The organism is Klebsiella sp. GG_Kp175, assembly GCF_040062325.1.
Lineage (GTDB): Bacteria > Pseudomonadota > Gammaproteobacteria > Enterobacterales > Enterobacteriaceae > Klebsiella > Klebsiella quasipneumoniae.
In genome coordinates, this window is the sequence record NZ_JBEAFX010000035.1 from 56,608 (window position 1) to 110,970 (window position 54,363).

Sequence of the window (54,363 nt, forward strand, 5' to 3'; positions counted from 1 at the left end):
TGCCGGTGTAATACGCCGCCGTCGCGTTGCCGCCCGCGGTATACAAGGCCCGGCCGGTGCGGCTGTAGCGCAGGAAGTAACCCACCAGCAGCAGCGCGGCGATGGCGCACCAGCTCAGCAGCGGCAATCCCAGGAGGGTGCTGCGCGGCAGACTGAGAAAATCAGCGCTCATCTGATGTGAGTTAACCCAGCCGCCGTCGGTCAGCAGGAAGATAATGCCGCGATAAATGCTCATGGTGCCCAGGGTCACCACGATGGCGGGAATGCCGAGGCGCCAGACCAGCAGGCCGTTAATCATCCCCATCAGCAGGCCCAGCAGGGTTGCCAGCGCCAGCAGCGCTACCACCGGAATACCCGGATTATGGGCATTGAGCAGGGCGACGATCATCCCGGTCAGCGCCAGGTTGGCGGCCATCGACAAATCGATGCCTTTGGTGAGCAGCACCATCATCTGTCCGAGGGCGAGAATGATAAGGATGGCAGTATCGTTAAACATCTCCACCAGATTACCCGGTGAAACGAACGACGGCGCCCGGCTGCCAATGGCGCCGATCATCAAAATGATGACCAGCGCCAGCAGCGCTTCGCGATGCTTCAGCCATGCGTGTCCCATCATGCTGCCTCCTGGCCGATGCCGCTGGCGGCGCTAACGATGGTTTCCGCCGTCGCTTCCCCGGCCCGGTACTCGGCGACCATCAGCCCTTCATGCATCACGATAATCCGGTCGGCCATGCCCATGACTTCCGGCAGCTCTGACGAGACCATAATCACCGCCAGCCCCTGGCTGACCAGCTCGGACATAAACTGATGCACAGCGGCTTTTGAGCCGATATCGATGCCTTTGGTCGGCTCATCGAGGATGATCACCTCGGGCTGGGTCGCCAGCCATTTGCCGATCACCACTTTCTGCTGGTTGCCGCCAGAGAGGGTCTCCACCGGCTGCCGCCAGCTGGAGGCTTTAACCTGCAGGCGCGAGGCGTACTCGTCCGCCAGCCGCCATTCCCGGGCGTCGTTCAGGACGCCGTTAGGATTGAGCTTGCTCAGCTGCGGCAGACTGATGTTCTGGGCGATAGGCAGGGCGATGATCGCCCCCTGTTTCTGTCGCTCTTCCGGTACGCAGACGATGCCCGCGCGGATAGCGTCGGCGGGTTGGCGAAAGCGCATGGGGCTGCCGTTCAGTCGGATCTCGCCGGAGGAGGGATGCGTTACGCCGGAGAGCGCCTGCATCAGCTCGGTGCGTCCGGCGCCCACCAGGCCGTAAAAGCCGAGAATTTCTCCCTTGCGCAGGCTGAAGCTGATATCGGCAAACTCGGTAGGATGACAAAGATCGTTGACCTCCAGCACCGTTTCCCCTGGGGTACAGTCGACTTTCGGGTAGGTTTGGCTGATCGCCCGGCCCACCATCATCGACACCATCCGCTCTTCGGTAATATCGCTCATTATCCCGGAGCTGACGTACACCCCATCGCGCAGGATGGTGTAATAGTCGGCCAGCTCGAAAATTTCATCGAACTTATGCGAGATAAACAGGATCGCTTTGCCGTCCTGCTTCAGACGCTCAACGATGTGATAAAACTCCAGGATTTCATGCTGGGAAAGCGCGGCGGTCGGCTCATCGAGGATCACCGCCTGGGCGTCGAAAGCCAGCGCCCGGGCAATCGCCACCATGTGCCGCTGGGCGATGCTGAGCGTTTTTAACGTTGCCCGCGGGTCGATCTGGACTTCCAGCCGGGCGAGGATCTCACCAGCCCGGCGGTGCATCGCCGGCCAGTCGAGCGTTTTGAGCAGTCCCTTATACAGATACTGGCCGACGAAAATGTTTTCGCTGACCGAAAGTTCGTCAAACAGTATGGTTTCCTGGTGGATGGCGGTGATCCCCATCTTGTGCGCCGACTCCGGCGTCGGCAGATGAATGGGAATCGCTTTATAGAGGATCTCCCCCTCTTCGGGCTGATAAATACCGGTCATCACTTTGACCAGCGTGGATTTCCCCGCGCCGTTTTCGCCGATGAGGGCGGTCACTTTGCCGGGCCAGAGATCGAGCTGCACGTTTTCAAGGGCGCGCACACCGGGAAAAATCTTGGTGATCCCCTTCAGCGACAGCAGTGGCGTTGATGCTGACATGATAGTTCTCCGTAAAATCGCCCCTCACCCTAACCCTCTCCCCAAAGGGGAGAGGGAACGGTCCGGCGCCCGCAGGCCGCATCGCGCAGAGGGCCAGCCATTCCCCCTCTCCCTCTGGGAGAGGGCCGGGGTGAGGGAACAAGGGTTAGAAAATTTTCGAGAACTTATCGATGTTGCTCGCATCGTAGACAAACGGCTCGGCCATCGCGCCATTCCCTTCGGCGTCCAGCTTCACTTTGCCCAGCTTGCCCATACTGGCTTCGGTTTTGGTCGCCGTGCCTTTGACTAAATCGTCGGCCAGATAGGTGGCGGCGTAACCGAGGTCAATCGGGTTCCAGATGGCGAAGCTTTTGCTGGCGCCAGACTTGATCGCGCCGGCCATTTCCGACGGCAGCCCCAGCCCGGTGACATAGACTTTGCCAATTTTTCCCTGGTCCTTCACCGCCTGCGCGGCGGCAACAATCCCCACCGATGACGGCGAAACAATGACTTTCAGGTCCGGATATGATTTCAGCAGGCCCACCGCTTCGCGGTAGCTTTTATCCGACAGATCGTCACCGTAGGCGACGGTCACCAGATTGACGGACGGATACTGCGGCAGCACCTTTTTCATCTCCTCAATCCAGATATTCTGGTTAGTGGAGGTCGGGGTGGCGCTTAACACCGCCACATCCCCCTTCTCCACGTTCAGCGCCTTCAGCGCATCGGCGGCGAGCTTGACGTTGGTCTCGCCAATTAAGGCGTTATTGGAAGGATTAAGATGGATCTGGCGGCCTGCCGGCGCCACGCCGGAGTCCCAGGAAACCACTTTGATGCCGCGCTGCATCGCTTTTTTCAGCACCGGCACCACCGCGTCCGGATCGTTGGCGGAAATGGCGATCGCATCCACCCCCTGGGCGATCAACCCGTTCAGCACATCGATCTGCGCTTCGGCGGTGGTGGTGGTCGGGCCGGTGTAGATCACTTTGACATCACCTAACTCTTTGGCGGCCTGTTGGGCGCCAACGTTGGCGGCTTCGAAGAAGCCATTTCCCAGCGATTTCGCCACGAGGGCGATTTTAACTTCTGCTAAGGCGGAACCGGACAACGCCAGGGCGGCAACGGTGAGGATCAAGCTTGTCTTTGTTTTCATTGCTTTTACTCCACATGAGTCAGTTTTGTAGGGTTTGCAGGTGAGGCTTCGCCCCGTCTCGGTGAGCGGGGCGCGATGTTGTTATGGATAAAGATCTAACGCGGACTGCAGCGGCTGGACGTTGAAGCGTTTGCCAAGAGCGATAAGCTCTTCGCGAGTGATGGTCTGCTTCATCCCGCCCATGGACAGGACTTTCACCAGCACTTCGGCGGACTTCTCGGCAGTGTCGATCAGGCCGAAGGTCTCATCCAGGGTTGGGCCGCTGCCGAAGACGCCGTGGAACGGCCACAGCACCAGCGAGTGTTTTTGCATGGTTTCCGCAGTCGCCTGGCCGATTTCATCGGTGCCTGGCACCATCCACGGCAGAATGCCGACGCCATCCGGGAAGACCACCAGACATTCGGTGCTACCTTCCCACAGCTTGCGGGTGAACAGATCGCTGTGGTTCTCCAGGACGTAGGTCAGGGCGATCAGATTGGTGGCATGACAGTGCATGATCACCCGGTCCTTGCCGTCGGTCAGTTTGATGCGCTCGCTGTGCGACAGGAAGTGTGCCGGCAGCTCGGAGGTCGGCACCGCATCCTCCGTCAGACCCCACAGGATATGGTATCCCGCGCCGTCGCTGTCGACTTTCACCACGCCAAGGTTAGCGGCCGGGTCGAGCTGGACATTACGGAAGAATTTGCCGGAACCGGTGACGATAAACGGCTGGTTGGCCAGGGTTGGCATCGGCTGGCTGAGGGCGATATAGCGGGGTTTAGCGTGGAAATCCGCCGCGTAAGGTTCGATATCCGCCTCATCCAGACGCAGCGTCAGGTTGCCGCCGTTGCGCTCGTCCCAGCCTTTCAGCCAGGCGTCGGAGGTGGCTTTGATCATGCCCTGGACGAACCAGGCGTCGATAATGGTCTGCATAGTCTTGTCTTTCCTGTTAATCCGGTGGGGGTAGCCCCTCACCCTAACCCTCTCCCCACAGGGGAGAGGGAACGGTTCGGTGCGCTCTGGCAACATCGCGCAGTTCGTAGCCCGGGTAAGGCGTCAGCCGCGACCCGAGGAAGCCCGTGCATTACCCGCGCTGGCTCAGAACCGCATTTTCATAAGCCCGCACGTTGTCCAGCCACTGGCTGCCCGCCGGCGTGTCGTGACGCTGGCAGTACATCTCCCAGATGGCCTGCCACGGCAGGGATTTTTGCTCTTCGAGCAGCGCCAGGCGGGCGGTGTAATCGCCGTCGTTCTCCAGCTGGCGCAGCTGGTTGGTCGGTTCCAGCAGGGCGCGCAGCAACGCTTTTTTCATATTGCGGGTACCAATCACCCAGGCCGCGATGCGGTTGATGGAGGCATCGAAGAAGTCGAGGCCGATGTGCACGCGGTCAAACAGGTTATGGCGAATGATTTCGCTGGCGATGGCCTGAGTCTCATCATCCAGCAGTACCACGTGGTCGCTGTCCCAGCGCACCGGGCGGCTGACGTGCAGCAGCAGGCGCGGGATGTAGAGCATGGCGGCGGAGATCTTGTCGGAGATGACCTCCGTCGGGTGGAAGTGGCCGGCATCCAGGCACAGCGCCGTCTGGCGGCTGGTGGCATAGCCCATATAGAACTCGTTGGAGCCGACGGTGTAGCTTTCGGCGCCGATACCGAACAGCTTGCTCTCGACGGCGTCAATGTGGTGCGCCGGGTCGAATTTTTCGCTGATGACTTCATCCAGCGCGTTCAGCAGCCGCTGGCGCGGCGCGAAGCGGTCAACGGTAATGTCCTTCATGCCGTCCGGCACCCAGATATTCATCACCGACGGGGTGCCCAGCTGTTCGCCAAAATAAGCGGATACGCGGCGGCTGGCTTTGCAGTGGTCGATCCAGAACTGGCGGATCTCATCGTTGGCATGCGACAGGGTAAAGCCGTCGGCGCTCAGCGGATGCGAGAAGCAGGAGGGGTTGAAATCCAGCCCCAGTTTGTTGGCTTTCGCCCACTCGACCCAGTTTTTAAAGTGCTCCGGCTTTATCTCATTGCGCGCCACCGGCGCGTCGGCTTCCAGATAAATAGCGTGCAGGTTGAGACGTTTTGGCCCCGGAATCAGGCTCAGCGCCTGCTCAAGGTCGGCGCGTAGCTCCAGAGCATTGCGCGCTTTGCCCGGGTAATTGCCGGTGGCCTGGATGCCGCCGGTCAGGCTTCCCGCCGGATTTTCGAACCCGGCGACGTCGTCACCCTGCCAGCAGTGCATGGAAACGGGCAGACGGTCCAGCTGGCGCAGGGCCTCCTCGACATCCACGCCGACGGCGGCGTAGCGCTGCTTAGCAATTTCCCAGGCTTGTTCAAGTTGAGTGGTCATGCGCAAAGCTCCTTGGTCTGTTGTGGCTGAAACTGCGCCACGAAACGGGCAATTTCACTATCAGGATTGGGGGTAAAGGCGGTGAGGGACGCATTGCCGCGCACCACCTGACGAAACTCATCGACGCTGGCCAGCTCGTCGAGGGTCATTAACTGGATGCCGATATTGCCGAGGGTGGAGGCCTCTGTCGGGCCGGCCACGACGGCGATCCCGCAGGCGTCGGCGCACAGCTGGTTGAGCAGTTCGTTCTGGCAGCCGCCGCCGACGATATGCAGCTGGCTGAAGGGCTGGCCGCGCAGCGCCGCCAGCTCGTTAAGCACCCGGGCGTAGAGCAGCGCCAGGCTGTCGAAAATGCAGCGCGCCAGTTCGGCGTCGCTGTGAGGAACCGGCTGGCCGGATCCGCGGCAGGCGGCCTGGATCTCGGCGCTCATACTGGCCGGGTTGATAAAGCGGTCGTCATTGCAGTCAATGATGAAGCGACACGCCGGCAGTGCGGCAGTGCGGGCGATCAGCCCCTGCAGGTCGCTGACGTTTTGTTCTTTCAGCACCCGCTGCAGCAGCCACAGGCCCATGATATTTTTCAGCACCCGATAGCGGCCTTCGGCTCCGCCTTCGTTGGTGATATTGGCCTGCAGCGCCGCGTCGCAGGTGTAAGGGGTCAGGCTTTCAAACCCCATCAGCGACCAGGTGCCGGAGGAGAGATAGGCGGCGTGGCCGTCGGCCAGCGGGGAGGCGATCACCGCGCTGGCGGTGTCGTGACTGGCGACGGCGACCACCGGAATACGGTTGCCTTGCGGGCAGATCCAGTGGCCTGTCACATTGCCGGGATGCGTCGGGGTGCCAAACCACTCGCGCGGCGCGCCGGTCCAGTTCAGCAGCGTCTCATCCCAGTTATCGCTGTGGATGTTGACCAGCTGGGTGGTGGTGGCGTTGGTATATTCCCAGTTCAGATTGCCGGTCAGGCGGAAGCTGAAATAGTCGGGGATCAGCAGGGCATGGGCGGCCTGACTGACCAGCTCCGGCTGCTGTTCCACCAGGGCGCGCAGTTGATAAAGGGTGTTAAACGGCAGAAACTGAATGCCACTGCGGCGATAGATCTCCGCCCGGCCCAGCTGTTCTTCAGCGTGACGTAGCAGGCCCTGGGTGCGATCGTCACGATAGGAGACCGGCAGCCCGACGCGCTGACCCTGCTTATCCAGCAGGACATAATCCACGCCCCAGGTATCGATGCCGATGCTGTCGATCAGGATGCCCTGCTCACACACTTTCTCCAGCCCGCGGCGGATCTCGCCTTCGAGGCTATCGAGATCCCAGCAGTCGAAGCCATCCACCTTCTGCAGGCTGTTGGTGAAGCGATGAATTTCACGCAGCGTCAGGGCGCGCGGCCCGGACTGATAGCTGGCGAGCATGACCCGCCCGCTGGAGGCGCCTAAATCGACGGCGACACAATGACGAATACTCATGGAAAGACCCTTCTTAAAATCATTGTCCGCAGTCTAAAAAAGGGCGCTGACTCACACCTTCTCGCTACGGACAGCCGAAACTGGCCGCTGGCAAGAAAGCAAAGGTGACCGTGAGGAAAATCACAAATTGCGGTTTTGGGCGGTGGTGAGGAGGATGTGATGGGGTCCGCAGTTCCGCATCTTTCCGGCTGATTCTTGAAAAAGCGGCAGGATTTACGAATTTCGCGGTCAAAAATTGAAGGCCGGATAGCCAACCCTTCATTACTATCAGCCGGTGACTGATAATTTTTCTCATTACGAGGGTGGCATCATGACCATATTGCACAGTACGGATTTCTTTAAGGCCGGGATCTCGACGGTGGCTATTGAACCCCGCCTCCCTCAGTCGGCCTTTCCTGAACATCACCATGATTTTCATGAAATTGTCATCGTGGAGCAGGGTACGGGCATTCACGTCTTCAATGGCCAGCCCTATACCATCGGCGGCGGCTCGGTCTGCTTTATTCGCGATCACGACCGGCATCTTTACGAGCACACGGACAATCTGTGTCTGACCAACGTGCTTTATCGCGCGCCGGATGCGTTTCGGTTTCTCGCCGGGGTCAGCCAGCTGCTGCCCCAGGAGCAGGAGGGGAACTACCCATCGCACTGGCGGGTGAACCAGACGGTCCTGCAGCAGGTTCGGCATATCGTGGCGCAGATGGAGGCCATGGGGAGCGAAACGGATACCCATGCCGTCGCCAGCCGTGAGATCCTGTTTATGCAGCTGCTGGTGCTGTTGCGTAAAAGCAGCCTTGCGGAAGAGGCTACCAACAATGATGCGCGGCTGAATCAGCTGCTGGCCTGGCTGGAAGATCATTTTGCCCAGGAGATCTGCTGGGAGGAGGTGGCGGCGCAGTTTTCGCTGTCGCTGCGTACCCTGCACCGCCAGCTGAAGCAGCAGACCGGCCTGACGCCGCAGCGCTATCTTAATCGGGTGCGCCTGATGAAAGCCCGGCACCTGCTGCGCCACAGCGATGAAAGCGTGACGGATATCGCCTATCGCTGCGGCTTCGGCGACAGTAACCACTTTTCGACGCTTTTTCGCCGCGAGTTTTCCTGGTCGCCGCGCGATATCCGCCAGGGGCGCGACGCTATTCTTCAGTAACGCGAGAGGAGTCAACGTATTGCGGAGCAAAAACGCGAATAATGCGCCGTTATCCGCGTTAGGAGTGTGAGCCGTGGCCGGTTTGATTCTACGTAAAGAGGAATTTTTCCCTTCCGCCACGCAGGCGGTGGCGGTGGCTGACCGCTATCCGCAAAACGTCTTCGCTGAACACACCCATGAGTTCTGCGAGCTGGTGCTGGTGTGGCGGGGCAACGGGCTGCATGTTCTCAACGACCGTCCCTGGCGCATTACCCGCGGCGATCTGTTCTATATTCGCGCCGAAGATAAACACTCCTATGCTTCCGTTAACGATCTGGTTCTGCAGAACATCATCTATTGCCCGGAGCGGCTGCAGCTCAATTTCGACTGGGCGGGGGCGATCCCTGGCCTCTTCGGCACCCCGTGGAAGCCCCACTGGCGCATGGGCAGCACCGGTATGGCGCAGGCGCGTCAGGTGATTAGTCAGCTTGAGCATGAGTGTTCCCGGCACGATGCGCAGGGGAATGCGATGGCCGAGCTGTTGTTTGCTCAGCTGGCGCTGACCCTCCAGCGGCATCGCTACGCGACGGATAATCTGGCGGCGACGCAGCGCGAAGCGCTGTTGGACAAACTGCTGGCCGCGCTGGCGGCCAGCCTGAGCCGCCCCTTTGTCCTGGAGCGTTTCTGCGAGCAGGAGGGTGGCAGCGAGCGGGCGCTACGTCAGCAGTTTCGCCAGCAAACCGGGATGACCATCAATCACTATTTACGCCAGCTGCGGATCTGCCATGCGCAGTATCTGTTGCAGCATACCGAGCGCTTAATCGGCGATATCGCCATGCAGTGCGGCTTTGAGGACAGTAACTACTTTTCGGTGGTGTTCAGCCGGGAAATCGGCATGTCGCCGGGGCAGTGGCGGCAGCGCAGTCGCGCCGCCGCCTGAAGCGCGTCTTTGTCAGGCAAATGCTCCGGTGCTTAACGGGCCATTCCCAGACCGACGATGTTGGCGGCGATGATGATCACCACGCAGCCGAGGCTCAGGACGCTCACCGGACGACGACCGGCGTTGTTCCACTCTTTCAGCACCAGACCCACCAGACCGCCGCACAGTACGTAGAAGCTCATGTGCAGCATCCAGCTCATATAGTCATACTGCGCCGGAATGCTGGCGTGGCCCCAGGCATAGAAGAAGAACTGGAGATACCACATCAGGCCGCCGAGGGCGGAAAGCAGCAGGTTGCTGATGATGAGGGGTTTGGCCAGCGAGAAATCGGCTTTGACGGACAGGCTCTTCACTTTTGCCAAACGAATAAAGCAGAAGCCAAGGTTAACCAGCGCCCCGCCGCCCATAATCACCACGTAGCTTGGCAGCGCCGCATATAACGGGTCGACGCCGAGCGCCGCGGCGGCATCATGCATCGGTTTGGCGGCGTTCATCGCGAACGACATCCCTGCCGAGAAGATACCGCACATCACTGCCAGCAGAAGCCCTCTCTTCAGATTGAACTCTTCGGCTTTGATGCCCATTTTGCGCTCTTTCAGCTGGCCCGCGCGGGTGACGATGCCAACGCCAACCACCGCCACCAGCACGCCGAGCAGCGTCATTTGACCGCCCTGGGTGTGCATCAGCACCGAAAACTGACCGTTAATAATCGGCGTCATCAGCGTACCGACAATCAGCGTGATGCCAATGGCGATGCCAATCCCCATCGACATACCGAGATAGCGCATGGTCAGGCCATAGTTGATATTACCGATACCCCACATGGCGCCGAACAGAAAGACCGGCAGCAGCGTGGAGGCGTTAAAGGAACGGTAGTAGGCCCAGAAATCGGGTAACAGCGTGGCGCTGATGGCCCAGGGCAGGATCAGCCAGGAGACGATCCCCCCGACCGACCACATGGTTTCCCACGACCAGTGTTTTACTTTCTTGAACGGGGCATAGAAACAGGCGGCACTGGCGGCCCCTATCAAATGCCAAAAAATACCCATCGTAATCGCGTGGTTCATTGATTTTATCCTCATCTTTTTTTATCGGAGACGGCGGCTTCCGATGCGATGAGTGTAAAAATTAGCCGCTTTGGCCGCCTTCAGGACGTTGCCACAGGATGGCGAACTCTGGCAACCATGGGCTTAATTAGTTGTTCTACATCACAAAACGGCGGGTATTTCTTCTGGTTATATCCATATGAAAAATACGGCATTGATAAGCATTTTCAATACCATTTAATTAACTATAATGGACAAACTGCTTACGCGGCGTTAACACTTGAGCCGCTCGACAATAATGGAGATGATTATGAGCTATACCCTGCCATCCCTGCCGTACGCTTACGATGCTCTGGAACCGCACTTCGACAAGCAGACGATGGAGATCCATCACACCAAACACCATCAGACCTACGTGAACAATGCCAACGCCGCGCTGGAAAGCCTGCCGGAGTTCGCTAACCTGTCCGCTGAAGAGCTGATCACCAAGCTGGATCAGCTGCCGGCTGACAAAAAAACCGTACTGCGTAACAACGCCGGCGGCCACGCGAACCACAGCCTGTTCTGGAAAGGCCTGAAAACCGGTACCACCCTGCAGGGCGACCTGAAAGCGGCTATCGAGCGCGATTTCGGCTCTGTGGACAACTTCAAAGCGGAATTTGAAAAAGCCGCTGCTACCCGTTTCGGTTCCGGCTGGGCGTGGCTGGTCCTGAAAGGTGACAAACTGGCCGTTGTCTCCACCGCTAACCAGGATTCTCCGCTGATGGGCGAAGCCATTTCCGGCGCTTCTGGCTTCCCGATCCTGGGTCTGGACGTGTGGGAACACGCTTACTACCTGAAATTCCAGAACCGTCGCCCGGACTACATCAAAGCCTTCTGGGATGTGGTGAACTGGGACGAAGCTGCAGCGCGTTTTGCCGCCAAAAAATAAGGTTGCAATGTGCTAAGAGAGAAGCGAGTCTGATGGCTCGCTTTTTTTATATCGGTAGCAAGGAGAGCAGAGATGCATTATCCGGTGAATGTCTTTGTCGGCAAAATCAGGGACTACACGGGCAGTCGTCCCAGCGCGATCGGCAAAATCCAGGTTGACGGCGAGTTGCAGCTCGGCGATCTCGGTCTCGAAGGGGATGAGCAGGCGGAGAAGAAAATACACGGCGGGCCGGACCGCGCGCTGTGTCACTATCCGCGCGAACACTATGCCGACTGGATCCGTGAATTCCCCCAGCAGGCCGATCGGTTCTGCGCCCCGGCGTTCGGCGAAAACCTCTCCACCACCGGGCTCACCGAACAAAACGTCTACATTGGCGATATCTTTCGCTGGGGCGAGGCGCTGATCCAGGTCACCCAGCCGCGCTCTCCGTGCTTCAAGCTCAACTTTCATTTTTCGATCAATGACATGGCTCAGCTGATGCAAAACAGCGGGAAGACCGGCTGGTTGTATCGGGTGATCGCCGGGGGGAAAGCCTCCAGCGATGCGCCGCTCGAGCTGGTCTCTCGCCTGAGTGAGGTCAGCGTCCATGAGGCCGGGGCGATTGCCTGGCATATGCCGTTTGATGACGATCAGTACCACCGCTTATTGTCGGCCGCGGGCCTGTCGGTGAGCTGGAGCAGAACCATGCAGAAGCGCCGTTTAAGCGGTAAGATCGAGGATAGTTCGCGGAGATTATGGGGGAAATAATTCCCCCATATTGAGTATTTCCGGGGATGCTCCCGGCTTAGCGTAGCGCAAGCCGGGATAGCATCAGGTGCGCTTATACAGCGGCAGCCAGAGGGTTAAGCGCAGACCGCCCAGCGGGCTGTCGTCGGCCTTCACCCAGCCACGGTGCTGCTGAATAGCGGTTTCGACAATCGCCAGCCCCAGGCCGGTGCCGCCGGACTCGCGGTCGCGCGCCTCGTCGGTCCGGTAGAATGGCCGGAAAATCTGCTCGCGATCCTCCGGACTGACTCCCGGGCCGTCGTCATCGACGTTAACCGTAATCCCGTCTTTATCCACCGAGAAGCTGACGGAAATCTTCGTGTGCGAGTAGCGCAGGGCGTTGCGGACGATGTTCTCCAGCGCGCTTTCCAGCGCATTGGGGTTACCGTACAGCGGCCACGGGCCCGGAGGATACTCAACGGTGAAGGATTTACCCATCTGCTCGGCTTCAAACGCCGCGTTGTCCAGCACTTCGCTCCACAGCTGATTGGCTTTGACCGTCTCGCTCACCAGGGCGTTTTTCGCCTGATTGCGCGACATCACCAGCAGGTCGTTGATCATGCTGTCCAGCCGGTGCGCTTCAGTTTCGATTCGCTCCAGCTCTTTGCTCTCACCGCTGCGGCGGCGCAGCAGGGCGGTGCCCAGCTGCAGGCGCGTAAGCGGCGTGCGCAGCTCGTGCGAGATATCGGACAGTAGCCGTTGCTGGCTGGTCATCATCCGCTCCAGGGCCGTCACCATCTGGTTAAAGCTGGCGCCGGCGGCTAAAAACTCCTGCGGTCCAGCTTCCAGCTCCGGATGCTGCCGCAGGTTGCCCTGGGCGACCTCGTCGGCGGCATTTTTCAGCTTACGCGCTGGTTTCGCCAGGCTCCACGCCAGCCACAGCAGCAGCGGGGCGCTAACCAGCATTGTGACGATCAGCAGCAGCAGCGGCCGGTCAAACAGCAGGTTGATAAAGTCGGATTGTGAGGTGCTGGCGGGACGGATCAGATACAGCTGATAGTTATCCTCCCCATCCCTGACGGAGAACGGGCCCACCATTTCCAGGCGGCCATAGCGTTTTTTCTGCGGATGATCGGCGTTATCGGCCTGGCCGATAAAGTTGCGAATGATCTGCATCTCGTTGCGTTCTGCGCCGATCACGCGGCCTTCGCTGGTCACCAGCAGCAGGCGTTGCCCAGGAGGCGCCCATTTATCGATGGCGCGAAACAGACGACGCCACCACATCAGGTCGTTCGGCGGATCGTTGGCCAGCTCGGCCTCAACGTGCTGCTCGATCATGATGCCTTGACGCTGCTCGCTTTCCAGCAGCTCGGTCATCTGCCGGGAGTCCAGTTTAGGCAACATCAGCACCAGCATCAACACCAGCGCCAGCGTGAGCCAGAAGATGGCGAAGATGCGTGCAGTCAAACTTCCAATCATGAAGCGGAAACCATCAGATACCCGCGGCCACGCAGCGTTTTAAACCACGGATGGCCATCTTTGCGCTCCGGCAGCTTACGCCGCAGGTTGGAAATATGCATATCGATAGCGCGGTCGAACGGCGTCAGGCGCTTGCCTAACACTTCCTGGCTTAAATGTTCGCGTGACACCACCTGGCCGAGATGCTGCGCTAACAGATAGAGCAGGGTGAACTCGGTGCCGGTGAGCTCCAGCGTCTGGCCATCGAAATTGGCTTCCTGACGGCCCGGATTGAGGCTTAAGGCATCCACTTCCAGGGTCGGCGAACCGGCTTCGGTCGTCTGCTGCTGTTCGCTCCAGTGGGAACGGCGCAGAATCGCGCGTATACGCGCCACCAGTTCACGATCGTTGAACGGCTTAGGCAAATAGTCATCTGCGCCCAGCTCGAGGCCGAGAACGCGATCCAGCTCGCTCCCGCGCGCTGTTAGCATGATAACCGGTGTCTGGTGTGTCTGACGCAGCTCTTTAAGCGTATCGATACCGTTTTTCTTCGGCATCATTACGTCGAGCAGCAATAAATCAATGCTGTCGTCCAGAAGGGCCAGCGCCTGTTCCCCATCATGGGCCACCAGCACGTTAAAACCTTCCATATCGAGCAGCTCTTTTAACAGGGAGGTGAGCTCCCGGTCATCATCAACTAACAGGATTTTATTCATTGTTTAAATACCTCCGAGGCAGAAATTACGTCATCAAGGCCCGCTAATCCATGACTTTACGTTGTTTTACACCCCCTGACGCATGTTTGCAGCCTGAATCGTAGACTGTCTCTCGTTGAATCGCGACACAAACGTTTTGGGAGTATGTGATGCGCAATGTTATCGCTGCCGTCATGGCCTCAACGCTGGCGCTAAGTGCAATTAGCCAGGCCGCTGAAGTCGTTACCAGCGTTAACTGGCTCCCCGGAGACGAAGGGGGACAGCGCGGTAGCCAGAGCCATATGTTTGACGGCATAAGTTTAACCGAGCAGCAACGTCAGCAGTTACGGGATCTTATGCAACGGGCACGCCACGACAGGCTCCCCGTTAATGTTAGCGAAATGGAGACAATGCATCGCCTTGTCACCGCAGAAAATTTTGATGAAAACGCTGTGCGCGCTCAGGCAGAAAAGATGGCGCAGGAACAGGTTGCTCGCCAGGTCGAGATGGCTAAGGTCCGCAACCAGATGTACCACCTGCTTACGCCAGAGCAGCAAGCGGTTTTAAATGCTAAGCACCAGCAACGTATGGATCAGTTGCGTGAGGTTGCAAGGATGCAGAAAGGCTCAGCGATGATGCTTTCGAGTAGTAGCAACACCCTGCAACCCCAGTAACAAACCCTGTTTTCCTTGCCATAGACACCATCCCTGTCTTCCCCCCTCATGATGAGGGGGTTTTTTTTGCCCTTTTTTCGGCAAATCAACTTCTTCGCCTTTCCCGTGAGCGTCACAAGTTCAGGTTATACTAAGCGCAGTACAGGAGAAGGAGCCTATATGAATCAATCTTATGGCCGGTTGGTCAGCCGCGCCGCTATCGCTGCGACAGCGATGGCCTCTGCGTTACTTTTGATCAAAATTTTTGCGTGGTGGTATACCGGTTCAGTCAGTATTCTGGCTGCGCTGGTGGATTCGCTGGTGGATATTGCCGCCTCGCTGACCAACCTGCTGGTGGTTCGCTATTCGCTGCAACCAGCTGATGAAGAACACACCTTTGGCCACGGCAAAGCGGAGTCGCTGGCGGCGCTGGCGCAAAGCATGTTTATCTCCGGCTCGGCGCTGTTCCTGTTTCTCACCGGTATTCAGCACCTGGTGCGTCCGGAGCCGCTGCAGGCCGCCGGCGTCGGGGTCGTAGTGACGCTGATCGCTCTCGTCAGCACGCTGGCGCTGGTGACTTTCCAGCGCTGGGTGGTGCGAAAAACCCAGAGCCAGGCGGTGCGGGCGGATATGCTTCATTATCAGTCTGATGTTATGATGAACGGCGCCATTCTGGTGGCGCTGGGCCTATCCTGGTACGGCTGGCATCGCGCCGATGCGTTGTTTGCCTTAGGAATTGGCATCTATATTTTATATAGCGCGCTGCGGATGGGCTATGAGGCGGTTCAGTCGTTACTCGACCGCGCTTTGCCTGACGAGGAGCGTCAGGACATTATCACCATCGTGACCGCATGGCCCGGCATCCGCGGGGCACACGATCTACGAACGCGGCAGTCAGGGCCGACCCGCTTTATTCAGATTCATTTGGAAATGGAAGATAACCTCCCGCTGGTGCAAGCCCACGTGATTGCAGACCAGGTGGAGCAGGCGATTCTGCGCCGTTTCCCGGGATCCGATGTCATTATCCATCAGGATCCCAGTTCTGTGGTGCCAGCGGCGCAGCAGGGCTTTTTTGAGCGTTAGGTTATAGTCTGTAAACTCGATGTAAAAATGTGGGTCAGCTCGGCATTTTTTGTATAAATTACCGCCGTTTGGTCTGACCTGAATCAATTCAGCTTGAAGCGTTTGATATACTATTGTCATTAGCGTCGTGCACTCCTGGTGAGGGAGCGCTTCAGGCAACAGAATTATTTTTTGCTTCCTAAGTTCAGAGGTAGTCATGATTAAGAAAATCGGTGTGTTGACAAGTGGCGGTGATGCGCCGGGCATGAACGCAGCAATTCGTGGAGTTGTGCGCGCGGCATTAACGGAAGGTCTGGAAGTTTTTGGAATCTATGACGGTTACCTCGGCTTGTACGAAGACCGTATGGTTCAGCTCGACCGTTACAGCGTTTCCGACATGATCAACCGCGGCGGCACCTTCCTGGGCTCCGCTCGCTTCCCGGAATTCCGCGAAGAACACATCCGCGCTGTGGCTATCGAAAACATGAAGAAGCGCGGCCTGGACGCGCTGGTGGTTATCGGTGGTGACGGGTCCTATATGGGGGCGATGCGCCTGACCGAGATGGGCTTCCCGTGCATCGGCCTGCCGGGCACCATCGACAACGATATCAAAGGCACTGACTACACCATCGGCTTCTTCACCGCTCTGAGCACCGTGGTGGAAGCGATTGACCGTCTGCGCGACACCTCCTCTTCGCACCAGCGTATCTCCGTGGTGGAAGTGATGGGCCGTTACTGCGGCGATCTGACTCTGGCGGCGGCGATTGCTGGCGGCTGTGAGTTCATCATGGTGCCGGAAGTGGAATATACCCGCGACGATCTGGTGGCTGAAATCAAAGCCGGCATCGCGAAAGGGAAAAAACACGCTATCGTGGCGATCACCGAGCACATGTGCGACGTTGACGAGCTGGCAAGCTACATCGAGAAAGAGACCGGCCGTGAAACCCGCGCCACCGTCCTCGGCCACATTCAGCGCGGTGGTTCCCCGGTTCCTTACGACCGTATCCTGGCTTCCCGCATGGGCGCCTATGCGATTGAGCTGCTGCTGCAGGGCCATGGCGGCCGTTGCGTCGGCATCCAGAACGAGAAGCTGGTGCACCACGACATCATCGATGCCATCGAGAACATGAAGCGTCCGTTCAAGAACGACTGGCTGGATTGCGCGAAGAAACTGTACTAAGTTACGCGCCGGATAAACAAAAGGCCTTCTCATGGAGAAGGCCTTTTTTATGGCGCAAGGCTTATTCGATATCCAGCGGGTCTTCCGACAGGATCATCCCGGTGTTATCGGCATACAGATGGTCGCCGCTGAAGAAGGTCACGCCGCCGAAATTGACGCGCACGTCGCTTTCGCCGATGCCTTCGCCAGCCGCGCCGACCGGAATGGCCGCCAGCGCCTGGATGCCGATATCCAGTTCCTCAAGGTCGTCAACCTGGCGCACCGCGCCATAGACCACCAACCCTTCCCATTCATTCTGTACGGCCAGACGCGCCAGGTCAGCGTCAATTAACGCGCGTCGTACTGAGCCGCCGCCGTCGATCAGGAGAATATGACCACGGCCATTCTGCTCGAGCAGATCGTAGAGCAACCCGTTATCCTCGAAACATTTTACCGTAATGATCTGTCCACCAAACGACGACCGTCCTCCAAAGTTAGAGAACAGCGGTTCCACGACGTTGACATCTTCCTGGTAGATGTCACAAAGCTCGGAAGTATCGTATTTCATAGGCTTAACGTTCAGTTGCTGCGAGAGTTTTTAGTATATCCCGCGAATCGCATTGTTGGCAAAATCATCAATTGTTAATTGATATTTGTCAGTTAAGCCGCCAGCTTACTGGCAATAATCCCGATAACAAACAGCAGGTTGGTCAGTAAAGCCCCTTTGACCGTCTTTTCGAGCATCGGCCGCATCGCCAGCGGATCGGATTCGCGCAGGACGTAACGCGCCTGTTTGACCAGCAGCGGCGTAGCGAGAATAAACAGCCAGCCCCAGGCTGAATGCAGCGCCAGCAGGTTAAACAGCGCCAGACACAGCAGGGCGCCGAGCAGCAGGCAGGCATGATAGCGGCGGGCATTCACCGGCCCCAGGCGCACGGCGAGGGTGTTCTTCCCGTTCTGCCGGTCGCTGTCGATATCACGCAGGTTATTGATATTCAGCACGGCGGTCGCCAGCAGACCGCAGGCCGTTGCCGGCAGAAAGATGGCCGCTTCCACATTATGCGCTTGCAGATACCAGCTGCCGAGGACGCTCAGCCAGCCGAAGAAAACGAGTACCGAAATATCACCAAGGCCGATATAACCATACGGGCGGGTGCCCACCGTGTAGGTGATGGCGGCCACGATCGACAAGCCACCCAGCGCGAGGAAGCCGATGAAATCGCCGACGCTCTGCCAGGCGACGCACAGCAGCGCCAGACCAAACAGACAGATCAGCGCGACGGTGACAATCAGGGCGCGCTTCATCTGCTGGGGGGTAATCACCCCTTTCTGCATCCCGCGCAGCGGCCCGATGCGGTCCGGTTTATCGCTCCCCTTGACCGCGTCGCCGTAGTCATTGGCGAGGTTGGAAAGAATTTGCAGCAAGCCGGCGGTGATCAGCGCCAGCAGGGCGACCCAGGGATCAAAATGTCCCTGCTCCCAGGCAAGGACGGTGCCAACAATAATCGCGGCAAATGCCAGCGGTAACGTTTTAGGACGCAGGCTTTCCAGCCACGCCTGAGAACGGCTGATATCAGTCATAGTTATTCTAGCCAATAAAAATGGGGGCGATAGCCCCCATCAACAGTGATGAAAATGCATTGCACCGGATTATAGGATAAAACGGCTCAGATCTTCATCTGCCACCAGAACATCCAGGTGCTTACTCACATATTCGGCATCGATAGTGACGGTCTGGCCGTTCATCTCGCTGGCATCATAGGAGATATCTTCCACCAGGCGCTCCAGCACGGTGTGCAGACGGCGCGCGCCGATGTTCTCGGTGGTTTCGTTTACCTGCCATGCGGCCTGAGCGATACGCTTGATACCGTCTTCGGTAAATTCGATATTCACCCCTTCGGTCGCCATCAGCGCCTTGTACTGCACGGTGATGGAGGCGTTCGGTTCAGTCAGGATGCGCTCAAAGTCGTGGGTGGTCAGCGCCTTCAACTCAACGCGGATCGGCAGACGCCCCTGCAGTTCCGGGATCAGATCGGACGGGCTGGCCACCTGGAACGCGCCCGAGGCGATGAACAGGATGTGGTCGGTCTTGACCATCCCGTGCTTAGTGGAGACGGTGCAGCCTTCCACCAGCGGCAACAGGTCGCGCTGTACGCCTTCACGGGAGACGTCCGGGCCGGAGGTGTTGCCGCCGCGCTTACAGATTTTGTCGATTTCGTCGATAAAGACGATACCGTGCTGCTCTACAGCGTCGATGGCCTCCTGCTTCAGCTCTTCCGGATTGACCAGTTTGGCCGCTTCTTCTTCAATCAGCAGCTTCATTGCGTCTTTGATTTTCAGCTTACGCGGTTTCTGCTTCTGGCCGCCGAGGTTCTGGAACATGGACTGCAGCTGGCTGGTCATCTCTTCCATGCCCGGAGGGGACATGATTTCAACGCCCATCGGCGCCGCGGCGAGATCGATTTCAATCTCTTTATCGTCCAGCTGGCCTTCACGCAGTTTCTTACGGAACGCCTGGCGCGCCGCAGACGGTTCCTGCGACGGCTCAGTCTGGCCCCAGTTGTTCTTCGCCGGTGGGATCAGCACGTCAAGTACGCGCTCTTCAGCCAGCTCTTCCGCGCGGTAACGGTTCTTTTCAATGGACTGCATACGAACCATTTTGATCGCCGCATCGGTCAGATCGCGGATGATAGAATCCACTTCTTTACCGACATAGCCCACTTCGGTGAACTTCGTCGCTTCAACTTTAATAAACGGCGCGTTGGCCAGTTTCGCCAGACGACGAGCGATTTCGGTTTTACCGACGCCGGTTGGGCCGATCATCAGAATGTTTTTCGGCGTGACTTCATGACGCAGCTCTTCGTTAAGCTGCATCCGGCGCCAGCGGTTACGCAGGGCGATAGCAACAGAACGCTTGGCGGCGTCCTGGCCGATAATGTGTTTGTCCAGTTCGCTGACAATTTCGCGTGGGGTCATTTCAGACATGGGAGATCCTTACGCTTTAGAAGGTAATTCTTCGATGGTGTGGAAATGGTTGGTATAGATGCAGATATCACCTGCAATATCCAACGCTTTCTCGGCGATATCGCGCGCGCCCATATCGGTGTTTTCCAGCAGCGCGCGGGCCGCGGCCTGGGCGTAAGGACCGCCGGAGCCGATAGCAATCAAATCGTTTTCCGGCTGTACCACGTCACCGTTACCGGTGATGATAAGCGACGCGTTTTCGTCCGCGACGGCCAGCAGCGCTTCCAGCTTGCGCAACATCCGATCGGTTCGCCAGTCTTTAGCCAGCTCAACGGCGGCCTTCACCAGATGGCCCTGGTGCATTTCCAGTTTACGTTCAAACAGTTCGAACAGCGTGAAGGCGTCGGCGGTGCCACCAGCGAAACCGGCAATCACTTTGTCGTTGTACAGACGACGCACTTTTTTCACGTTGCCCTTCATTACGGTGTTGCCCAGCGTGGCCTGGCCATCACCGGCAATAACAACATGGCCGTTACGGCGAACACTTACAATTGTAGTCACGAGCAGACCCCTTGGTTGCAAAAGCGGAACAGGGGCCCCGCGCTGTCCGCGGGGCCGAATGCAATTATAGATGGGGGGGTTTTTGAGGGTTTCAACCCCTGGCGGCGAGACGAATGCAGTTCGCGTGTCCAGCCATCTTCAGGCGGGTGATCATCTCGTTGGCGCTTTCTTTGCCTTTCAGCGGGCCAATGACCACGCGGTTCCAGCCGTTGTTGGTGGTGATGTGCGAAGCAAACCCTTCGAAAGCCAGCTGAGCGCGGACGGTTTCGGCCTGCTCGGCGCCTTTAAAGGAGCCGCACTGGATCATCCAGCTACGATCGTCTTTCTTCTCGGCGGTGGTTTTCGGCGCTTCTTCCACCCGAGTTACCGGCGCCGCGGCCTGGGTACGCGGCTGCGTGGTATTGGTATGCGCTGGCGTCTGCAGCAGATCCTGGTACGGCTGCTGGTTTGACGCGGTCTGCTTCGGCTGTTGCTGCTGGACCGGCTTCGGCTGCTGAACGCGCGGCGGCTGCTGCACGGTCTGCGGCTGAGTTTGCGCCCACTGTTGCTGTTGCGCCTGCTGCTGTTGCTGCGCTAAACGCTGGCGCTGTAGCGTCTGCTGGCGCTGGGCCGGCGTTTGTTCGTTCCACGGCACTTCGGTCAGCTGAGTCGGCTGTTGACGCATATCGGCCTGCATCTGGGCCAGCAGCTGGCGCTGTTCGTCAGTCAGCTGCTCCGGTTTCATCACTTCGCCGCCGGCGGTCGGTTCGGTCGGCGCGCGAACGCCCGGCTGTCGACTTTCCAGCTCTTTAATATAGCGCCAACGCTCTTCCGGTTTTGGCGGCAAGCCGTTGCCGGCGGCCTGGCGATTTTGCATCGCTTCCGCTTCTTCTTTCTTATGGTGCGTAATGAAATAGAGTCCACCGATAAAGGCCACCAGCACAGCCGCCGCGATCGCCACCATAGCCGGTGAAATTGCCGGAAGGCTGCTTTGCTTATTCCTTGAGCTTCGGGTAGTGCTCTTTTTGCGCCGCGAAGAAGCCGGTTGGCTGCGGCGTACATAATCTCGTTGTGCCACTATCGTTTCGCTGTCTTATATTCGTTCGTCAGCCCGCCATGTTACTTAAGCGGCGGGCCTTTGACCAGAAGAGCAGGCCCGAAAGCCTGATGGTTATCGTCTGATTTTTTGCGTACTGCCGCGAACTATCAGTTCGCAATCGAGCAGGCGCGAGCCGCTGTTCACGTTATGACCCTGCATTTGCTCAAGTAATAGCAGCATTCCTTCACGGCCGATATCAAAACGCGGCTGTGACACGGTGGTCAATGGCGGATCGCAAAATTCAGACAACGCGATGTTATCGAAGCCGACAATCGACAGGTCGTCCGGCACTTTCAGACCGCGGCGTTTCGCCAGCGATAAGGCGCCCAGCGCCATCACATCGCTATGGCAAAAGACCGCCGTGGGCGGTACCGGCTGCGACAGCAGCTGCTCCAGCGCATTGGCGCCAGCTTCGAAGGTAAAGTTGCCGCGAGCGATATAGTGCGGATCAACGGTGATACCGCTGCGGCGCAGCGCCTGCACGTAACCCTGCAGGCGATAATGGCACAGCGGCATATCTTCCGGGCCAGCGATGCAGCCGATACGCTGGTGTCCCAGCTCGTGAAGGTAGTTTACCGCGTTAAAGGCCGCCGTCAGGTTATCGATGTGGACGGTGGGCAGCTCCAGCTCCGGCGCGAACTCGTTCGACATGACCATCGGTGGCAAATTGCGCTGCTCTTCCACGCTGGCGTCAAACGGCAGGCGCGAGCTGAGCAGCACCATGCCGTCAATCTGCTTGGTGATGATAAGGTCGATAAAGGTTTTTTCTTTCTGATTCTGGTGGGCGCAATCGCCGATTAACACCAGATATCCATGCTCGGCGGCAGTGACTTCAATACCGCGGATCACTTCGCTAAAAAAGGGATCGCAGATATCCGGAACGATCACGAGGATCGTCCGCGATTCGTTGCGCTTCATATTGCGTCCGAGCGACTGCGGTAAATAGCCGACTTCCAGCGCCGCCTGCTCGACCCGGTTACGGGTGGCTTGCGACACCTTATCAGGGTTCATCAACGCTCGGGACACGGTTGCCGTGGAAACGTTTGCCTTTAAGGCGACGTCTTTCATGGTGGCGGCAACCACTTGTTTTTTGGGCTTCACCTGGTTTCTCCTCGCTGAATGGCGCTGGCATTTCCCTTGCGCGCTAACTGCTGCATCTTTTTTATCAGATAGTCGCGGCAGTGAGTTACAGAATTTTCATGAAAAACGTGATGCTTGTTGAATTTTTCGATCCGGCTCGCAAGAGAAGGCTTACCCTTCAATAGGATCGACATCCAGCACCCACTTCACTTTTTTCGCCTCCGGCAGCGTATTGATCAGCGCCAGCGTACCGCTGACGATATGCTGCAGGCGCACCCGCGAAGGATGCTGCAGCAATATCTGCCACCGCCAGCGGCCGCCGCGCTTCGGCGCCAGCGCCGGAACCGGACCGAGCACCCATAGCTTGTCGTCGGCCAGCGGACTGGCCTGCAGCAGATTGCGCAGCTGCTGTAAAAACAGCGGCGCCTGCTGGTTGTTATGGTCTTCCGCACGAATCAGCACATGGCTGGTCCACGGCGGTAGCTGCATTGTCTGCCGCTCTGCCAGCGCCTGTTCGGCGAAAGCGTCGTAGCCTTTATACAGCAGGGTCTGCAGCAGAGGGTGTTCCGGATGGTGGGTTTGCAGGATCACTTCGCCCTGTTTTCCTGCCCGCCCCGCTCGCCCGGAGACCTGGGTATAGAGCTGAGCGAAACGCTCGGCGGAGCGGAAATCCGCGGAAAACAGCGCCCCGTCGACGTCCAGCAGGGAGACGAGGGTGACGTCCGGAAAGTGGTGGCCTTTGGCCAGCATCTGGGTGCCAATTAAAATACGCGCCCCACCGCGATGGACGGCGGCGAGATGCTCTTCCAGCGCCCCTTTGCGGCTGGTGGTATCGCGGTCGATACGCGAAATAGGCACGTCAGGAAACAGCGGCGCCAGGGCCTGCTCCAGCTGTTCGGTGCCGATACCCACCGGCACCAGGTGCGTGGAGCCGCAGGAGGGGCACTGGCGCGGGATAGGGCGCTGACTGTCGCAATGGTGGCAGCGCAGATGGTGCTGCGCCTGGTGCAACGTATAGTAGCTGTCGCAGCGCGGACATTCCGCTATCCAGCCGCAGTCGTGGCACAGCAGCGCTGGCGCAAAGCCGCGGCGGTTAAGAAACAGGATCACCTGGTTATCCGCCTGCAGATGCTGACGCATACGGCCAATCAGCGCGGGAGACAGACCCGCCTGCAGCGGTTGCCCTTTGAGATCGAGCACGTGCTGCTGGGCAGGGCGCGCATTGCCCGCGCGTTTGCTTAAGGTTAACTGGCGGTATTTGCCCTGGCGGACGTTATGCAGGGTCTCCAGCGCCGGCGTCGCCGAGCCGAGAATTATCGGGATCTGTTCGCTGTGGGCGCGCCATACCGCCAGGTCGCGGGCATGGTAGCGCCAGCCCTCCTGCTGCTTGTAGGAGCTGTCATGCTCTTCGTCGATGACGATGACGCCGAGGTCTTTAAACGGGGTAAACAGCGAGGAGCGGGTGCCGATCACAATGGCCGCTTCGCCGTTTTTCGCCTTCAGCCAGGCCGAGAGACGTTCGCTGTCATTGAGCCCGGAGTGCAGGACTTCCACCGGCGCGTTAAAGCGCTGGCGAAAACGGGCGATGGTTTGCGGCGTCAGGCCGATCTCTGGCACCATCACCAGCGCCTGGCGCCCCTGCGCCAGCACATTCTCCAGCACGCTCAAATACACTTCCGTTTTCCCGGAGCCGGTAATACCCGCCAGCAGCCAGGCGGAGAAGCGATCGGCGGCGCTGTGGATCGCGCCGACGGCGGTGGCCTGCTCGGTATTAAGACGCAGGCGTTCGCCAGCCACCGAATACGCGCTGCGCCAGTCGGTGAGGGTGGGCGCTTCGCAGGCCAGCTCCGCCAGCCCTTTGCCGCGCAGCGCCTGCAGCGCCGCTTCATTAAATTCCAGTTCGCCGACCTGATGACGCCAGATTTTGCCCTGGCGCAGCGCCGCCAGCGCCTGCTGCTGCTTCGGCGAGCGTTTCAGACCGTTAAGATCGACGGCCTGCCCCTGCTCGGTGGCGAACCAGTACCACAGCGGCGTAGCGCTGGCGGGTTTACCCTGGCGCAGCAGAATGGGCAACGCATGGAACAGCACATCGCCGATCGGGTGATGGTAGTACTCAGCCGCCCACATCAGCAACCGCCAGACGGTACCGGAGAAGACCGGTTCGTCGTCCAGCGCTTCCGCGACCGGTTTTAGCTCGTCCAGCGGCAGCTCGCTGCGCTCGCTGACCGCCGCGACAATGCCGATCCGCTCCTGTTTGCCGAACGGCACCCGCACCCGACAGCCCGCTTTGACCGCCATGCCGTCAGGCAGCAGATAGTCAAAGGTGCGCGGTAGCGGAACGGGTAGGGCAACGTGGGCGACGGGCATGTCATCTTCCTGACTTGAAATCTGGCGGGATAGTATACACATTACGATAAGGCGGCGCGGATCAGTTTGCATATGCTGGTCAAATTCTGTATGATTCGCCGCCTTTGATGCGCTTTATATCGCATTGAAGATTGACCATTACCGTGTGCTTCACGCTGTCAGCAGCGTAGAGGGCGACGGGAAATTACTAATATCGCGTGGTGTCTGGCGTTAGGGCTGGAAGAGCGACGCGGCCTTAACTGAGGTTCTCCCATGAAAAAAGGTATTCACCCAAATTACGACGAAATTACTGCTACCTGTTCTTGCGGTAATGTCATGAAAATCCGCTCCACTGTAGGTCATGACCTGAACCTCGACGTGTGCGGCAAATGCCACCCGTTCTTCACCGGCAAACAGCGTGATGTTGCTACCGGTGGCCGTGTTGACCGCTTCAACAAGCGCTTCAGCATCCCGGGCAGCAAGTAAGTTGCCAGAAGAAGCCGCCTCAGGGCGGCTTTTTTGTGTCTCTCGCCTGCCTGGGCGAGAAAGAAAAAGGGCGGAAGAGTGCTTCCGCCCTTTTTATTGTCTCAGTATTCCCACGTATCCGGGTCGATACCCAGTTCACGCATAATCGCTTTCGCCGCTTCCGGGATCTCATCGCTGCGCTCTTTACGCAGGTCTTCATCGTTAGGCAACGGTTGTCCGGTAAAGGCATGCAGGAACGCTTCGCACAGCAGCTCGCTGTTGGTCGCGTGACGCAGGTTATTCACCTGACGACGCGTACGTTCATCGGTGAGGATTTTTAACACCTTCAGAGGAATGGAAACCGTAATTTTCTTTACTTGCTCACTCTTCTTACCGTGCTCAGCGTATGGGCTGATATATTCGCCGCTCCATTCAGCCATGAGATACCTTAATCCTCTGTTTATTAGTGAAGGGCCAGAATATTCCGCCCGGGCTATAATTGCGCGTAGTTTACCGTAAGCGCAGGCTTTCTGACATGAGATAAGCCGCCGCCGACGTGCGCTAATGCATATAATTTTAACGGCTATTTGCACTTTGCTCAATCTATACGCAAAGAAGTTTAGATGTCCAGATGTATTGACGTCTATTGTGACAATGATTACTCTGGAGCCTGACTTTTCACCGATTCAGCCCAGGAACTTCCCAACATGACGCGTAAACAGGCCACCATCGCAGTGCGTAGCGGTTTAAATGACGACGAGCAGTACGGTTGCGTTGTCCCGCCGATCCACCTCTCCAGTACCTATAACTTCACCGACTTTAATGAACCTCGCGCTCACGACTACTCCCGCCGCGGCAACCCGACGCGTGATGTGGTGCAGCGTGCCTTAGCGGAGCTGGAGGGCGGCGCTGGCGCGGTGCTGACCAATACCGGTATGTCGGCGATCCTGCTGGTGACGACGGTGTTCCTTAAGCCTGGCGATCTGCTGGTGGCGCCGCATGACTGCTACGGCGGCAGCTACCGTCTGTTCGATAGCCTGGCGAAGCGCGGCTGCTATCGCGTTCAGTTCGTCGATCAAAACGATGAGCAGGCGCTGCGGGCGGCGTTGGCGGAAAAACCGAAGCTGGTGCTGGTCGAAAGCCCAAGTAATCCATTGCTGAGGGTAGTGGATATTGCGAAAATCTGTGGTCTGGCGCGCGAAGCCGGGGCGATCAGCGTGGTCGATAACACCTTCCTGAGTCCGGCGCTGCAAAACCCGCTGGCGCTGGGCGCCGATCTGGTGTTGCACTCCTGTACTAAATACCTTAATGGTCACTCTGATGTGGTGGCCGGGGTGGTGATTGCCAACGATCCGGCGACTGTCACCGAACTGGCATGGTGGGCGAATAATATTGGCGTCACCGGCAGCGCCTTCGACAGCTATCTGCTGCTGCGCGGGCTGCGGACGCTTTCTCCACGCATGGAAGTGGCGCAGCGTAATGCCCTGGCGATTGTCGAGTATCTGAAAACCCAGCCACTGGTGAAAAAGCTGTATCATCCGTCGCTGCCGGAAAACCAGGGGCATGAAATTGCGGCGCGTCAGCAAAAAGGTTTTGGCGCAATGTTAAGCTTCGAGCTGGACGGTGACGAGCAGACGCTGCGCCGTTTCCTGAGCGGGCTGTCGCTGTTTACACTGGCGGAATCGCTGGGGGGTGTTGAAAGCCTGATTTCCCATGCGGCAACGATGACGCATGCCGGCATGGCGCCTGAAGCGCGTGCCGCCGCCGGAATTTCAGAAACGCTCCTGCGTATTTCGACCGGTATTGAAGATGGTGAAGATTTAATTGCCGACCTGGAAAATGGCTTCCGGGCAGCAAACGAGGAATAAAGATGAGTGTGATTGCGCAGGCAGGGGCGAAGGGTCGTCAGCTGCACAAATTTGGTGGGAGTAGTTTAGCGGATGCGAAATGTTACCTGCGCGTCGCGGGGATCATGAAGGAGTATTCGCAGGCGGGGGACATGATGGTCGTCTCCGCCGCTGGCAGCACCACCAACCAGCTGATCAGCTGGCTTAAGCTTAGCCAGAGCGATCGCCTTGCTGCGCATCAGGTTCAGCAGTCGCTTCGCCGCTATCACACCGAACTGATTGGCGGTCTGGTGGAGCCTGCGGCGGCGGATACGCTGATTGCCTCCTTTATCCACGACCTTGAGCGTCTGGCTGGTCTGCTGGACGGCGGGGTTTCCGAAGCGGTCTATGCGGAAGTGGTCGGCCATGGGGAAGTGTGGTCCGCGCGCCTGATGGCGGCGGTTCTCAACCAGCTGGGAATGGAAGCCGCCTGGCTGGACGCGCGCGCGTTCCTGCGCGCGGAACGCGCCGCGCAGCCGCAGGTGGATGAAGGATTATCCTATCCACTGCTGCAGCAGCTGATGGCGCAGCATCCTAACAAACGTCTGGTGGTGACCGGCTTTATCTCCCGCAACCAGGCCGGTGAAACCGTCCTGCTGGGCCGTAACGGGTCTGACTACTCCGCCACCCAGATCGGTGCGCTGGCGGGCGCTTCCCGCGTCACTATCTGGAGCGACGTCGCCGGGGTGTACAGCGCGGATCCGCGCAAGGTGAAAGACGCCTGTCTGCTGCCGCTGCTGCGTCTGGACGAAGCCAGCGAGTTGGCGCGCCTGGCCGCGCCGGTGCTCCATGCTCGCACGCTACAGCCGGTTTCCGCCAGCGATATCGATCTGCAGTTACGCTGCAGCTATACGCCGGAACAGGGTTCCACGCGCATTGAGCGCGTGCTGGCCTCCGGTACTGGCGCCCGGATTGTCACCAGCCATGACGACGTCTGCCTGGTGGAGTTCCAGGTGCCGGCCGGTCACGATTTCAAACTGGCGCATAAAGAGCTGGACGCCCTGCTCAAACGCGCCCAGCTACGCCCGTTAGCCGTTGGCGTCCATGCCGACCGCAAGCTGCTGCAGTTTTGCTATACCTCCGAGGTGGCCGACAGCGCGCTGAAGCTGCTCGATGAAGCGGGTCTGCCGGGCGAGCTGCGTCTGCGTCAGAAGCTGGCGCTGGTGGCGATGGTGGGCGCTGGCGTCACCCGTAACCCCCTGCACTGCCACCGTTTCTGGCAGCAGCTGAAAGGGCAGCCAGTGGAGTTCACCTGGCAGTCGGAAGAAGGAATCAGCCTGGTGGCCGTACTGCGCGCCGGGCCGACGGAAAGCCTGATCCAGGGGCTGCACCAGTCCTTGTTTCGTGCCGAAAAGCGTATTGGCCTGATGCTGTTCGGCAAAGGAAACATCGGTTCCCGCTGGCTGGAGCTGTTCGCCCGTGAACAAACCACGCTCTCGGCGCGCACCGGCTTTGAGTTTGTTCTCGCCGGCGTGGTCGACAGTAAACGCAGTCTGCTGAACTATGACGGGCTGGACGCCAGCCGGGCGCTAGCTTTCTTCAACGATGAAGCGGTGGAGCAGGATGAAGAGTCGCTGTTCCTGTGGATGCGCGCGCACCCGTACGATGATTTAGTGGTGCTGGACGTCACCGCCAGCGAACAGCTGGCCGACCAGTATCTTGATTTCGCCAGCCATGGCTTCCACGTGATCAGCGCCAACAAGCTGGCGGGGGCCAGCAGCAGCGATAAGTATCGCCAGATCCACGACGCGTTTGAGAAGACGGGGCGCCACTGGCTGTATAACGCCACCGTGGGCGCCGGCTTGCCGGTGAACCATACGGTGCGCGACCTGATCGACAGCGGCGATACCATCCTCGGCCTGAGCGGTATCTTCTCGGGAACGCTCTCCTGGCTGTTCCTGCAGTTCGATGGCACCGTGCCGTTCACCGACCTGGTGGATCAGGCGTGGCAGCAGGGGCTGACCGAGCCGGATCCGCGCGTCGATCTGTCCGGTAAAGATGTGATGCGCAAGCTGGTGATCCTCGCGCGGGAAGCGGGCTATGACATCGAACCGGATCAGGTGCGCGTGGAATCACTGGTCCCGGCGCACTGTGAAGAGGGTTCGGTTGATCACTTCTTTGAGAATGGCGAAGAGCTGAACGAGCAGATGCTGCAGCGCCTGGAGGCGGCCCGCGAGATGGGGCTGGTGCTCCGCTACGTGGCGCGCTTTGATGCCAACGGCAAAGCTCGCGTCGGCGTGGAAGCGGTACGCGAAGAGCACCCGCTGGCGGCGCTGCTGCCGTGCGATAACGTGTTTGCTATCGAAAGCCGCTGGTATCGTGATAATCCGTTGGTGATCCGCGGGCCCGGCGCCGGGCGTGACGTGACCGCCGGGGCGATCCAGTCGGATATTAACCGTCTGGCGCAGCTGCTGTAATCCCGAGAAAAAGACCAGGCCAGGCCTGGTCTTTTTTGTTAGTGCGCCGCAAAAACCGCTTTAGCGGCAAACAGGCCGTTTAGCGCCGCCGGGAATCCGGCGTAGACCGCCATCTGCATGATCACTTCCGTAATTTCCTCTTGCGTCAGACCAACATTTAATCCCGCGGCAATATGCACTTTCAGCTGCGGCTCGGCGTTACCCAGCGCGGTGAGCGCGGCGATGGTGGCGATTTCCCGGCTGCGCAAATCAAGCCCTGGCCGGGCGTAAATATCGCCGAAGGGGAACTCAATCAGATAGCGGGCGAAGTCGGGGGCGATATCCCGCAGGCTGTCGACGACGGCTTCCCCGCCGTGACCGTCCACGCGCTGAAGCATTTCCTGACCGGTGATATAACGTTCGCTGGACATCGTTTTTTCCTCTCTGTGATGATGCGTTGAGAGGAAGGGTAGGGAAGTTTGCCGGACTTGAGTAATACCCTTTTCGTGATACCTTTTCAGTATGACAACTTCGCGATTGCATTCTCTCGATATCCGCCTGCTGCGCGCCTTTGCGGTGGTGGCGGAGGAAAATAACATCAGCCGGGCGGCGCAGCGGTTATTTATCTCGCAGCCGCCGCTGAGTCGCCATATGCGCCATCTGGAAGCGCAGCTGGGGGTGACGCTGTTTCAGCGCCATAGCAAAGGCCTGATCCTTACCGACGCGGGCAGAGAGGTGCTGGCGATGATTCGGCCCATGCTGGCGCTCCAGGAACGCACGCTGGCGGCATTGAGTGAGCTCTCCGTTCACTCGCCGCCGTCTCTGCGTCTGGGCATGACTACCGCCTTCGAACAAGGCATTTTCGCCGCTGTTGAATCTGCGCTGAGCGAACATACCCGCGCGTTGCATATCACCCGCCACGCTTCACCGGCGCTGGCTCAGCAGGTGCGCAAAGGCAAACTCGATGCGGCGCTGGTTGCGCTGCCGCTCAATACTGAAGGGCTGCACTTGCACCCATTGCCGTATCAGGAGCCGCTCATCGCGGCAGTGCCAGCCTCCTGGCCGGAAGCCGCCACACCAGCGTTAACGCTAAGCGCGCTCAATCACCGGCCGTTGTTCTGGTTTAAACGTGAGCGTAACCCCGATTTCTTTGACTACACGCGACGCATTTTCGACCGGGCTGGCTATACCCCCGCTTATGTGGAAGAGCCTGCCGAACATGATGTGCTGCTGGCGCGAATTGCGCGTGGGGAAGGCATGATCCTCCTGCCGGCGTCCTTTTCCGCAATCCAGCGTCAGGGGGTGGTGTTCTGTCCTGTCGCTGAAGGCGACAGCATGCCGTTAAGCCTTGGGGTGATCTATGCGCCTCACCAGGCAGAATCCGTGCAGCAATGGCTCTCACTGCTGGATGAGCACCTGACGACTGGCTAGCCTCAGGCTGACTCTCGAGCCACCAGCTGTCCGGAAAGGGTAATGCGCTGGGTCGGCAGGGCAGGTTCTTTGATTTTGCGGATAATGAGCGAGGCTACCTGACGTCCTGTCTCTTCGCTGGCGGAAGAGACATAAGTGAAGGATGGCGAGGTCAAATTAACGTGCATCATGTCTTCAAAACCCACCAGCGCCACCTGCTGAGTGAGAAAGACATCTTTTCCCACCGTGCGTCCAACCTGATGAATGCCGCTGAGGCAGCCAATCATTGCATCCGGTGAGTGGCACAGCAGGGCGGTAATGGCATTATTTTTTTCCAGCAACTGGCGGGTAGCGATACTGGCAGCCTGCGTATTGTCGCTGCAGGCAGGAGCAAATTCCTCCCGTACGGTCATGCCGTTTTTCTCCAGCGTACTGTATAAGCCAAGCAGCCGCTGCTGACGAATCAGGTCATTATCCTGTCCGCCAATATAGGCGATGTAGCGATGGCCGCGTTCAATCAAATAGCGGGCGGCGATGCTGGCGGCCTGGCGATTATCGCGGACCACCTGGTCATGATGGCCGGAGAGCGGCGTTTGCGAGACGGCGACCAGCGGCAGAGGACATGCTTGTAACGCCGCAGGCAGCGCATTGCTGGTGGTATCGGCATCAAGATATATCACGCCGGCGACGCCCTGCTGTTTAAACGACAGCAGGCAGCGGGCCAGATAGTCATGATCGTCGCGCGGCTGGCCGAGGATCACCATATAGCCTTGCTTCTCCAGCTCCTGGACGATATTCGCCATCACTTTAATGGAAAAACTGTCGTTGAAGTCGCGCAGGATCAGGCCGATCAAATTGGTGGTATTGGCGCGAAGGTTAGCGGCGGCGACGTTATGTACATAGCCAAGTTCCTGGATGGCCGCGTTGACTTTTTCGATGGTGGCGTCGGAGATCTTCCCTTTCTGGCGTAATACCAGCGACACCGTCGAAACGGAGACGCCGGCCAGTTTCGCCACATCTATAATGCTGACTTTCTTCAAAATCGCTCCATGACAACGCGTGTATTACCGTCAGATCGCAGACATAGGCTTACCCACGGTAAGCCTACTTCCACACCATAACACCTTCTTGTTATTTGCCAATCATCCCCGACATGGTTTGCGCGATAAATTGCGCCCTGGCGCCAAAAATAATCTGGATGCCGTTATCGCCGACGAAGACCACCCCGCGTGCGCCGATGCCGTTGAGGCCATCTTTATCAACCGCATCGCGCTCAGCCACTTCCAGGCGCAAGCGGGTGATACAAGCCCCGACGGAATCGATATTTTGTGAACCACCGAGAAGATTGACGATCTCCGTTGCCAGCTCCGCGTCGGTTTTATCATCGGCGGTGACAGTGATATCGGTACGGCCTGGTGTTTTCACATCAAAGCGACGGATAACGAACCGGAAGGTGAAATAATAAATCAGCCCCATCGGCACGCCAACGATAACCGCGTTGAGGAAGTGGGTTTGATAGCCGTTCAGCGACGGCAGAATACCGAAGGAGATATAGTCAATTAGCCCCGCCGAGAAGGATTTAGCGATATGCGCATGCAGCAGATACATTGTCATGTACGAGAGCCCCGCCATGATGGCGTTGAAGACGTACAGGATCGGCGCCACGAAGATAAAGGTAAATTCTACGGGTTCGGTAATGCCGGTCAGGAAGCAGGTCAGCGCGGCAGAGAAGAGAATACCGGCCGCGATTTTTTTATTCTTAGTATGCGCTTCGTGATACATCGCCAGACAGGCAGCTGGAAGCGCGAACAGCATAAGCGGGAATTCCCCCTGCATAAACTTCCCAGCGTTTTGGTAGCTATCAGAGCTAAAAGATTTCACCCCTTCTTCCAGCATTTTAAACCAGATGGTCTGGTCGCCGTGGATCACCTGGCCTGCCTGAGTGGTGTAATCGCCGAAAGAGTACCAGAAAGAGGGATACCATATGTGGTGCAGTCCCAGTGGGATCAGCGCCCGTTCAACAAGGCCGAAAATAAAGGTCGATGCAGCCTGGTTGTCGCCGTTTACCACCATCGACAGTGAGTCAATACCAGCCTGGATATGTTGCCAGACATAAGGCAACAGCAGGCCGAGGATAAATGAGAGAAATGCCGTGGCGATCGCCACGAAACGCTTACCCGAGAAGAAGCCAAGGAACTCAGGCAACTGCATCGCATGGAAGCGGTTATAGCACCACGCCGCGAGAATACCGCAGATGAGACCGCCAAAAACCCCCATCTGCAGCGTCGGGATGCCGACGACCATGGCATATTTTCCGCCCTGAGAGGCCATCTCCGGCGTAATGCCGAGCACAGTGCTAATGGTGATATTAGTGATGAAGACGGAGACGGCTGCCGACAGCGCAGCGATACCCGATTCTGATGCCAGCCCCACGGCTGAACCAATTGCGAACAGCATTGGCAGGTTATCAAAAATGATACCGCCGGCGTTCATCATCAAGGGCATATGGAATTTATCCCCGAAGGCCAACAGTAAGCCGGCGGCCGGGAGGAGCGAAATCGGCAGCATCAAGGCGCGGCCGATCATCGACAGTTTTGATAATGATTTTATGAACCCTGACCACAGACTCATGGTGATATCCCCGAATAGATTTTATAAGCATTATTGCGTAAGTAGAACGTTCTAGTAGAACGTTCTACTTACTCTGAACCAAGCGATCAGCGGCTGCAATAACAATCGCTATGGCCAACATGGGGAGATGCTGGTTTTTTGAACTGCTTCAAATTTCATCGGATCGAATTCTTCCTGCGCGGCATCCATTCTGGCCGGAAGATGAATTTTTTTCATATTGGCCGCCTTTTCCTCACTCTTTACGCAGATTTTTCTATTGACGCCCGCGCGCTTTTCCGTCATTTTTACATCTGGACGTCTAAACGTATAGAAGTTCGCAATACAACAGCCATTACATGCGATTGATGAGGTAAGGTATGAGCTTTTTTCACGCCAATCAGCGGGAAGCCCTGAATCAGAGCCTGGCGGAAGTCCAGGGCCAGATTAATGTGTCCTTTGAATTCTTTCCGCCGCGCACCAGTGAAATGGAGCAAACCCTGTGGAAATCCATCGATCGCCTGAGCAGTCTGAAACCGAAGTTTGTCTCGGTGACCTATGGCGCGAACTCCGGCGAGCGCGATCGCACCCACAGCATCATCAAGGGCATTAAAGAGCGAACCGGTCTGGAAGCGGCGCCGCACCTGACCTGTATCGATGCGACTCGCGATGAGCTGCGCACTATCGCCCAGGATTACTGGAACAACGGCATCCGCCATATCGTCGCGTTGCGCGGCGACCTGCCGCCGGGCAGCGGTAAACCGGAGATGTATGCCGCCGATCTGGTCAGCCTGCTGAAAGAGGTGGGGGATTTCGATATCTCTGTTGCCGCGTATCCGGAAGTGCATCCGGAAGCGAAAAGCGCGCAGGCGGATTTACTCAACCTGAAACGCAAAGTCGAGGCAGGCGCCAACCGCGCGATCACCCAGTTCTTCTTCGATGTGGAAAGCTACCTGCGTTTTCGCGATCGCTGCGTCTCAGCGGGCATCGACGTGGAAATTATTCCGGGTATCCTGCCGGTATCCAACTTTAAACAGGCGAAAAAGTTTGCGGATATGACCAACGTTCGTATCCCGGTGTGGATGTCGAAAATGTTCGAAGGTCTCGATAACGATGCCGAAACCCGTCAGCTGGTGGGGGCTAACATCGCTATGGACATGGTCAAGATTTTAAGTCGGGAAGGGGTAAAAGATTTCCACTTCTACACCCTGAACCGCGCCGAAATGAGCTACGCCATCTGCCATACGCTGGGCGTGCGTCCGGCCTGAGTGCTTGCCGTTTCCGCCGCCAGTGGGCGACACGTCCGGCAGATAAACATAAAAAACACCCGGCTGACGCCGGGTGTTTTGTTTTGCTCTGGATTATTCCCATTCCTGCAGGAAGCGCTGGCCATATTGGTCGGCGACCAGCAGCGCGGCGTAGACCTGGTCGGAGTTAACGCCGCCCGGCATATTGTGAATGGTTTCGCCTTCAGCGCAGGCGGCTTCCGCCACCAGGCGCATTTTGGTCGGGATGTCGCCTTTGATATCCAGCTGCGCCAGGGTGATCGGCAGCCCAACGCTGTGACACAGCGCGGCGACGGTCTCGATCTCTTCCACCGGCGCGTTTTCCAGCACCAGCTGCGTCAGGGTGCCGAACGCCACTTTTTCACCGTGATAATAGTGATGAGCGTCAGGGATGGCCGTCATGCCGTTATGAATTGCGTGGGCTGCCGCCAGGCCACCGCTTTCAAAACCGACGCCGCTCAGATAGGTGTTGGCTTCCACCACCCGCTCCAGCGCCGGAGTGACCACGTGCTGTTCGGCGGCCAGCATCGCTTTTTCACCCTCTTCGAGTAAGGTGTTGTAGCACAGCTCGGCCAGCGCCAGCGCCGCCTGGGTGCATTTCCCGCCCGCCATGGTGGTGGCGCCGCTGCGTGAGCAGGCGCGGGCTTCGAACCAGGTGGCCAGCGCATCGCCAATTCCGGCTGCCAGCAGGCGAGCCGGCGCGCCGGCAACGATCTGCGTATCGACAATGACCATGTTAGGGTTGTGCGGTAGCATCAGATAGCTGTCGAACTCCCCTTCGTCGGTGTAAATCACCGACAGCGCGCTGCACGGCGCATCGGTGGAGGCGATGGTGGGGGCGATCGCCACTGGCACCTTCATAAAATGGGCCAGCGCTTTCGCGGTATCCAGGGTTTTACCACCGCCGATCCCCAGCACGGCGGTGCATTTCGCACTGCCGGCGATATCGCGCAGGCGATTGATTTCATTATGCGAACATTCACCGCCAAACGGCGCGATTTCCGCCGCCAGGCCGGCATCGGCCAGGCTTTTGCGTAGCATCTCTTCCGCGAATCCCAGCACGAATTTATCGCCAACGACCAGCCAGCGTTCGGCCAGCGGTTTCAGATAGTCGCCAAGGCGCTTGATGGCGCCTGCGCCCTGAATGTATTTGCCTGGTGATTGAATAATGCGATCCATTACGATTCCTCCTCGATGACCGTGATGCCGCCCGCAGGCGGCGCGCGGGTCCGGTTACAGGTTCAGCGTGCCAAAGGCGTTATTCCAGTCCTGTTCAAACTTCTCTATGGCTGACTCTACCGCAGGGGTGCCGAGCATTTGTTGCGCTACATCTAGTGGAAGGGTGATGGCTTCGCAGCCAGCCAGCAGGCAATCCAGCGCCTGACGGGGCGTTTTGAAGCTCGCCGCCAGCACTTTGCTTTCGGGCGCATGCATTTCCAGCAGGGATTGCAGCTCCTGCACCATGCGGATGCCGTCCCCGCCCTGAGCGTCGACGCGGTTAACGTAAGGCGCGACGTACTTTGCGCCGGCCAGCGCGGCCAGCAGACCCTGTGAGGCGCTGTAGACGGCGGTGCCAAGGGTTGGGATGCCTTCCTTCTTCAGCTGCTTGATCGCGGCGAGGCCTTCGGCGGTGACCGGGATTTTGACCACGATGTCCGGTACGGCGTTGCTCAGGCGTTTGGCTTCTGCCACCATGCCCTGCGCATCGCGGCTCATGGTCTGCGCGAACAGAATCCCTTCCGGGCCAACGGCTTTTTGCAAGCGCGGCAGTACATCCCAGACCGGTGTTTTTCCGGCGGCGATAATGCTCGGGTTGGTGGTCACCCCGGCCAGCGGGTAGATGCGGGCCAGGCGTTCCACTTCGGCGACGTTGGCGGTATCCAGATAGAGTTCCATAGTGTTTTCCTCAATGCTTAATTCGGTGCTGTCGTTGAGGTAAGCATACGGCTTTCGTTTGAAGGATCGCCAGATGACAAATTTGCCAAAAACTGGATAAATGTACGCATCGCGATTAAGGATGATTTAGATCACATTTATCGACGCAGCCTGGGATGAGAGGAAACTATAGCGCGCACAAAAGTCAGGTTTAACACACAAAAATCTAGTTTTTTGCCGGGGATGATTTTTCCGTCAGCTGGCTATGGTACTGGCGGCGGTATTCAGACGGCGAGCGTTCCGTGGTTTTGCGGAACAGGCGGCAGAAGTAGTTACTGTCGGCGAAGCCGCAGGCGTGGGCGATGTCTTTCACTTTCATATCGTGGCCCTTCAGCAGCATACGGGCCTGTTCGAGACGAATGTGGTTCAGATATTCATTGAAGCCCATTGGCCCACATTTCTGGAACAGATGAGAAAGATAGTTAGGAGAGAGATAGAACGCCTGGGCGACCGATTCCCGGCTCAGCGGCTCCGGGTAATGGACCTCGATGTACTGACGGATTGCCTCGAACAGCGCCTGGCTGCGCGAGGAGGTTTGCGCCTGGCTGCCGAGAAGATCATGGCAGTGGCTGAGCAGGCTGATGACGATGCTGCGGGCGGTTTGCTGCTCCTGCGGCTGCATCCGGATCTCGTTGAGCGCCTGCAGCAGAAAGGAACCGACGCGCGGCCCGCGACGCAGCGCCTGTAGTTTTTCAACAACGGCGATCGTCTTGCCATTCCAGTGCTGCAGCGAGCACTCCAGCTGCTGCTTAGCGAACAGGATGCTTAACAGCAGGCAGGGCGCCTGCCACTGTGGGCAGTTCCAGCTATCGCCAGGAATATAGAGCACGTCATGGGTCTCCAGGGGCGGGGCGTTATCGCCGAGCGCCTGGTCGCGCAATTGCCCATCAAGGAGGATATTCAGACGGGGAAAATCAACCTGCACCACCGGTTCAGCAGGCGAGCGCGTCTCGCCGGCGAAATAAACCCGGCCGAGGCTGGTCTGCTTTTTTAGCAATGCATCAATAAGTTGATTGATATCGTTGTCCATCATTGTTCCGCCCCGCGCATCACCCTTTTCATCATACCGGACATTATTCCAGCGGTAAAAGCGCCAGCCTGTCGCTATTGCTTCTCACTTGAGATATGTTATATCGTAACAATTTGTCGCCATTGATAACAAACTCAGGAGAGAGTAATGACCAGAAAGATCCCCCTGCTGGCCTTGGGACTCGGCATGGCGCTAGCCAGCGCCCAGGCGTTCGCCCACGGCAACCATAGCCATGGGCCGGCGCTAACCGAAGTGGAGCGTCAGGCCAGCGAAGGCATTTTTGCGGATAAAGATGTGCAGGACCGCGCGCTGAGCGACTGGGAGGGCGTCTGGCAGTCGGTGAACCCATATCTGCTCAACGGCGATCTCGATCCGGTGCTGGAGCAGAAGGCGAAAAAGCCCGGCGGCAAGAGCGTGGAGGAGTATCGCGCCTATTATAAGAAGGGCTACGCCACCGATGTGGAACAGATTGGCATTGAAGATGACGTGATTGAGTTCCACGTCGGCGAGGCCGTCAACAGCTGCAAATACCGCTATTCAGGCTACAAAATTCTGCATTACGCCTCCGGTAAGAAGGGCGTACGTTATCTGTTCGAGTGCCAGCAGGGCGATGCCAACGCGCCAAAATATGTCCAGTTCAGCGACCATATCATTGGTCCGCGTAAATCGCAGCATTTCCATATTTTCATGGGTAATGAATCACAGGAAGCGTTGTTGAAAGAGATGGATAACTGGCCGACCTATTATCCGTATGCGCTGCATAAAGAACAGATCGTTGATGAGATGTTGCACCACTAAAACGGGTGAAAAATCCCCCGGCCGGGTGGCCGGGGGAAGACATCGATTAGCCGGTGTTACGCATACCGGCGGCGACGCCGGCGATGGTGACCATCAGCGCTTGTTCAACGCGCGGATCCGGGTCTTTGCCCTCTTCTTCAGCCTGGCGTGAACGGTGCAGCAGTTCTGCCTGCAGGACGTTCAGCGGGTCGGTATAGATATTACGCAGCTGGATAGACTCGGCGATCCACGGCAGGTCAGCCATCAGATGGGAGTCGTTGGCGATGGCCAGCACGACGTTGATATCGGCAGCCAGCAGCTTGCGCAGCTCGGTACCCAGCGCCCACAGCTCCGGTTTCACCAGGCGCTGATCGTAATACTCCGCCAGCCACAGGTCGGCCTTCGAGTAAACCATCTCCAGCATGCCGAGGCGGGTGGAGAAGAACGGCCAGTCGCGACACATCGCTTCCAGTTCACTCTGTTTTCCGCCTTCGACTACCTTCTGCAGCGCAGCGCCAGCGCCCAGCCAGGCCGGAAGCATCAGGCGGTTCTGGGTCCAGGCGAAGATCCACGGAATGGCGCGCAGCGACTCGACGCCGCCGGTCGGGCGACGTTTTGCCGGACGCGAACCCAGCGGCAGTTTGCCCAGCTCCTGCTCCGGAGTGGCGGAGCGGAAGTAAGGCACGAAATCTTTGTTTTCACGCACATAGCCGCGATACATCTTGCACGACACGTCGGACAGCTCGGCCATGATGTCGCGCCACTGCGGTTTGGGTTCCGGCGGCGGCAGCAGGTTGGCTTCGAGGATCGCGCTGGTATAGAGCGACAGGCTGCTGATGGTGACTTCCGGCAGGCCGTACTTAAAGCGGATCATCTCACCCTGCTCGGTAACGCGCAGGCCGCCTTTCAGGCTTCCCGGCGGCTGTGAGAGGAGCGCGGCGTGGGCCGGCGCGCCGCCGCGGCCAATGGAGCCACCGCGACCGTGGAACAGCGTCAGTTCGATCCCGGCTTTCTCACAGGTTTTGATCAACGCATCCTGCGCCTGGTACTGCGCCCAGGAGGCGGCCATCACCCCTGCGTCTTTCGCGGAATCAGAGTAGCCGATCATGACCATCTGTTTGCCCTGGATAAAGCCGCGGTACCAGTCGATATTCAGCAACTGGGTCATGACGTCGTTGGCGTTGTTCAGGTCGTCCAGCGTTTCGAACAGCGGAGCCACCGGCAGGGCGAATCCAATCCCGGCCTCTTTCAGCAGCAGGTGAACCGCCAGCACGTCGGACGGCGTTTTGGCCATCGAGATCACGTAGGCGGCGATCGATCCGCGCGGCGCCTCGGCGATCACTCTGCAGGTGTCGAGAACTTCGCGGGTCTCTTCGCTGGGCTCCCACTGGCGCGGCAGCAGCGGACGTTTGGAATTCAGTTCGCGGATCAGGAAAGCCTGTTTGTCGGCTTCTGACCAGCTTTCGTAATCGCCGATCCCGAGGTAACGGGTCATTTCGCCCAGCGCTTCGGTATGGCGAGTGCTTTCCTGACGAATATCAATACGCACCAGCGGTACGCCGAAAGACTTCACGCGGCGTAGGGTGTCGAGCAGCTCGCCGTTGGCGATAATGCCCATGCCGCAGGCCTGCAGCGATTTATAACAGGCGTACAGCGGCTCCCACAGCTGCTCGTTCTGCGTGATCAGTCCCGCCGGTTTCGGCAGCTTCTGGCCTTTCAGACGCGCTTCCAGCCAGGCCTGGGTTTCCATCAGCTGAGCGCGCAGTTTTTTCATCAGGTAACGGTACGGTTCCTGAGCGCCCTCGGCGCCGGCCAGGGCGCGCAATTCGTCGGTACACTCCACCATCGACAGCTCGGAGATCAGCACCTGCACATCTTTAAGGAACAGATCGGTCGCTTTCCAGCGGCTGAGCAGCAGCACGTGGCGGGTGATGTCGGCGGTCACGTTCGGGTTGCCGTCGCGGTCGCCGCCCATCCACGAAGTGAAACGCACCGGGACAAAGTCCACCGGCAGCTGATAGCCAAGGTTGGCTTCCAGCTGTTCGTTCAGCTCGCGCAGGTAGTTAGGCACCCCTTCCCACAGGCTGTTTTCCACCACCGCGAAGCCCCATTTGGCTTCATCGACCGGGGAAGGGCGGTGCTTACGGATTTCATCGGTATGCCAGGACTGGGCGATCAGCTGGCGCAGACGGCGCATCAGCTGGTGGTGCTCGTAGTCCGCGATATCTTTGTTATCCAGCTGCTTGAGGCAGTTGTTCACTTCCACCATTTTATGGATCAGCGTCCGGCGGGTGATCTCGGTCGGGTGGGCGGTTAACACCAGCTCCAGGGAAAGAGATTCCACCGCTTTTTTGATGGTCTCTTCGTTGAGATTGGGTTGGTCTTTGAGCTTTCTCAGGGTACGCGCAATGACTTCCGGATTGCTGGCCGCTTCGCCATTCGGCGAAATGCTGTGGTACTGCTCAGCGGTGTTAGCCAGATTCAGGAACTGGCTGAAGGCACGGGCTACCGGCAGCAGTTCGTCGTTAGACAAATTCTGCAGCGTGGTCAGCAGCTCCTGGCGGTTAGCTTCGTTGCCGGCGCGTGAAGATTTGGACAACTTACGGATAGTTTCGACACGATCAAGAATATTTTCTCCCAGTGCATCCTTGATGGTATCGCCCAGCACCTTGCCGAGCATACTGACATTACTACGCAATGCGGAATATTGTTCGTTCATGTTACCCCAGACACCCCATCTCATTTTATTTTGTTATATCCGCTGCGCTGGAACGTGAGCAACGGATAAGCAACCCGTCTTTTATAAAGCCACGTAAATACCCCCACGTCAATTACTGCGAAATCGCTTCAGCAAACGAGTAAATACCCGTAATTTGCGAAATTTAACTCAGGGGGCGCTGGATAAGCATCGCTTATGGAAATGTGACGATCGTCACCGTTCCGCCCCGGGAGAACGGGGCGGAAAAAGAGGGCGATTTTAGTGCCAGCAGAAGTGGTGGACCACCTGGCTAATTAGCTCCCGCGTCGGCTTGATAAAGCGCGTCTCCAGAAACTCGTCAGGCTGATGGGCCTGGTTGATCGAGCCCGGGCCGAGAACCAGCGTTGGGCACAGCGTCTGGATAAACGGCGCTTCGGTACAGTAGTTCACCACGTCGGTCTGGGCGCCAAGCAGTTTCTCAACCACCTGCACCAGCTTATGGTCCGGTGGGCACTCATAGCCGGGGATCGGCGGATGCAGCTCCGAGACCGTCAGGCGGCCTGGCCAGCGTTCGCTGACCGGGGCCAGCGCCTCGCCCAGCAGACCATTAAGGTCGTTGAGGGTCATCCCCGGCAGCGGGCGGATGTCCATATGCAGTTCACAGCAGGCGCAGATACGGTTTGAGGCATCGCCGCCATGGATGGCGCCGAGGTTGAGGGTCGGGTAAGGGACCGTGAACGCCTCGAAGTGGTAGCGCTCTTTTAGCAGATCGCGCAGCTGCATAATCCGGCCGATGGCGTCGTGCATCAGCTCGATCGCGTTGACCCCGCGCGCCGGATCGCTGGAGTGGCCGGACTGGCCCTGAATACGGATCGCGTTGGACATATGTCCTTTATGGGCGCGGATTGGCTGCAGGGAGGTGGGCTCGCCGATGATGGCGCAGTCCGGGCGCAGCTGGGTGGTTTCGGCAAAATAGCGCGCGCCAGCCATGCTGGTCTCTTCGTCGGCGGTGGCCAGAATATACAGCGGTTTTTTCAGCGTGGTGACGTCGACATCGCGCAGGGCGTCGAGAATAAAGGCGAAAAAGCCTTTCATATCGGCCGTGCCGAGGCCGTAGAGCTTGTTATCGTGTTCGGTGAGGGTGAACGGGTCGCGCGTCCAGCGGCCATCATCGAACGGCACGGTATCGGTATGCCCGGCGAGCAGCAGGCCGCCGGCGCCGTGTCCGGTGCTGGCCAGCAGATTGAATTTATGGCGCGTATCCGGCACTGGCTGTACCTCGACGTTGAAGCCGAGATCGCGGAACCAGCCGGCCAGCAAATTGATTAAAGACTCATTGCTTTGATCGAGAGCCTCTTCGGTCGCGCTGATGGACGGTGTGGCGATCAACGCGCGGTAGATCTCGATAAAGGGCGGTAAATTGTTTTTCATTGTTGACACACCTTGGGTCGTGATAGTATCAATATTCATGCATTTATTGTGAATAAAAATACAATATCGTTGAGCGTAAGAAAACCCATCGAATGTAAGGAGATGCGCTTCCAATGTTAAATACGCTGATTGTGGGTGCCAGTGGTTATGCCGGCGCAGAGCTGGTGACCTATATCAATCGTCATCCGCATATGAACATAACCGCTTTGACGGTCTCCGCGCAAAGCAATGATGCGGGAAAATTAATTTCCGACCTGCATCCGCAGCTCAAAGGCATTGTCGATATGCCGCTGCAGCCGATGTCCGATATCAGCGAATTCAGCGCTGGCGTGGACGTGGTGTTTCTCGCCACCGCGCACGAAGTGAGTCACGATCTGGCGCCGCAGTTCCTTGCCGCCGGCTGCGTGGTGTTCGATCTCTCCGGTGCCTTCCGCGTTAACGATGGGGCGTTCTACGAAAAATATTATGGTTTCACTCATCAGCATCCCGACCTGCTCAAACAGGCGGTGTATGGTCTGGCGGAGTGGAGCGCGGATGCGCTTAAAGAAGCGCAGTTAATCGCGGTGCCTGGCTGCTACCCAACGGCGGCGCAGCTGTCGCTGAAGCCGCTGATCGATGCCGGTCTGCTGGATCTCAACCAGTGGCCAGTGATCAACGCCACCAGCGGGGTGAGCGGCGCGGGACGCAAAGCCGCGATCGGCAACAGCTTCTGTGAAGTCAGCCTGCAGCCGTACGGCATATTTAACCATCGTCATCAGCCGGAGATTGCCAGCCACCTCGGAGCGAAAGTGATTTTTACCCCGCACCTGGGTAATTTTAAACGCGGTATTCTGGAAACCATTACCTGCCGCCTGAAGCCGGGCGTTGGCCATGCGCAGATCGCGGCGGTTTACCAGCAGGCTTACGCCGATAAACCGCTGGTACGTTTATATGATAAAGGCGTGCCCGCAGTGAAAAGCGTCGAAGGTCTGCCATTCTGTGATATCGGTTTTGCCGTGCAGGACGATCATCTCATCGTCGTCGCGGCAGAAGATAATCTGCTGAAAGGCGCCGCAGCGCAGGCGGTGCAGTGCGCGAATATTCGTTTCGGCTTCGCTGAGACGCAGTCTCTTATTTAAGGTGTGATGATGAACCCATTAATTATCAAACTCGGCGGCGTATTACTCGATAGCGAAGAAGCGCTGGAGCGTCTGTTTACCGCGCTGGTCAATTACCGTGAAGCGCACCAGCGTCCGCTGATTATCGTCCACGGCGGCGGCTGCGTGGTGGATGAGCTGATGAAGCAGCTCAATCTGCCGGTGCAGAAGAAAAATGGTCTGCGGGTGACGCCGGCTGAGCAAATCGACATCATCACCGGCGCGCTGGCGGGAACCGCTAACAAGACGCTGCTGGCGTGGGCGAAAAAGCACGGTCTGGCCTCTGTCGGCCTGTTCCTCGGCGATGGCGATAGCGTGAAGGTGACGCAGCTGGATGCTGAGCTGGGCCATGTCGGGCTGGCGCAGCCGGGCTCTCCGACGCTGATCAACACCCTGCTGGCGGGCGGTTACCTGCCGGTGGTGAGCTCTATCGGCGTGACCGATGAGGGCCAGCTGATGAACGTCAATGCTGACCAGGCGGCGACGGCGCTGGCGGCTACCCTGGGGGCGGATCTGATTCTGCTGTCTGACGTCAGCGGTATCCTCGACGGTAAAGGGCAGCGCATTGCCGAGATGACCGCCGAGAAAGCGGAGCAACTGATCGAGCAGGGGATTATCACCGACGGCATGATGGTCAAAGTGAATGCGGCCCTCGACGCCGCGCGCGCTCTGGGCCGTCCGGTGGACATCGCCTCCTGGCGTCACGCCGAGCAGCTGCCGGCGTTGTTTAACGGCACGCCTATCGGCACACGTATTCTGGCTTAAGATTTCATGCCCGGCGGCGCGTTGTCTGCCGGGCTTACAAGACCGTAGGCCGGGGAGGCACAACGCCACCGGCGGAACTAACGAATAAAGGAAGCATGTTATGGCACTTTGGGGCGGGCGTTTTACACAGGCAGCAGATCAACGGTTTAAACAGTTCAATGACTCGTTGCGCTTCGACTATCGTCTGGCGGAGCAGGATATCGTTGGCTCTGTCGCCTGGTCGAAAGCGCTGGTAACGGTCGGCGTTCTGAGTGCCGCTGAACAGCAGCAACTGGAAGAAGCGCTGAACGTGCTACTGGAAGAGGTGCGCGCCAATCCGCAGCAAATCCTCGCCAGCGATGCCGAAGATATTCACAGCTGGGTGGAAGGCAAACTGATCGACAAAGTGGGCCAGTTGGGCAAGAAACTGCATACCGGCCGCAGCCGTAATGACCAGGTCGCTACCGATCTTAAACTGTGGTGCAAAGATACCGTTGTCGAATTGCTGTCGGCGAACCGCCAGCTGCAGAGCGCGCTGGTGGAGACGGCCCAGCAGAACCAGGACGCGGTGATGCCGGGGTACACCCACCTGCAGCGCGCCCAACCGGTGACGTTCGCGCACTGGTGTCTGGCCTATGTCGAAATGCTGGCGCGCGACGAAAGCCGCCTGCAGGACGCACTGAAGCGCCTCGACGTTAGCCCGCTGGGCTGCGGCGCGCTGGCGGGAACGGCGTATGAGATCGACCGCGAGCAGCTGGCCGGGTGGCTGGGCTTTGCCTCCGCCACCCGCAACAGCCTCGACAGCGTGTCCGACCGTGACCATGTTCTGGAGCTGCTTTCCGATGCCTCTATCGGCATGGTGCATCTGTCGCGCTTTGCGGAAGATCTGATTTTCTTCAACTCCGGCGAGGCGAATTTCGTCGAGCTTTCCGACCGCGTAACCTCAGGCTCCTCGCTGATGCCGCAAAAGAAAAACCCGGACGCCCTGGAGCTTATCCGTGGCAAATGCGGTCGCGTGCAGGGCGCGCTGACCGGCATGATGATGACCCTGAAAGGGCTGCCGCTGGCCTACAACAAAGATATGCAGGAAGATAAAGAGGGGCTTTTCGACGCCCTGGATACCTGGCTCGACTGCCTGCATATGGCGACCCTGGTGCTGGATGGCATCCAGGTAAAACGTCCGCGCTGTGCGGAAGCGGCGCAGCAGGGCTATGCCAACGCCACGGAGCTGGCGGATTATCTGGTGGCGAAAGGCGTACCGTTCCGCGAGGCGCACCATATTGTCGGTGAAGCGGTGGTGGAAGCCATTGCGCAAGGGAAACCGCTGGAAGCGCTGGCCCTGGCCGATCTGCAGAAATTCAGCCCGGTGATTGCGGACGATGTTTATCCGATCCTGTCGCTGCAGTCCTGCCTGGATAAACGCGCGGCAAAAGGCGGCGTCTCGCCGCAGCAGGTGGCGCAGGCTATCGGCGAGGCGAAGGCCCGTCTGAGCTAATCCTTAGATATCTGCCCCCCCTGACCCGGCCGAGCCCAGCGACGCCGGGTTTTTTATGCAAAAAAAAAGCGGACGCAAGGTCCGCAAAAGTTCACGTTGGCTTTAGTTGTTCGGGTAGAGAAACAGTGTGACGGGCCAGTGGTTTTCACAGGTTCACCGTCTTTATGGGTGTATTATTGAACAGAAAACTTGATAGGGATAATCGTTCGTTGCTATGCTATCTATCGCCATGGACTATCGTGGCGATGGAGGATGAATAATGAATATTCGCGATCTTGAATACCTGGTAGCGCTCGCCGAACACCGCCACTTCCGGCGGGCGGCTGACTCATGCCATGTGAGCCAACCGACGCTCAGCGGACAGATCCGCAAGCTGGAGGATGAGCTTGGCGTCATGCTGCTGGAGCGCACCAGCCGTAAGGTTCTGTTTACCCAGGCGGGGCTGTTGCTGGTGGATCAGGCGCGTACCGTGTTACGCGAAGTAAAAGTGCTCAAGGAGATGGCAAGCCAACAAGGGGAAACCATGTCCGGGCCGCTGCATATCGGCCTGATCCCGACAATTGGCCCGTACCTGCTGCCGCACATCATTCCGATGCTGCATCAGACCTTCCCGAAGCTGGAAATGTATCTGCACGAAGCGCAGACCCATCAGCTGCTGGCTCAGCTCGACAGCGGTAAGCTCGACTGCGCCATCCTGGCGCTGGTCAAAGAGAGCGAGGCCTTTATCGAGGTGCCGCTGTTCGATGAGCCGATGATGCTGGCTATCTATGAAGATCATCCGTGGGCAAACCGCGATCGGGTGCCGATGTCGGATCTGGCCGGTGAAAAGCTGCTGATGCTGGAGGATGGGCACTGCCTGCGCGATCAGGCGATGGGCTTCTGCTTTGAAGCGGGGGCGGATGAGGATACCCACTTCCGCGCGACCAGCCTGGAAACGCTGCGAAATATGGTAGCGGCAGGCAGCGGTATTACCCTGCTGCCTGCGCTGGCGGTGCCTCAGGAAAGAAAACGCGATGGCGTGGTCTACCTGCCGTGCATTAAGCCAGAGCCAAGACGCACCATCGGTCTGGTTTACCGTCCGGGCTCACCGCTGCGCAGCCGCTACGAACATCTGGCGGAGGCCATCCGCGGCACGATGGATGGCCATTTCGACAAGGCGTTAAAACAGGCGGTTTAAGCCGTTCAGCGCGGCAACCCGGTACGCTTCCGCCATGGTCGGGTAGTTAAAGGTGGTGTTGACGAAGTACTCAATGGTGTTACCACCACCTTTCTGCTCCATGATCGCCTGGCCGATGTGAATGATTTCGGCTGCGCGTTCGCCAAAGCAGTGAATGCCGAGGATCTCCTTGGTTTCCCGATGGAACAGGATCTTCAGGGTTCCCACGCTCATGCCAACGATTTGCGCCCGCGCCAGGTGTTTAAACTGAGCGCGACCCACCTCATACGGCACTTTCATCGCCGTCAGCTGCTGCTCGGTTTTCCCGACGGAGCTGATTTCCGGAATGGTGTAGATCCCGGTCGGGATATCTTCAATCAGATGCGCTGAGGCTTCGCCTTTCACCAGCGCCTGGGCGGCAATGCGTCCCTGATCGTACGCCGCGGAGGCGAGGCTCGGATAGCCGATGACATCCCCAACCGCATAGATGTGCGGAAGGGCGGTCTGATACATGCTGTTGACCTTCAGCTGACCGCGGCTGTCGGTCTGCAGACCGATATTTTCCAGCGCCAGAGTGTCGGTATTGCCGGTGCGGCCGTTGGCGTACAGCAGGCAATCGGCTTTCAGTTTTTTGCCGGACTTCAGGTGCATGATCACCCCGTCATCCACCCCCTCAATTTTCTCATACTCCTCGTTGTGGCGAATGACCACGCCGCTGTTCCAAAAGTGATAAGAGAGCGAATCTGACATCTCCTGATCGAGGAAGGCCAGCAGACGATCGCGGGTGTTGATCAGATCGACCTTCACCTCCATGCCGCGGAAGATCGACGCATATTCACAACCGATTACCCCGGCGCCGTAAATGATCACATGGCGCGGCTCATGCTGCAGGCTGAGAATCGAATCGCTGTCATAGATGCGCGGGTGGTGGAAATCGACATCCGCCGGATGGTAGGGGCGAGATCCGCAGGCGATAACGAATTTCTCCGCGGTCACCGTCTCAACCGTGCCGTCATGACACTCCAGCGCCAGAGTATGCTCATCAACGAAGTGGGCATTGCCCTGCAGAATTTCACAGTGGTTGCGCTCATAGAATCCCTGGCGCATATGAGTCTGCTGGTTGATGACGCTGTCGGCATGGTTAAGGATGTCGGCGAAAGAAGAGCGAAGAAGGCGGGAGTGGTCGCTGTAGAGGGGGTTTTGGTTAAACTCGATAATACGGCTGACGGCATGGCGGAGGGCTTTCGACGGGATGGTGCCCCAGTGGGTGCAACCGCCGCCGACGTTATGGTAGCGCTCGATGACGGCAACGCGTGCTCCCTGTTTTACCAGTCCCATGGCGGCGCCTTCGCCGCCAGGACCGGAACCAATCACTATTGCATCATAATCCCAAGAGTGTGACATGGCATTACTCACCTGTTTTATACATAAAATAAACACGATGATAACATTCGCTGCGCTTTAACCCAATTATCGTTGTGCTTTTTTGCGGCATAAAAGCAGAAACGGCTCGTAAACAATCATTCACAATCCAGGGCAAACCGATTAGTTTTAATCTCTGGTATAGTGCCAGCAGGGCTATTGGAAGGATTCATACATCGTGATGGGCGTAAGAGCACAACAAAAAGAAAAAACCCGCCGTTCGCTGGTGGAAGCGGCATTCAGCCAACTTAGCGCTGAGCGGAGTTTCGCCAGCCTGAGTTTGCGTGAAGTGGCGCGGGAAGCAGGGATCGCGCCGACGTCCTTTTATCGTCATTTTCGCGATGTCGATGAGTTAGGCCTGACGATGGTCGATGAGAGCGGACTGATGCTGCGCCAGCTGATGCGCCAGGCGCGCCAGCGGATTGCCAAAGGCGGCAGCGTGATCCGCACCTCGGTCTCGACCTTTATGGAGTTTATCGGTAACAACCCGAACGCCTTCCGCCTGCTGCTGCGCGAGCGCTCGGGAACTTCTGCGGCGTTTCGCGCCGCCGTCGCACGCGAGATCCAGCACTTTATTGCGGAACTCGCCGACTATTTAGAACTCGAAAACCATATGCCGCGTGCCTTTACCGAAGCGCAGGCTGAAGCTATGGTCACCATCGTTTTTAGCGCTGGCGCGGAAGCGCTGGATGTCGGCCCTGAACAGCGCCGACAGCTGGAAGAACGGTTGGTACTGCAGCTCAGAATGATCTCGAAAGGCGCGTATTACTGGTATCGCCGTGAACAAGAAAAAATGTCACATCATTCCGAATAACGTGAAGGACGAGCAATGAAACACTCAGTTCAAGATAAAGGTACGCTGCTGCTGGCGCTGATTGCCGGGTTATCTATTAATGGCGCCTTTGCGGCGCTGTTCAGTTCGATAGTTCCGTTTTCCGTCTTCCCCATCTTATCCCTGCTGCTGACGGTCTACTGTCTGCATCAGCGCTATCAGAATCGCAGTATGCCCGTTGGGCTACCGGGCCTGGCCGCCGCTTTTTTTATTCTCGGGGTGCTGTTGTACAGCACCGTCGTGCGTGCGGAGTACCCGGATATCGGCTCTAACTTCTTCCCGGCCGTTCTGTCCGTCGCGATGGTCTTCTGGATCGGCTACAAGATGCGTAACCGCAAAAATACGGCAGCCGAATAAGCCGCCAGTGATAAAAAACCGGCAATATGACGTTGCCGGTTTTTTTTGGCCTATTTCCGGGTCAACAGCACGCCGCATTCCATGTGATGGGTATACGGGAACTGGTCGAACAGCGCCAGCCGGGTAACATTATGCGTCTGGCTTAGCGTTTCCAGATTGCGGCACAGCGTTTCCGGGTTGCACGAAATGTACAGAATGCGCGGATAGGCCTGCACCATTTTTTCCGTTTCACTGTCCAGCCCGCTACGCGGCGGATCGACGAAAATGGTCTCGCACTGATAGCTTTGCAGATCGATACCCTGCAGCCGGTTAAACTCACGCACGCCGTTCATCGCCTGAGTAAACTCTTCCGCCGCCATGCGGATAATCTGCACGTTGTCGATATGGTTGGCGGCGATGTTGTACTGCGCCGCCGCCACCGACGGTTTGGCGATTTCGGTGGCCAGGACGCGATCGAAATTACGCGCCAGCGCCAGCGAGAAGTTACCGTTGCCGCAGTACAATTCCAGCAGGTCGCCGGTCGCTCCTTTGGTGACATCCAGCGCCCACTCCAGCATTTGAATGTTCATTGCCGCGTTCGGTTGGGTAAAGCTGTTTTCCACCTGACGGTAGATCATCTCCCGACCGCCAACCGGCAGACGTTCATCTATATAATCCTGATCGAGCTCGATTTTAGTTTTGGTCGCCCGACCAATCAGATGCACATTGAGCCCCTGGGCTCGCAGGGCGTCACGCAGCGCCTCCGCTTGCTCACGCCAGGCATCGTCCAGCTTTTTATGATACAGCAGCGAGACGACCGCCTGATTGCTGAGGGTGGTCAGATAGTCAATCTGGAACAGCTTATGGCGCAGGACGGGATTGTTGCGCACGCCCTCCAGCATGGCGGTCATCAGCTGATTGATCAGCGCGCTGGCGGCCGGAAAGCTGTCAACGCGAATCCGCGACCGGGTCTGCTGATCGAAAATAATATGGTACAGGTCGTCGCCATCGTGCCACAGACGGAACTCGGCGCGCATACGGTAGTGGCTGACCGGCGAACGAAACACTTCCGGAACCGGCGCGGCAAAAGGCGCCATCATGGTTTGCAAACGGACGACTTTTTCTGCCAGCTGCGCTTCGTATTGCTCGGTAGGAAGGTGTTCGGGGGTCATGATGTATCCTGAATAAAATAAGTACGCGGGGATTGTAGGGAAAGCGCCGGGGATGTCCAGCCTCGAATGCCGCGGGAAATATAATTAGCAGTCTGGACATCTATATGATTCTGATTGTAGCATTCGCCTACCGGTCCTGTGAGTTAAAAGGGAACCCAGTGGAAATCTGGGGCTGACGCGCAGCGGTAAGGAAGGTGAGAAATGAGCGCACTCGGTGCAGACACTGCGGTTAGCCGTGGGAAGTCATTATTTCTTGAAACAGCCTCCAAGCCCGAAGACCTGCCGGAATACGTCGCACTGGGTTTTATCGTCGCGAGCAACTGATAAAACCTGCGGCATCCTTTTTCTGTTTCGGATGCTTTTACAATGATTAAAAAAGCTTCGCTGATGACGGCCTTATCCGTCACGGCATTTTCCGGCTGGGCGCAGGATAGCAATTCAGATACGTTGGTGGTGACAGCAAACCGTTTTCAACAGCCGGTCAATACCGTGCTGGCGCCGACCGATATAGTGACGCGTGATGACATCGATCGCTGGCAGTCCAAAGATTTAAACGATGTCATGCGTCGTCTTCCCGGGGTCGATATTGCCCGCAATGGCGGCATGGGGCAGAGCGCTTCGCTGTATGTTCGGGGGACGGAGGCTCGCCACGTGCTGGTGCTGATCGATGGTGTGCCGATGGCGCGTCCGGGGATCTCCAACGGCGTGGATATCAGTCAGATCCCTATCTCTTTAGTCCAGCGGGTGGAATATATCCGCGGCCCGCGCTCCGCGGTGTACGGCTCCGGAGCGATCGGCGGGGTGGTGAACATTATCACCATGACCGACGCAGAGCGTTCGCAGATCAACGCCGGCGCGGGAACGAACGGCTATCAGTCCTATGATGGCGCCTTCAACAAGCGGTTTGGCGATACGCTGGTTACCGCTGCCGGCGCCTATCAGACCACCAAAGGGTTTAACGTCCAGCCGAACTCCTCTTATAGCGGCGACAGCGATCGCGACGGCTACCGCAATAAAATGCTGTGGGGCGGGGTACAGCATCAGTTCGATGATAACTTCTCGGGATTCTTCCGCGGCTATGGTTATTCCGCCAATGCTGACTATGACCAGGGTAACTGGGGCTACGCAGGTGGAAACGATGAAGATCAGTCCTATACCCAATCCTGGGATACCGGTCTGCACTACCACTCCGGAATTTACTCCTCCCAGCTGATTGCGAACTATCAGCGTATTAAAGATTACAACTACAGCAGCGACGCTGGCCGCTATGCCGCGGGCACCACCCTGGATGATATGGAACAGCGCTATATCCAGTGGGGAAATAATGTTGTGGTGGGCCATGGCGCGGTGAGCGGCGGCGTAGACTGGAAACAGGAGAAGCTGAAATCCAGCGGAACGACCAATACCGACGTGTATAAGCGCGATACCACCGGTCTTTATCTGACGGGCCAGCAGCAGATTGACAGCGTGACGCTGGAAGCTTCCGGCCGTGAGGATCATGACGAGCAGTTTGGCTGGCACGGTACCTGGCAGACGGCGGCAGGCTGGGAATTTATCGACGGTTATCGGACAACGCTCTCGTACGGCACAGGATTCCTCGCCCCCTCCCTCGGGCAGCAGTACGGCGCAGAACGCTTTGGCATCGCCTCTAACCCGAACCTGAAGCCAGAGGAGTCGAAGCAATGGGAAGCGGGCCTTGAAGGGTTAACGGGGCCGGTCGACTGGCGTCTCTCCGCGTATCGCTATGAGATTCAAAACCTCATCGATTACGACAACAACGCCTATTACAACGTCAAGTCGGCGACGATCAAGGGGCTGGAGTGGACGGGAAATGTCACCACAGGGCCGGTGGAGCACCATCTGACGCTGCAGTATGTTGACCCTCGCGATGATGAAACTAACAAGATCCTCTATCGCCGGGCGAAGCAGCAGGTGAAATACGAGCTGAACGGCCAGGTCTACGATCTGGGTTGGGATGTGACGTATCACTACATCGGCAAGCGCTACGATTATGATTACGACAATTCGCGTACCGTCAATATGGGTGGGTTGAGCCTCTGGGATGTCGGTTTATCGTATCCCGTCACCTCACACCTGACAGTTCGTGGTAAAATAGCCAACCTGTTCGATAAAGATTACGAGACAGTTTATGGCTACCAATCTGCAGGACGGGAATACACCTTGTCTGGCAGCTACACCTTCTGATCCACGTCCCACCGTGCTGGTGTTTGATTCCGGCGTCGGTGGGTTGTCGGTTTATAATGAGATTCGGCAGCTGCTGCCGAATCTGCATTACATCTATGCTTTCGATAATGTTGCCTTCCCCTATGGCGAGAAGAGCGAGGAGTTTATCGTTGAGCGCGTTGTGGAAATCGTCACTGCTGTCCAGCAGCGTTATCCCCTGGCGCTGGCGGTGATCGCCTGCAATACCGCCAGTACCGTCTCCCTGCCTGCCCTGCGTGAAAAGTTCGCCTTCCCCGTTGTTGGCGTGGTGCCGGCGATCAAGCCCGCCGCCCGCTTAACGGCGAACGGCATTGTTGGTCTGCTGGCGACGCGCGGTACCGTAAAGCGTCCTTATACCCGTGAGCTGATCGACCGCTTTGCCAATGAATGTCGGATTGAGATGCTGGGGTCGGCGGAGCTGGTGGAGCTGGCGGAAGCGAAGCTGCACGGCGAGCCTGTGCCGTTAGAAGAGCTGCGCCGTATCCTGCGCCCGTGGCTGCGGATGCAGGAGCCGCCGGATACGGTGGTGCTGGGCTGCACCCATTTTCCTCTTTTACAGGAGGAGCTGCAGTGCGTTCTGCCGGAAGGCACGCGGCTGATTGATTCCGGCGCGGCGATTGCCCGTCGCACCGCCTGGCTGTTAGAGCATGAAGCGCCGGATGCGAAGTCCAGCGACGAGAATAAAGCATTCTGCATGGCGTTGACGGCAGAAACGGAACAACTTTTACCCGTTTTGCATCGCTATGGCTTCTCGACGCTGGAAAAATTACCGCTTTAACGGCGTTTTGCACAAAAAAGAGACGGTTGAATAATTTTTTGAAAACAGGGCTTGTCAACGTCTCAGAACTCCCTATAATGCGCCTCCACTGACACGGAACAACGGCAAGCGAGCCGCCGGGTCAGCAGGGTTTCGGCGATGAAGTTCAGCGCTGAAAACCGACAGAGAAAAGCAAAATAAGGGCTTGACTCTGAATGAGGAAAACGTATTATACGGGACCTCGCAACGGTGAGCTGAAAGCCGCGTTGCAACTGCTCTTTAACAATTTATCAGACAATCTGTGTGGGCACTCAAAGTGACAT

The 54,363-nt window shown here is 58.0% G+C and carries 49 protein-coding genes and 1 riboswitch (1 of these 50 only partly in view); of the genes, 21 read left to right on the forward strand and 28 right to left on the reverse strand.

Annotated features, from left to right (window positions below):
• The 6 genes from ABLU73_RS24285 to rhaB all read right to left on the reverse strand — a co-directional run.
• Positions 1-616 carry the 5' portion of an ABC transporter permease gene (locus ABLU73_RS24285; RefSeq protein ID WP_074195334.1) on the reverse strand. 392 nt of this gene lie to the left of the window's left edge, so the window shows 616 of its 1,008 coding nt (coding positions 1-616); the start codon lies at positions 614-616; its stop codon lies off the left edge, out of view.
• Positions 613-2,124, reverse strand: a complete 1,512-nt coding sequence (locus ABLU73_RS24290) for a sugar ABC transporter ATP-binding protein (RefSeq protein WP_017899826.1) — start codon at positions 2,122-2,124, stop codon at positions 613-615. Before ABLU73_RS24290 ends, ABLU73_RS24285 begins: the two co-directional genes overlap by 4 nt.
• A 145-nt stretch (positions 2,125-2,269) precedes the next feature.
• Entirely contained in the window at positions 2,270-3,256 is a 987-nt protein-coding gene (gene rhaS, locus ABLU73_RS24295) for a rhamnose ABC transporter substrate-binding protein (RefSeq protein WP_004203661.1), read from the reverse strand.
• An 81-nt stretch (positions 3,257-3,337) separates the two neighbouring features.
• Positions 3,338-4,168, reverse strand: a complete 831-nt coding sequence (rhaD, locus tag ABLU73_RS24300; protein ID WP_004203662.1) for a rhamnulose-1-phosphate aldolase — start codon at positions 4,166-4,168, stop codon at positions 3,338-3,340.
• Positions 4,169-4,319: 151 nt separating this feature from the next.
• The gene (locus ABLU73_RS24305) at positions 4,320-5,579 is read right to left on the reverse strand and encodes an L-rhamnose isomerase (RefSeq protein WP_065878567.1); all 1,260 of its coding nucleotides are present in this window, start codon (positions 5,577-5,579) and stop codon (positions 4,320-4,322) included.
• A complete protein-coding gene (rhaB, locus tag ABLU73_RS24310) occupies positions 5,576-7,042 on the reverse strand; it encodes a rhamnulokinase (protein WP_017899825.1) in 1,467 nt (488 codons plus the stop codon). The genes ABLU73_RS24305 and rhaB overlap by 4 nt, the downstream gene beginning before the upstream one ends.
• Positions 7,043-7,352: 310 nt before the next feature.
• Here rhaB and rhaS (ABLU73_RS24315) point away from each other — a divergent pair, with 310 nt between their 5' ends.
• Positions 7,353-8,189, forward strand: coding sequence for an HTH-type transcriptional activator RhaS (gene rhaS / locus ABLU73_RS24315; protein WP_004203665.1), 837 nt, complete (start codon positions 7,353-7,355; stop codon positions 8,187-8,189).
• A gap of 73 nt (positions 8,190-8,262) precedes the next feature.
• Positions 8,263-9,108, forward strand: a complete 846-nt coding sequence (gene rhaR, locus ABLU73_RS24320) for an HTH-type transcriptional activator RhaR (RefSeq protein ID WP_004203666.1) — start codon at positions 8,263-8,265, stop codon at positions 9,106-9,108.
• Positions 9,109-9,140: 32 nt separating this feature from the next.
• On the opposite strand, the gene rhaT is transcribed toward rhaR, so the two are convergent.
• Positions 9,141-10,175, reverse strand: coding sequence for an L-rhamnose/proton symporter RhaT (rhaT, locus tag ABLU73_RS24325; protein WP_004203667.1), 1,035 nt, complete (start codon positions 10,173-10,175; stop codon positions 9,141-9,143).
• A gap of 289 nt (positions 10,176-10,464) precedes the next feature.
• Here rhaT and sodA point away from each other — a divergent pair, with 289 nt between their 5' ends.
• Positions 10,465-11,085, forward strand: coding sequence for a superoxide dismutase [Mn] (sodA, locus tag ABLU73_RS24330; RefSeq protein WP_004203668.1), 621 nt, complete (start codon positions 10,465-10,467; stop codon positions 11,083-11,085).
• A 72-nt stretch (positions 11,086-11,157) separates the two neighbouring features.
• Positions 11,158-11,832, forward strand: coding sequence for a 6-hydroxyaminopurine reductase (gene yiiM / locus ABLU73_RS24335; RefSeq protein WP_032455462.1), 675 nt, complete (start codon positions 11,158-11,160; stop codon positions 11,830-11,832).
• Between the two features lie 63 nt (positions 11,833-11,895).
• On the opposite strand, the gene cpxA is transcribed toward yiiM, so the two are convergent.
• A complete protein-coding gene (gene cpxA, locus ABLU73_RS24340; RefSeq protein ID WP_004203670.1) occupies positions 11,896-13,269 on the reverse strand; it encodes an envelope stress sensor histidine kinase CpxA in 1,374 nt (457 codons plus the stop codon).
• Entirely contained in the window at positions 13,266-13,964 is a 699-nt protein-coding gene (gene cpxR, locus ABLU73_RS24345) for an envelope stress response regulator transcription factor CpxR (protein ID WP_004203671.1), read from the reverse strand. Before cpxR ends, cpxA begins: the two co-directional genes overlap by 4 nt.
• A 149-nt stretch (positions 13,965-14,113) precedes the next feature.
• On the opposite strand from cpxR, the gene cpxP reads away from it, so the two are divergent.
• From cpxP to pfkA, 3 genes are all read left to right on the forward strand, one after another.
• The gene (gene cpxP / locus ABLU73_RS24350) at positions 14,114-14,617 is read left to right on the forward strand and encodes a cell-envelope stress modulator CpxP (RefSeq protein WP_004203672.1); all 504 of its coding nucleotides are present in this window, start codon (positions 14,114-14,116) and stop codon (positions 14,615-14,617) included.
• Between the two features lie 159 nt (positions 14,618-14,776).
• Positions 14,777-15,679, forward strand: a complete 903-nt coding sequence (gene fieF / locus ABLU73_RS24355) for a CDF family cation-efflux transporter FieF (RefSeq protein WP_002882907.1) — start codon at positions 14,777-14,779, stop codon at positions 15,677-15,679.
• Positions 15,680-15,875: 196 nt separating this feature from the next.
• A complete protein-coding gene (pfkA, locus tag ABLU73_RS24360; protein ID WP_002882911.1) occupies positions 15,876-16,838 on the forward strand; it encodes a 6-phosphofructokinase in 963 nt (320 codons plus the stop codon).
• Positions 16,839-16,899: 61 nt separating this feature from the next.
• Here pfkA and rraA read toward each other — a convergent pair whose 3' ends face one another.
• The 7 genes from rraA to priA all read right to left on the reverse strand — a co-directional run bounded on the left by rraA (position 16,900) and on the right by priA (position 24,867).
• A complete protein-coding gene (gene rraA / locus ABLU73_RS24365) occupies positions 16,900-17,385 on the reverse strand; it encodes a ribonuclease E activity regulator RraA (protein WP_002882913.1) in 486 nt (161 codons plus the stop codon).
• Positions 17,386-17,477: 92 nt separating this feature from the next.
• Positions 17,478-18,398: a 1,4-dihydroxy-2-naphthoate polyprenyltransferase gene (menA, locus tag ABLU73_RS24370; RefSeq protein ID WP_004203673.1), complete on the reverse strand. Its 921-nt coding sequence runs from the start codon at positions 18,396-18,398 to the stop codon at positions 17,478-17,480.
• A gap of 69 nt (positions 18,399-18,467) precedes the next feature.
• Positions 18,468-19,802 carry an HslU--HslV peptidase ATPase subunit gene (hslU, locus tag ABLU73_RS24375; protein ID WP_004203674.1) on the reverse strand — a complete coding sequence of 445 codons (1,335 nt, stop codon included), beginning with the start codon at positions 19,800-19,802 and terminating at the stop codon, positions 18,468-18,470.
• 9 nt (positions 19,803-19,811) lie between these two features.
• Positions 19,812-20,342 (reverse strand): ATP-dependent protease subunit HslV, encoded by a 531-nt coding sequence (gene hslV, locus ABLU73_RS24380; protein WP_002882918.1) that lies wholly within the window; start codon positions 20,340-20,342, stop codon positions 19,812-19,814.
• Positions 20,343-20,433: 91 nt separating this feature from the next.
• The gene (ftsN, locus tag ABLU73_RS24385) at positions 20,434-21,399 is read right to left on the reverse strand and encodes a cell division protein FtsN (protein ID WP_004203675.1); all 966 of its coding nucleotides are present in this window, start codon (positions 21,397-21,399) and stop codon (positions 20,434-20,436) included.
• Between the two features lie 93 nt (positions 21,400-21,492).
• Positions 21,493-22,521 (reverse strand): DNA-binding transcriptional regulator CytR, encoded by a 1,029-nt coding sequence (gene cytR, locus ABLU73_RS24390; RefSeq protein WP_004203676.1) that lies wholly within the window; start codon positions 22,519-22,521, stop codon positions 21,493-21,495.
• 150 nt (positions 22,522-22,671) lie between these two features.
• Positions 22,672-24,867 carry a primosomal protein N' gene (gene priA, locus ABLU73_RS24395; RefSeq protein ID WP_032455464.1) on the reverse strand — a complete coding sequence of 732 codons (2,196 nt, stop codon included), beginning with the start codon at positions 24,865-24,867 and terminating at the stop codon, positions 22,672-22,674.
• Positions 24,868-25,119: 252 nt separating this feature from the next.
• Between priA and rpmE the strand changes: the two genes are divergently transcribed.
• Positions 25,120-25,332: a 50S ribosomal protein L31 gene (gene rpmE / locus ABLU73_RS24400; protein WP_002882922.1), complete on the forward strand. Its 213-nt coding sequence runs from the start codon at positions 25,120-25,122 to the stop codon at positions 25,330-25,332.
• Between the two features lie 101 nt (positions 25,333-25,433).
• Here the strand turns inward: rpmE and metJ are convergent, their stop codons facing one another.
• Entirely contained in the window at positions 25,434-25,751 is a 318-nt protein-coding gene (metJ, locus tag ABLU73_RS24405; RefSeq protein WP_002882924.1) for a met regulon transcriptional regulator MetJ, read from the reverse strand.
• A gap of 267 nt (positions 25,752-26,018) precedes the next feature.
• On the opposite strand from metJ, the gene metB reads away from it, so the two are divergent.
• A complete protein-coding gene (gene metB / locus ABLU73_RS24410) occupies positions 26,019-27,179 on the forward strand; it encodes a cystathionine gamma-synthase (RefSeq protein ID WP_004203678.1) in 1,161 nt (386 codons plus the stop codon).
• A 2-nt stretch (positions 27,180-27,181) separates the two neighbouring features.
• Complete coding sequence (locus ABLU73_RS24415) at positions 27,182-29,614, forward strand: bifunctional aspartate kinase/homoserine dehydrogenase II (protein ID WP_264924714.1); 2,433 nt, start codon at positions 27,182-27,184, stop codon at positions 29,612-29,614.
• 38 nt (positions 29,615-29,652) lie between these two features.
• Here the strand turns inward: ABLU73_RS24415 and ABLU73_RS24420 are convergent, their stop codons facing one another.
• The gene (locus tag ABLU73_RS24420; RefSeq protein ID WP_004203680.1) at positions 29,653-30,024 is read right to left on the reverse strand and encodes a carboxymuconolactone decarboxylase family protein; all 372 of its coding nucleotides are present in this window, start codon (positions 30,022-30,024) and stop codon (positions 29,653-29,655) included.
• A 91-nt stretch (positions 30,025-30,115) separates the two neighbouring features.
• On the opposite strand from ABLU73_RS24420, the gene ABLU73_RS24425 reads away from it, so the two are divergent.
• Complete coding sequence (locus ABLU73_RS24425) at positions 30,116-31,024, forward strand: LysR family transcriptional regulator (protein ID WP_106939585.1); 909 nt, start codon at positions 30,116-30,118, stop codon at positions 31,022-31,024.
• A 2-nt stretch (positions 31,025-31,026) separates the two neighbouring features.
• Here ABLU73_RS24425 and ABLU73_RS24430 read toward each other — a convergent pair whose 3' ends face one another.
• From ABLU73_RS24430 to ABLU73_RS24440, 3 genes are all read right to left on the reverse strand, one after another.
• Positions 31,027-32,043: a substrate-binding domain-containing protein gene (locus ABLU73_RS24430; RefSeq protein WP_023319431.1), complete on the reverse strand. Its 1,017-nt coding sequence runs from the start codon at positions 32,041-32,043 to the stop codon at positions 31,027-31,029.
• A 91-nt stretch (positions 32,044-32,134) separates the two neighbouring features.
• Positions 32,135-33,634: a PTS transporter subunit EIIC gene (locus ABLU73_RS24435; RefSeq protein ID WP_023319432.1), complete on the reverse strand. Its 1,500-nt coding sequence runs from the start codon at positions 33,632-33,634 to the stop codon at positions 32,135-32,137.
• 108 nt (positions 33,635-33,742) lie between these two features.
• Positions 33,743-33,916 carry a hypothetical protein gene (locus ABLU73_RS24440; RefSeq protein WP_017899816.1) on the reverse strand — a complete coding sequence of 58 codons (174 nt, stop codon included), beginning with the start codon at positions 33,914-33,916 and terminating at the stop codon, positions 33,743-33,745.
• 74 nt (positions 33,917-33,990) lie between these two features.
• Here ABLU73_RS24440 and metF point away from each other — a divergent pair, with 74 nt between their 5' ends.
• Positions 33,991-34,878, forward strand: coding sequence for a methylenetetrahydrofolate reductase (metF, locus tag ABLU73_RS24445; protein ID WP_004203682.1), 888 nt, complete (start codon positions 33,991-33,993; stop codon positions 34,876-34,878).
• Positions 34,879-34,971: 93 nt separating this feature from the next.
• On the opposite strand, the gene ABLU73_RS24450 is transcribed toward metF, so the two are convergent.
• The 3 genes from ABLU73_RS24450 to ABLU73_RS24460 form a co-directional block, all read right to left on the reverse strand.
• Positions 34,972-36,075 carry a glycerol dehydrogenase gene (locus ABLU73_RS24450; protein WP_004203683.1) on the reverse strand — a complete coding sequence of 368 codons (1,104 nt, stop codon included), beginning with the start codon at positions 36,073-36,075 and terminating at the stop codon, positions 34,972-34,974.
• Between the two features lie 54 nt (positions 36,076-36,129).
• The gene (gene fsa / locus ABLU73_RS24455; protein ID WP_062913764.1) at positions 36,130-36,792 is read right to left on the reverse strand and encodes a fructose-6-phosphate aldolase; all 663 of its coding nucleotides are present in this window, start codon (positions 36,790-36,792) and stop codon (positions 36,130-36,132) included.
• A gap of 205 nt (positions 36,793-36,997) precedes the next feature.
• On the reverse strand, positions 36,998-37,939 hold the full coding sequence (locus tag ABLU73_RS24460) for an AraC family transcriptional regulator (protein ID WP_226648908.1): 942 nt from the start codon (positions 37,937-37,939) through the stop codon (positions 36,998-37,000).
• A 69-nt stretch (positions 37,940-38,008) separates the two neighbouring features.
• Between ABLU73_RS24460 and zinT the strand changes: the two genes are divergently transcribed.
• A complete protein-coding gene (gene zinT, locus ABLU73_RS24465; RefSeq protein WP_017899813.1) occupies positions 38,009-38,659 on the forward strand; it encodes a metal-binding protein ZinT in 651 nt (216 codons plus the stop codon).
• 46 nt (positions 38,660-38,705) lie between these two features.
• Here zinT and ppc read toward each other — a convergent pair whose 3' ends face one another.
• The gene (ppc, locus tag ABLU73_RS24470) at positions 38,706-41,357 is read right to left on the reverse strand and encodes a phosphoenolpyruvate carboxylase (protein WP_004203687.1); all 2,652 of its coding nucleotides are present in this window, start codon (positions 41,355-41,357) and stop codon (positions 38,706-38,708) included.
• Between the two features lie 258 nt (positions 41,358-41,615).
• Positions 41,616-42,767, reverse strand: coding sequence for an acetylornithine deacetylase (argE, locus tag ABLU73_RS24475; protein ID WP_004203688.1), 1,152 nt, complete (start codon positions 42,765-42,767; stop codon positions 41,616-41,618).
• Positions 42,768-42,880: 113 nt separating this feature from the next.
• Here argE and argC point away from each other — a divergent pair, with 113 nt between their 5' ends.
• From argC to oxyR, 4 genes are all read left to right on the forward strand, one after another.
• A complete protein-coding gene (gene argC / locus ABLU73_RS24480) occupies positions 42,881-43,885 on the forward strand; it encodes an N-acetyl-gamma-glutamyl-phosphate reductase (protein ID WP_004203689.1) in 1,005 nt (334 codons plus the stop codon).
• 6 nt (positions 43,886-43,891) lie between these two features.
• Positions 43,892-44,668, forward strand: a complete 777-nt coding sequence (gene argB, locus ABLU73_RS24485; RefSeq protein WP_264924713.1) for an acetylglutamate kinase — start codon at positions 43,892-43,894, stop codon at positions 44,666-44,668.
• 100 nt (positions 44,669-44,768) lie between these two features.
• Positions 44,769-46,142, forward strand: a complete 1,374-nt coding sequence (argH, locus tag ABLU73_RS24490) for an argininosuccinate lyase (RefSeq protein WP_004203690.1) — start codon at positions 44,769-44,771, stop codon at positions 46,140-46,142.
• 259 nt (positions 46,143-46,401) lie between these two features.
• On the forward strand, positions 46,402-47,319 hold the full coding sequence (oxyR, locus tag ABLU73_RS24495) for a DNA-binding transcriptional regulator OxyR (RefSeq protein WP_002883015.1): 918 nt from the start codon (positions 46,402-46,404) through the stop codon (positions 47,317-47,319).
• On the opposite strand, the gene sthA is transcribed toward oxyR, so the two are convergent.
• Positions 47,302-48,702 carry a Si-specific NAD(P)(+) transhydrogenase gene (sthA, locus tag ABLU73_RS24500; protein WP_002883016.1) on the reverse strand — a complete coding sequence of 467 codons (1,401 nt, stop codon included), beginning with the start codon at positions 48,700-48,702 and terminating at the stop codon, positions 47,302-47,304. The two genes, oxyR and sthA, sit on opposite strands and share 18 nt — an antisense overlap.
• 196 nt (positions 48,703-48,898) lie before the next feature.
• Between sthA and fabR the strand changes: the two genes are divergently transcribed.
• On the forward strand, positions 48,899-49,534 hold the full coding sequence (gene fabR / locus ABLU73_RS24505; protein ID WP_004151856.1) for an HTH-type transcriptional repressor FabR: 636 nt from the start codon (positions 48,899-48,901) through the stop codon (positions 49,532-49,534).
• Between the two features lie 15 nt (positions 49,535-49,549).
• Entirely contained in the window at positions 49,550-49,909 is a 360-nt protein-coding gene (locus ABLU73_RS24510) for a YijD family membrane protein (protein ID WP_004203691.1), read from the forward strand.
• A 50-nt stretch (positions 49,910-49,959) separates the two neighbouring features.
• Here the strand turns inward: ABLU73_RS24510 and trmA are convergent, their stop codons facing one another.
• A complete protein-coding gene (trmA, locus tag ABLU73_RS24515) occupies positions 49,960-51,060 on the reverse strand; it encodes a tRNA (uridine(54)-C5)-methyltransferase TrmA (protein ID WP_004203692.1) in 1,101 nt (366 codons plus the stop codon).
• A gap of 114 nt (positions 51,061-51,174) precedes the next feature.
• A riboswitch (cobalamin riboswitch) is annotated at positions 51,175-51,362 on the forward strand.
• A gap of 64 nt (positions 51,363-51,426) precedes the next feature.
• On the opposite strand from trmA, the gene btuB reads away from it, so the two are divergent.
• Together btuB and murI are read left to right on the forward strand one after the other, a co-directional pair.
• The gene (btuB, locus tag ABLU73_RS24520; protein WP_023319435.1) at positions 51,427-53,265 is read left to right on the forward strand and encodes a TonB-dependent vitamin B12 receptor BtuB; all 1,839 of its coding nucleotides are present in this window, start codon (positions 51,427-51,429) and stop codon (positions 53,263-53,265) included.
• Complete coding sequence (gene murI, locus ABLU73_RS24525) at positions 53,210-54,061, forward strand: glutamate racemase (protein ID WP_004203695.1); 852 nt, start codon at positions 53,210-53,212, stop codon at positions 54,059-54,061. Before btuB ends, murI begins: the two co-directional genes overlap by 56 nt.
• The last annotated feature ends 302 nt before the right edge of the window (positions 54,062-54,363 follow it).

What these genes read in the sequence shown, in the direction of transcription:
- ABLU73_RS24290 (WP_017899826.1), bottom strand. Translation starts at nt 2,124, where the DNA reads ATGTCAGCATCAACGCCACTGCTGTCGCTGAAGGGGATCACCAAGATT.
- rhaS (WP_004203661.1), bottom strand. Translation starts at nt 3,256, where the DNA reads ATGAAAACAAAGACAAGCTTGATCCTCACCGTTGCCGCCCTGGCGTTG.
- rhaD (WP_004203662.1), bottom strand. Translation starts at nt 4,168, where the DNA reads ATGCAGACCATTATCGACGCCTGGTTCGTCCAGGGCATGATCAAAGCC.
- ABLU73_RS24305 (WP_065878567.1), bottom strand. Translation starts at nt 5,579, where the DNA reads ATGACCACTCAACTTGAACAAGCCTGGGAAATTGCTAAGCAGCGCTAC.
- rhaB (WP_017899825.1), bottom strand. Translation starts at nt 7,042, where the DNA reads ATGAGTATTCGTCATTGTGTCGCCGTCGATTTAGGCGCCTCCAGCGGG.
- rhaS (WP_004203665.1), top strand. Translation starts at nt 7,353, where the DNA reads ATGACCATATTGCACAGTACGGATTTCTTTAAGGCCGGGATCTCGACG.
- rhaT (WP_004203667.1), bottom strand. Translation starts at nt 10,175, where the DNA reads ATGAACCACGCGATTACGATGGGTATTTTTTGGCATTTGATAGGGGCC.
- sodA (WP_004203668.1), top strand. Translation starts at nt 10,465, where the DNA reads ATGAGCTATACCCTGCCATCCCTGCCGTACGCTTACGATGCTCTGGAA.
- yiiM (WP_032455462.1), top strand. Translation starts at nt 11,158, where the DNA reads ATGCATTATCCGGTGAATGTCTTTGTCGGCAAAATCAGGGACTACACG.
- cpxA (WP_004203670.1), bottom strand. Translation starts at nt 13,269, where the DNA reads ATGATTGGAAGTTTGACTGCACGCATCTTCGCCATCTTCTGGCTCACG.
- cpxR (WP_004203671.1), bottom strand. Translation starts at nt 13,964, where the DNA reads ATGAATAAAATCCTGTTAGTTGATGATGACCGGGAGCTCACCTCCCTG.
- cpxP (WP_004203672.1), top strand. Translation starts at nt 14,114, where the DNA reads ATGCGCAATGTTATCGCTGCCGTCATGGCCTCAACGCTGGCGCTAAGT.
- fieF (WP_002882907.1), top strand. Translation starts at nt 14,777, where the DNA reads ATGAATCAATCTTATGGCCGGTTGGTCAGCCGCGCCGCTATCGCTGCG.
- pfkA (WP_002882911.1), top strand. Translation starts at nt 15,876, where the DNA reads ATGATTAAGAAAATCGGTGTGTTGACAAGTGGCGGTGATGCGCCGGGC.
- rraA (WP_002882913.1), bottom strand. Translation starts at nt 17,385, where the DNA reads ATGAAATACGATACTTCCGAGCTTTGTGACATCTACCAGGAAGATGTC.
- menA (WP_004203673.1), bottom strand. Translation starts at nt 18,398, where the DNA reads ATGACTGATATCAGCCGTTCTCAGGCGTGGCTGGAAAGCCTGCGTCCT.
- hslU (WP_004203674.1), bottom strand. Translation starts at nt 19,802, where the DNA reads ATGTCTGAAATGACCCCACGCGAAATTGTCAGCGAACTGGACAAACAC.
- priA (WP_032455464.1), bottom strand. Translation starts at nt 24,867, where the DNA reads ATGCCCGTCGCCCACGTTGCCCTACCCGTTCCGCTACCGCGCACCTTT.
- rpmE (WP_002882922.1), top strand. Translation starts at nt 25,120, where the DNA reads ATGAAAAAAGGTATTCACCCAAATTACGACGAAATTACTGCTACCTGT.
- metJ (WP_002882924.1), bottom strand. Translation starts at nt 25,751, where the DNA reads ATGGCTGAATGGAGCGGCGAATATATCAGCCCATACGCTGAGCACGGT.
- metB (WP_004203678.1), top strand. Translation starts at nt 26,019, where the DNA reads ATGACGCGTAAACAGGCCACCATCGCAGTGCGTAGCGGTTTAAATGAC.
- ABLU73_RS24415 (WP_264924714.1), top strand. Translation starts at nt 27,182, where the DNA reads ATGAGTGTGATTGCGCAGGCAGGGGCGAAGGGTCGTCAGCTGCACAAA.
- ABLU73_RS24420 (WP_004203680.1), bottom strand. Translation starts at nt 30,024, where the DNA reads ATGTCCAGCGAACGTTATATCACCGGTCAGGAAATGCTTCAGCGCGTG.
- ABLU73_RS24425 (WP_106939585.1), top strand. Translation starts at nt 30,116, where the DNA reads ATGACAACTTCGCGATTGCATTCTCTCGATATCCGCCTGCTGCGCGCC.
- ABLU73_RS24435 (WP_023319432.1), bottom strand. Translation starts at nt 33,634, where the DNA reads ATGAGTCTGTGGTCAGGGTTCATAAAATCATTATCAAAACTGTCGATG.
- ABLU73_RS24440 (WP_017899816.1), bottom strand. Translation starts at nt 33,916, where the DNA reads ATGACGGAAAAGCGCGCGGGCGTCAATAGAAAAATCTGCGTAAAGAGT.
- metF (WP_004203682.1), top strand. Translation starts at nt 33,991, where the DNA reads ATGAGCTTTTTTCACGCCAATCAGCGGGAAGCCCTGAATCAGAGCCTG.
- ABLU73_RS24450 (WP_004203683.1), bottom strand. Translation starts at nt 36,075, where the DNA reads ATGGATCGCATTATTCAATCACCAGGCAAATACATTCAGGGCGCAGGC.
- fsa (WP_062913764.1), bottom strand. Translation starts at nt 36,792, where the DNA reads ATGGAACTCTATCTGGATACCGCCAACGTCGCCGAAGTGGAACGCCTG.
- zinT (WP_017899813.1), top strand. Translation starts at nt 38,009, where the DNA reads ATGACCAGAAAGATCCCCCTGCTGGCCTTGGGACTCGGCATGGCGCTA.
- ppc (WP_004203687.1), bottom strand. Translation starts at nt 41,357, where the DNA reads ATGAACGAACAATATTCCGCATTGCGTAGTAATGTCAGTATGCTCGGC.
- argE (WP_004203688.1), bottom strand. Translation starts at nt 42,767, where the DNA reads ATGAAAAACAATTTACCGCCCTTTATCGAGATCTACCGCGCGTTGATC.
- argC (WP_004203689.1), top strand. Translation starts at nt 42,881, where the DNA reads ATGTTAAATACGCTGATTGTGGGTGCCAGTGGTTATGCCGGCGCAGAG.
- argB (WP_264924713.1), top strand. Translation starts at nt 43,892, where the DNA reads ATGATGAACCCATTAATTATCAAACTCGGCGGCGTATTACTCGATAGC.
- argH (WP_004203690.1), top strand. Translation starts at nt 44,769, where the DNA reads ATGGCACTTTGGGGCGGGCGTTTTACACAGGCAGCAGATCAACGGTTT.
- oxyR (WP_002883015.1), top strand. Translation starts at nt 46,402, where the DNA reads ATGAATATTCGCGATCTTGAATACCTGGTAGCGCTCGCCGAACACCGC.
- sthA (WP_002883016.1), bottom strand. Translation starts at nt 48,702, where the DNA reads ATGTCACACTCTTGGGATTATGATGCAATAGTGATTGGTTCCGGTCCT.
- ABLU73_RS24510 (WP_004203691.1), top strand. Translation starts at nt 49,550, where the DNA reads ATGAAACACTCAGTTCAAGATAAAGGTACGCTGCTGCTGGCGCTGATT.
- trmA (WP_004203692.1), bottom strand. Translation starts at nt 51,060, where the DNA reads ATGACCCCCGAACACCTTCCTACCGAGCAATACGAAGCGCAGCTGGCA.
- btuB (WP_023319435.1), top strand. Translation starts at nt 51,427, where the DNA reads ATGATTAAAAAAGCTTCGCTGATGACGGCCTTATCCGTCACGGCATTT.
- murI (WP_004203695.1), top strand. Translation starts at nt 53,210, where the DNA reads ATGGCTACCAATCTGCAGGACGGGAATACACCTTGTCTGGCAGCTACA.